This is a genomic window from Cryobacterium sp. 10I5 (genome assembly GCF_035019865.1).
GTDB lineage: Bacteria > Actinomycetota > Actinomycetes > Actinomycetales > Microbacteriaceae > Cryobacterium > Cryobacterium breve_A.
Genome location: NZ_JASJVI010000017.1, coordinates 1 through 47,721, shown reverse-complemented (window position 1 = coordinate 47,721; position 47,721 = coordinate 1). Strand labels below are relative to the sequence as shown.

Annotated in this window: 61 protein-coding genes; 56 read left to right on the top strand and 5 right to left on the bottom strand. The window is 66.3% G+C overall.

Translation table 11 applies throughout. The features are described 5' to 3' along the window. The first annotated feature begins 121 nt into the window (after positions 1-121). The 33 genes from QN350_RS07260 to QN350_RS07100 all read left to right on the top strand — a co-directional run bounded on the left by QN350_RS07260 (position 122) and on the right by QN350_RS07100 (position 22,424). On the top strand, positions 122-1,063 hold the full coding sequence (locus QN350_RS07260; protein WP_322138018.1) for a hypothetical protein: 942 nt from the start codon (positions 122-124) through the stop codon (positions 1,061-1,063). Between the two features lie 77 nt (positions 1,064-1,140). Further along, positions 1,141-1,629, top strand: a complete 489-nt coding sequence (locus QN350_RS07255) for a DUF6121 family protein (protein WP_322138017.1) — start codon at positions 1,141-1,143, stop codon at positions 1,627-1,629. 50 nt (positions 1,630-1,679) lie between these two features. After that, positions 1,680-2,336, top strand: coding sequence for a spermidine/putrescine ABC transporter substrate-binding protein (locus tag QN350_RS07250; RefSeq protein WP_322138016.1), 657 nt, complete (start codon positions 1,680-1,682; stop codon positions 2,334-2,336). A gap of 365 nt (positions 2,337-2,701) precedes the next feature. Beyond that, positions 2,702-3,076 (top strand): 30S ribosomal protein S12, encoded by a 375-nt coding sequence (rpsL, locus tag QN350_RS07245; protein ID WP_055787040.1) that lies wholly within the window; start codon positions 2,702-2,704, stop codon positions 3,074-3,076. Then, positions 3,076-3,546: a 30S ribosomal protein S7 gene (gene rpsG, locus QN350_RS07240; RefSeq protein ID WP_066597688.1), complete on the top strand. Its 471-nt coding sequence runs from the start codon at positions 3,076-3,078 to the stop codon at positions 3,544-3,546. The genes rpsL and rpsG overlap by 1 nt, the downstream gene beginning before the upstream one ends. Before the next feature lie 101 nt (positions 3,547-3,647). Next, positions 3,648-5,762 (top strand): elongation factor G, encoded by a 2,115-nt coding sequence (fusA, locus tag QN350_RS07235; RefSeq protein ID WP_134449882.1) that lies wholly within the window; start codon positions 3,648-3,650, stop codon positions 5,760-5,762. Positions 5,763-5,906: 144 nt separating this feature from the next. Then, positions 5,907-7,100, top strand: coding sequence for an elongation factor Tu (tuf, locus tag QN350_RS07230; RefSeq protein ID WP_134449883.1), 1,194 nt, complete (start codon positions 5,907-5,909; stop codon positions 7,098-7,100). Positions 7,101-7,238: 138 nt separating this feature from the next. Then, positions 7,239-7,451: an antitoxin gene (locus QN350_RS07225; RefSeq protein ID WP_322138015.1), complete on the top strand. Its 213-nt coding sequence runs from the start codon at positions 7,239-7,241 to the stop codon at positions 7,449-7,451. Positions 7,452-7,778: 327 nt separating this feature from the next. Next, positions 7,779-8,795, top strand: a complete 1,017-nt coding sequence (locus tag QN350_RS07220; RefSeq protein ID WP_322138014.1) for a hypothetical protein — start codon at positions 7,779-7,781, stop codon at positions 8,793-8,795. A 663-nt stretch (positions 8,796-9,458) separates the two neighbouring features. Next, positions 9,459-9,767, top strand: a complete 309-nt coding sequence (rpsJ, locus tag QN350_RS07215; protein WP_035834607.1) for a 30S ribosomal protein S10 — start codon at positions 9,459-9,461, stop codon at positions 9,765-9,767. An 8-nt stretch (positions 9,768-9,775) separates the two neighbouring features. Continuing rightward, positions 9,776-10,435, top strand: a complete 660-nt coding sequence (gene rplC / locus QN350_RS07210) for a 50S ribosomal protein L3 (protein ID WP_134534173.1) — start codon at positions 9,776-9,778, stop codon at positions 10,433-10,435. A 4-nt stretch (positions 10,436-10,439) separates the two neighbouring features. Further along, positions 10,440-11,090 carry a 50S ribosomal protein L4 gene (gene rplD / locus QN350_RS07205; RefSeq protein WP_134449886.1) on the top strand — a complete coding sequence of 217 codons (651 nt, stop codon included), beginning with the start codon at positions 10,440-10,442 and terminating at the stop codon, positions 11,088-11,090. After that, a complete protein-coding gene (gene rplW / locus QN350_RS07200; protein ID WP_104100968.1) occupies positions 11,090-11,392 on the top strand; it encodes a 50S ribosomal protein L23 in 303 nt (100 codons plus the stop codon). The genes rplD and rplW overlap by 1 nt, the downstream gene beginning before the upstream one ends. Before the next feature lie 25 nt (positions 11,393-11,417). After that, the gene (gene rplB / locus QN350_RS07195; RefSeq protein ID WP_134449887.1) at positions 11,418-12,257 is read left to right on the top strand and encodes a 50S ribosomal protein L2; all 840 of its coding nucleotides are present in this window, start codon (positions 11,418-11,420) and stop codon (positions 12,255-12,257) included. A 9-nt stretch (positions 12,258-12,266) separates the two neighbouring features. Next, entirely contained in the window at positions 12,267-12,548 is a 282-nt protein-coding gene (gene rpsS / locus QN350_RS07190; RefSeq protein WP_134449888.1) for a 30S ribosomal protein S19, read from the top strand. A 26-nt stretch (positions 12,549-12,574) separates the two neighbouring features. After that, on the top strand, positions 12,575-12,940 hold the full coding sequence (gene rplV / locus QN350_RS07185) for a 50S ribosomal protein L22 (protein WP_134449889.1): 366 nt from the start codon (positions 12,575-12,577) through the stop codon (positions 12,938-12,940). Further along, positions 12,940-13,701 carry a 30S ribosomal protein S3 gene (rpsC, locus tag QN350_RS07180; RefSeq protein WP_134449890.1) on the top strand — a complete coding sequence of 254 codons (762 nt, stop codon included), beginning with the start codon at positions 12,940-12,942 and terminating at the stop codon, positions 13,699-13,701. The genes rplV and rpsC overlap by 1 nt, the downstream gene beginning before the upstream one ends. 2 nt (positions 13,702-13,703) lie before the next feature. After that, positions 13,704-14,123, top strand: coding sequence for a 50S ribosomal protein L16 (rplP, locus tag QN350_RS07175; protein ID WP_134449891.1), 420 nt, complete (start codon positions 13,704-13,706; stop codon positions 14,121-14,123). Beyond that, positions 14,123-14,467 (top strand): 50S ribosomal protein L29, encoded by a 345-nt coding sequence (gene rpmC, locus QN350_RS07170; protein ID WP_134449892.1) that lies wholly within the window; start codon positions 14,123-14,125, stop codon positions 14,465-14,467. The genes rplP and rpmC overlap by 1 nt, the downstream gene beginning before the upstream one ends. A 2-nt stretch (positions 14,468-14,469) precedes the next feature. After that, positions 14,470-14,769, top strand: coding sequence for a 30S ribosomal protein S17 (rpsQ, locus tag QN350_RS07165; RefSeq protein WP_134449893.1), 300 nt, complete (start codon positions 14,470-14,472; stop codon positions 14,767-14,769). A gap of 33 nt (positions 14,770-14,802) precedes the next feature. Next, positions 14,803-15,171, top strand: coding sequence for a 50S ribosomal protein L14 (rplN, locus tag QN350_RS07160; RefSeq protein ID WP_134449894.1), 369 nt, complete (start codon positions 14,803-14,805; stop codon positions 15,169-15,171). A 3-nt stretch (positions 15,172-15,174) separates the two neighbouring features. Beyond that, the gene (rplX, locus tag QN350_RS07155) at positions 15,175-15,534 is read left to right on the top strand and encodes a 50S ribosomal protein L24 (RefSeq protein ID WP_281535902.1); all 360 of its coding nucleotides are present in this window, start codon (positions 15,175-15,177) and stop codon (positions 15,532-15,534) included. Further along, a complete protein-coding gene (rplE, locus tag QN350_RS07150) occupies positions 15,534-16,133 on the top strand; it encodes a 50S ribosomal protein L5 (protein ID WP_134449896.1) in 600 nt (199 codons plus the stop codon). Before rplX ends, rplE begins: the two co-directional genes overlap by 1 nt. Before the next feature lie 110 nt (positions 16,134-16,243). Continuing rightward, positions 16,244-16,642 (top strand): 30S ribosomal protein S8, encoded by a 399-nt coding sequence (gene rpsH, locus QN350_RS07145; RefSeq protein ID WP_066597609.1) that lies wholly within the window; start codon positions 16,244-16,246, stop codon positions 16,640-16,642. Between the two features lie 6 nt (positions 16,643-16,648). Beyond that, positions 16,649-17,185, top strand: coding sequence for a 50S ribosomal protein L6 (gene rplF, locus QN350_RS07140; protein ID WP_134449897.1), 537 nt, complete (start codon positions 16,649-16,651; stop codon positions 17,183-17,185). Between the two features lie 2 nt (positions 17,186-17,187). Next, positions 17,188-17,559 (top strand): 50S ribosomal protein L18, encoded by a 372-nt coding sequence (gene rplR / locus QN350_RS07135; RefSeq protein ID WP_134449898.1) that lies wholly within the window; start codon positions 17,188-17,190, stop codon positions 17,557-17,559. Positions 17,560-17,594: 35 nt separating this feature from the next. After that, a complete protein-coding gene (gene rpsE / locus QN350_RS07130) occupies positions 17,595-18,266 on the top strand; it encodes a 30S ribosomal protein S5 (protein WP_104101028.1) in 672 nt (223 codons plus the stop codon). Further along, positions 18,266-18,448 (top strand): 50S ribosomal protein L30, encoded by a 183-nt coding sequence (rpmD, locus tag QN350_RS07125; RefSeq protein WP_174774564.1) that lies wholly within the window; start codon positions 18,266-18,268, stop codon positions 18,446-18,448. The genes rpsE and rpmD overlap by 1 nt, the downstream gene beginning before the upstream one ends. Then, entirely contained in the window at positions 18,448-18,993 is a 546-nt protein-coding gene (gene rplO, locus QN350_RS07120; protein WP_281535901.1) for a 50S ribosomal protein L15, read from the top strand. Before rpmD ends, rplO begins: the two co-directional genes overlap by 1 nt. A gap of 94 nt (positions 18,994-19,087) precedes the next feature. Then, the gene (gene secY, locus QN350_RS07115) at positions 19,088-20,410 is read left to right on the top strand and encodes a preprotein translocase subunit SecY (RefSeq protein ID WP_322138013.1); all 1,323 of its coding nucleotides are present in this window, start codon (positions 19,088-19,090) and stop codon (positions 20,408-20,410) included. Then, positions 20,407-21,018: an adenylate kinase gene (locus QN350_RS07110; protein WP_281535900.1), complete on the top strand. Its 612-nt coding sequence runs from the start codon at positions 20,407-20,409 to the stop codon at positions 21,016-21,018. The genes secY and QN350_RS07110 overlap by 4 nt, the downstream gene beginning before the upstream one ends. A gap of 22 nt (positions 21,019-21,040) precedes the next feature. Further along, complete coding sequence (map, locus tag QN350_RS07105) at positions 21,041-21,871, top strand: type I methionyl aminopeptidase (protein ID WP_322138012.1); 831 nt, start codon at positions 21,041-21,043, stop codon at positions 21,869-21,871. Positions 21,872-22,094: 223 nt separating this feature from the next. Continuing rightward, on the top strand, positions 22,095-22,424 hold the full coding sequence (locus QN350_RS07100; RefSeq protein ID WP_322138011.1) for a PTS sugar transporter: 330 nt from the start codon (positions 22,095-22,097) through the stop codon (positions 22,422-22,424). A gap of 19 nt (positions 22,425-22,443) precedes the next feature. On the opposite strand, the gene QN350_RS07095 is transcribed toward QN350_RS07100, so the two are convergent. Then, the gene (locus QN350_RS07095) at positions 22,444-24,354 is read right to left on the bottom strand and encodes a BglG family transcription antiterminator (RefSeq protein WP_281535897.1); all 1,911 of its coding nucleotides are present in this window, start codon (positions 24,352-24,354) and stop codon (positions 22,444-22,446) included. A gap of 179 nt (positions 24,355-24,533) precedes the next feature. On the opposite strand from QN350_RS07095, the gene QN350_RS07090 reads away from it, so the two are divergent. The 12 genes from QN350_RS07090 to rplQ all read left to right on the top strand — a co-directional run bounded on the left by QN350_RS07090 (position 24,534) and on the right by rplQ (position 33,377). Continuing rightward, positions 24,534-24,836 (top strand): PTS sugar transporter subunit IIB, encoded by a 303-nt coding sequence (locus tag QN350_RS07090; protein ID WP_281535896.1) that lies wholly within the window; start codon positions 24,534-24,536, stop codon positions 24,834-24,836. 42 nt (positions 24,837-24,878) lie between these two features. After that, positions 24,879-25,187: an HPr family phosphocarrier protein gene (locus QN350_RS07085; protein ID WP_322138010.1), complete on the top strand. Its 309-nt coding sequence runs from the start codon at positions 24,879-24,881 to the stop codon at positions 25,185-25,187. After that, complete coding sequence (gene ptsP / locus QN350_RS07080) at positions 25,184-26,884, top strand: phosphoenolpyruvate--protein phosphotransferase (RefSeq protein WP_322138009.1); 1,701 nt, start codon at positions 25,184-25,186, stop codon at positions 26,882-26,884. The genes QN350_RS07085 and ptsP overlap by 4 nt, the downstream gene beginning before the upstream one ends. 80 nt (positions 26,885-26,964) lie before the next feature. Continuing rightward, the gene (locus QN350_RS07075) at positions 26,965-28,455 is read left to right on the top strand and encodes a PTS mannitol transporter subunit IICB (protein ID WP_281535893.1); all 1,491 of its coding nucleotides are present in this window, start codon (positions 26,965-26,967) and stop codon (positions 28,453-28,455) included. Further along, positions 28,452-28,892 (top strand): PTS sugar transporter subunit IIA, encoded by a 441-nt coding sequence (locus tag QN350_RS07070; protein WP_281535892.1) that lies wholly within the window; start codon positions 28,452-28,454, stop codon positions 28,890-28,892. The genes QN350_RS07075 and QN350_RS07070 overlap by 4 nt, the downstream gene beginning before the upstream one ends. Further along, entirely contained in the window at positions 28,889-30,040 is a 1,152-nt protein-coding gene (locus QN350_RS07065; protein WP_281535891.1) for a mannitol-1-phosphate 5-dehydrogenase, read from the top strand. The genes QN350_RS07070 and QN350_RS07065 overlap by 4 nt, the downstream gene beginning before the upstream one ends. Positions 30,041-30,272: 232 nt before the next feature. After that, on the top strand, positions 30,273-30,494 hold the full coding sequence (gene infA, locus QN350_RS07060) for a translation initiation factor IF-1 (protein ID WP_022883252.1): 222 nt from the start codon (positions 30,273-30,275) through the stop codon (positions 30,492-30,494). 67 nt (positions 30,495-30,561) lie between these two features. Then, a complete protein-coding gene (rpmJ, locus tag QN350_RS07055) occupies positions 30,562-30,675 on the top strand; it encodes a 50S ribosomal protein L36 (RefSeq protein ID WP_035834639.1) in 114 nt (37 codons plus the stop codon). A 160-nt stretch (positions 30,676-30,835) separates the two neighbouring features. Then, on the top strand, positions 30,836-31,210 hold the full coding sequence (gene rpsM / locus QN350_RS07050; protein WP_134534147.1) for a 30S ribosomal protein S13: 375 nt from the start codon (positions 30,836-30,838) through the stop codon (positions 31,208-31,210). Between the two features lie 44 nt (positions 31,211-31,254). Further along, positions 31,255-31,653 (top strand): 30S ribosomal protein S11, encoded by a 399-nt coding sequence (rpsK, locus tag QN350_RS07045; RefSeq protein ID WP_022883249.1) that lies wholly within the window; start codon positions 31,255-31,257, stop codon positions 31,651-31,653. A gap of 174 nt (positions 31,654-31,827) precedes the next feature. Beyond that, positions 31,828-32,817 (top strand): DNA-directed RNA polymerase subunit alpha, encoded by a 990-nt coding sequence (locus tag QN350_RS07040; protein ID WP_134449911.1) that lies wholly within the window; start codon positions 31,828-31,830, stop codon positions 32,815-32,817. Positions 32,818-32,864: 47 nt separating this feature from the next. Next, positions 32,865-33,377, top strand: coding sequence for a 50S ribosomal protein L17 (gene rplQ / locus QN350_RS07035; RefSeq protein ID WP_322138008.1), 513 nt, complete (start codon positions 32,865-32,867; stop codon positions 33,375-33,377). Positions 33,378-33,535: 158 nt separating this feature from the next. Here the strand turns inward: rplQ and QN350_RS07030 are convergent, their stop codons facing one another. Next, complete coding sequence (locus QN350_RS07030) at positions 33,536-35,515, bottom strand: acyltransferase family protein (protein ID WP_322138007.1); 1,980 nt, start codon at positions 35,513-35,515, stop codon at positions 33,536-33,538. A 61-nt stretch (positions 35,516-35,576) separates the two neighbouring features. Here QN350_RS07030 and truA point away from each other — a divergent pair, with 61 nt between their 5' ends. The 4 genes from truA to glmM all read left to right on the top strand — a co-directional run bounded on the left by truA (position 35,577) and on the right by glmM (position 39,051). After that, positions 35,577-36,488, top strand: coding sequence for a tRNA pseudouridine(38-40) synthase TruA (gene truA / locus QN350_RS07025; RefSeq protein WP_322138006.1), 912 nt, complete (start codon positions 35,577-35,579; stop codon positions 36,486-36,488). A gap of 191 nt (positions 36,489-36,679) precedes the next feature. Continuing rightward, positions 36,680-37,126, top strand: coding sequence for a 50S ribosomal protein L13 (rplM, locus tag QN350_RS07020; RefSeq protein WP_134449915.1), 447 nt, complete (start codon positions 36,680-36,682; stop codon positions 37,124-37,126). Positions 37,127-37,175: 49 nt separating this feature from the next. Beyond that, complete coding sequence (gene rpsI / locus QN350_RS07015; protein ID WP_134449916.1) at positions 37,176-37,661, top strand: 30S ribosomal protein S9; 486 nt, start codon at positions 37,176-37,178, stop codon at positions 37,659-37,661. 19 nt (positions 37,662-37,680) lie between these two features. Next, positions 37,681-39,051 (top strand): phosphoglucosamine mutase, encoded by a 1,371-nt coding sequence (gene glmM, locus QN350_RS07010; protein ID WP_322138005.1) that lies wholly within the window; start codon positions 37,681-37,683, stop codon positions 39,049-39,051. Here glmM and QN350_RS07005 read toward each other — a convergent pair. The 3 genes from QN350_RS07005 to coaA all read right to left on the bottom strand — a co-directional run bounded on the left by QN350_RS07005 (position 39,048) and on the right by coaA (position 41,313). After that, positions 39,048-39,803, bottom strand: coding sequence for a YidC/Oxa1 family membrane protein insertase (locus QN350_RS07005; protein ID WP_322138004.1), 756 nt, complete (start codon positions 39,801-39,803; stop codon positions 39,048-39,050). The two genes, glmM and QN350_RS07005, sit on opposite strands and share 4 nt — an antisense overlap. An 84-nt stretch (positions 39,804-39,887) precedes the next feature. Then, positions 39,888-40,187: a DUF6412 domain-containing protein gene (locus QN350_RS07000; RefSeq protein ID WP_281535888.1), complete on the bottom strand. Its 300-nt coding sequence runs from the start codon at positions 40,185-40,187 to the stop codon at positions 39,888-39,890. A 169-nt stretch (positions 40,188-40,356) separates the two neighbouring features. Beyond that, complete coding sequence (gene coaA / locus QN350_RS06995; protein WP_322138002.1) at positions 40,357-41,313, bottom strand: type I pantothenate kinase; 957 nt, start codon at positions 41,311-41,313, stop codon at positions 40,357-40,359. A gap of 33 nt (positions 41,314-41,346) precedes the next feature. Here coaA and glmS point away from each other — a divergent pair, with 33 nt between their 5' ends. The 7 genes from glmS to tsaD are packed head-to-tail and all read left to right on the top strand — an operon-like array spanning position 41,347 to position 47,533. After that, entirely contained in the window at positions 41,347-43,197 is a 1,851-nt protein-coding gene (glmS, locus tag QN350_RS06990) for a glutamine--fructose-6-phosphate transaminase (isomerizing) (RefSeq protein ID WP_323516033.1), read from the top strand. A gap of 37 nt (positions 43,198-43,234) precedes the next feature. Beyond that, complete coding sequence (locus QN350_RS06985; protein WP_281535887.1) at positions 43,235-43,591, top strand: holo-ACP synthase; 357 nt, start codon at positions 43,235-43,237, stop codon at positions 43,589-43,591. After that, complete coding sequence (alr, locus tag QN350_RS06980) at positions 43,588-44,748, top strand: alanine racemase (RefSeq protein ID WP_322138000.1); 1,161 nt, start codon at positions 43,588-43,590, stop codon at positions 44,746-44,748. Before QN350_RS06985 ends, alr begins: the two co-directional genes overlap by 4 nt. Further along, entirely contained in the window at positions 44,745-45,287 is a 543-nt protein-coding gene (gene tsaE, locus QN350_RS06975) for a tRNA (adenosine(37)-N6)-threonylcarbamoyltransferase complex ATPase subunit type 1 TsaE (protein ID WP_322137999.1), read from the top strand. Before alr ends, tsaE begins: the two co-directional genes overlap by 4 nt. Positions 45,288-45,296: 9 nt before the next feature. Next, entirely contained in the window at positions 45,297-45,929 is a 633-nt protein-coding gene (gene tsaB / locus QN350_RS06970) for a tRNA (adenosine(37)-N6)-threonylcarbamoyltransferase complex dimerization subunit type 1 TsaB (RefSeq protein WP_322137998.1), read from the top strand. Beyond that, complete coding sequence (rimI, locus tag QN350_RS06965) at positions 45,930-46,469, top strand: ribosomal protein S18-alanine N-acetyltransferase (protein WP_322137997.1); 540 nt, start codon at positions 45,930-45,932, stop codon at positions 46,467-46,469. Further along, positions 46,466-47,533 (top strand): tRNA (adenosine(37)-N6)-threonylcarbamoyltransferase complex transferase subunit TsaD, encoded by a 1,068-nt coding sequence (tsaD, locus tag QN350_RS06960; protein WP_322137996.1) that lies wholly within the window; start codon positions 46,466-46,468, stop codon positions 47,531-47,533. The genes rimI and tsaD overlap by 4 nt, the downstream gene beginning before the upstream one ends. Positions 47,534-47,721 lie beyond the last annotated feature (188 nt).

The window sequence follows — 47,721 nt, the reverse complement described above, 5'->3', positions numbered from 1 at the left end:
GCCTTACACAGGCCGCCCTGCCGAATCGCGAATCGCGCCGCGAGGCTCCCGATCGGGGGCCGGGCATGTTGTTATGGTTGCTGCAGAGAGCTACGGCCACCCGGCCCGCGAGGAGTGCAGCATGAGCGACCCGACATCAGACGAGCGCAACACGACCCCCGAGACGGATGCCCCGACGGCCGCGTACGCGCGGTCCGAGACGGACCCGACCGACCAGCCGGCTCCGAGCGAGTCGGCGCACGCCGCCGCAGTGCCCGCTGACGAGTCGGTACCGGCCCCGCTCGCCGAGCCCGCAGCATCCGCCCCCGTCGCCCCTGTCGTCGTCCCCGAGCCGGTCGGCGAGCCGATCTCCTACGAGACCCCCACGGCCGTCTCGGCCGAGGCCGCACATGAGGACGCCCAGGTCGCCACGCAGGACCAGACGGCAGCGGAGCATGCTCCCGTCACCGACTACACCCCCGGCTACACGCCCGCGGTTCCCGTGCAGGCGCCCGCGGGCCCCATCTACATCCAGGCCCCGGCCCCGCCGGTCGACAAGGGCAACCGGGGTGCCGGCGTGCTGCTCGTGCTTCTCGCGACAGTTGTGTACTCCATCGTCTACGCGCTCGTCGCCTTCGGCATCGCCGGGGCCGGCAGCGGCTCGGTCGCCGACGCCGCCGCGAAGTTCACCGACTTCATCGTGCTTCCGGTCTTCTACGTGCCCGCCGTGTTCTTCTTCATCGGGTTCTCCCTGTTCGTGCTGATCGTCAACCGCGGCGGCTGGTGGGCATACGTGCTCTTCGGCTTCCTCGTGGCCGTCATCGTGTACTTCTCCTACATCGGAGCGGCGCTGCTGACCGTGCAGGCCTGGAACTTCACCCCGTCCGAAGCAGTCCGCTTCATCACCGCGCAGTGGCTCAGCCCGTACGCGATCGCCGCCGCCGTCGTCGCCCGCGAGGTGCCGATCTGGTTCGGCGCCTGGATCGCCCGCCGCGGACGCACCGTCACGGCCCGCAACGCCGCCGCCCGCCAGGACTACGACCGCCGCCTCGCCGAAGGGCCGCAGCTCTCCCGTCCGCAGTAATCCCGAACAGTCCGAAGCCGGCCGGCGGAATCGCCGTAGCGGTGCAGCCCCCGCAGCGGGGGAGTGAGGCCTGAGCGATGCGCGACTATCAGCGATACGCGGCCGTCGTCGCCGTGTTCGCGGCCGTGCTCTACGCGGCGCTGCTCGTCGCGGCCTTCGGCATGATCAGCCTGCTCGCCGACATCGAGGTCATCCCGGTGACGGATGCCGGCCCGCTCGTCGGTCCCGGAATGGCGGCGGCGGCCGTGCTGCTGGTTTTCGCTCTCCTGCTGTGGCTCGGGCTGCGGGCATCGCCGCGCCGCCAACGGGTGGCGCTCGGGTACGCGGCCGGAACCGGCATCGCCGCGTTCCTCGGGTTCGTCGCCGCAGGCTCGGTGCTCTACCTGCTCGGAAACGGGCCGCTCTTCAGCGGGCTGACCTTCGCCGCGGCGGTGCTGCGCGAACCCTTCGCGGCGACAACCGGCATCCTCGCCTTCGTCGTCACCCTGCTCTACTCGCTCGTTCTCGCCTCACGCATGAACGAAAACGGCCGGCCACTCTGGCCGTGGGAACGGCCGGACGAATAGGGCGAAATCGCCCGGTCGATTCGGCCCGGCATCGAGTAACCTTAACGTCCATGGATGGTTCCATCGAAGCACGGGTCGACCATGTGGTCGACGACTGGCTGAGCTGGCTTCCCAAGTGGCGACCTGGCACCCACACCCGCCGCACGCGGCTGTGCCGCACCTGTTTCGGTTCGCCCGTCATCCGCGCCGCCGGCCTCACGACCGATGTGCCGCACGCCGTGCAGCACGCCCTGGCCATGCGCGTGAAGGCCGTGATCGACGGCGCCGTCGACGCGTACACCGAGTCCGCACTCCCTCTGCTCAGCCGGGAGATCCGCGCGAACGAGGAACGCAAAGCCGCCGCGGCAAGCTATCGCCCGGCCGACGGCCTCGACCCCGAGTACACCGGCCTCGAACTCGACCCGCCCGCTGAGCGCGAGGCGCCCTACCTGTTCACCTTCGCCGAGCTCTCCCGCCCGGCCTCCCCGGCCGCGTTTGTCGCCGAACCGGCACCACTCACGACGGAGGAGAAGGCGGCAATTCGCGCCGAACTGCGCCTCGCCGACGAGTACGCCGCCGAGGTGGGCGGCCAGGTCTGCATGGCCTTGTACCGCCATCGTGAGCGGATGCGGGCCGCGGTGAACGAATTCGTCGAGCCCTGGGTGCAGTCCCTGCTCGCCGATCTCGACAACACTCTCAACTCCCCGCTCTGGCAGCACGGTCTCTGAGGCGCGGACCAGTAGGGGCCCGTCGCGTGAGCCACGAGCGCACCCGACTCGCCGCATCCGCTCGACGGAGGCTCACCATTTGACCGGGCTACCCGAGGGGAGTTAGTATTTCGGGGTGTGCGCTTCGTCGTGCGCTTGAGTCATGCCATCGCGATCTCGTCGTGCCGCACCTTAGGCGCCCAGACACGGCACGCATGCTGGGTTTGCTCACCGAGCAGCCCCCACGGCATACCCACTGAAACGCGCGGAACTTGTTCCGTGTGCGCCGGCGGGTCCAGATGAACTCGACAAGGACCGGAAACGGAACGAATCGAATGCTAACCATCAATGAGCTGTCACCGTGCAGCAATAACAAGGAGTAATTAGTGCCAACCATTCAGCAGTTGGTCAGGAAGGGCCGCAGCCCCAAGGTCACCAAGACCAAGGCTCCCGCCCTCAAGGCCAACCCGCAGCAGCGCGGCGTGTGCACCCGCGTGTACACCACCACCCCGAAGAAGCCGAACTCGGCTCTCCGCAAGGTCGCCCGCGTCAAGCTGTCGAACGGTACCGAGGTCACCGCCTACATCCCCGGCGAGGGTCACAACCTGCAGGAGCACTCGATGGTGCTCGTGCGTGGCGGTCGCGTCAAGGACCTCCCCGGTGTTCGTTACAAGATCGTTCGCGGCGCACTGGACACCCAGGCTGTCAAGAACCGCAAGCAGGCTCGTAGCCGCTACGGCGCCAAGATGGAGAAGAAGTAATGCCTCGTAAAGGCCCAGCGCCCAAGCGTCCCGTTATCGCTGACCCGGTATACGGCGCCCCCATCGTCTCCCAGCTCGTCAACAAAATCCTCCTCGACGGCAAAAAGGGCCTCGCCGAGCGCATCGTTTACGATGCACTCGAGGGCGTCGTTGCCAAGAACGGTGCGGATGCTGTCGTCACGCTGAAGAAGGCGCTCGACAACGTGCGCCCCACCCTCGAGGTGCGTTCGCGCCGCGTCGGTGGTTCCACCTACCAGGTTCCGGTCGAAGTCAAGCCGCACCGCGCCAACACCCTGGCCCTCCGCTGGTTGACCAGCTACGCCAAGGCCCGTCGCGAGAAGACCATGACCGAGCGCCTCACCAACGAGATCCTCGACGCGTCCAACGGCCTCGGTGCCGCGGTCAAGCGTCGTGAAGACACGCACAAGATGGCCGAGGCGAACAAGGCCTTCGCACACTACCGCTGGTAGTAGCGCCCCGGTGAGCGAGCCGGGCGGACATCCGCCCGGCTCGCTTATCGGCTTGTCTTGTTTCGCCCCAAATCACCCCAAAAAACGTCCGGAGGACACCCGTGGCACTTGATGTGCTCACCGACCTGAGCAAGGTCCGCAATATTGGCATCATGGCGCACATTGACGCTGGCAAGACCACCGTCACTGAGCGCATCCTGTACTACACGGGTGTCAACCACAAGATCGGCGAGACCCACGACGGCGCCTCGACCATGGACTGGATGGCGCAGGAGCAGGAACGTGGCATCACGATCACCTCAGCTGCGACGACCTGTTTCTGGGCAGGCAACCAGATCAACATCATCGACACCCCCGGCCACGTTGACTTCACCGTCGAGGTGGAGCGTTCGCTCCGCGTCCTCGACGGCGCGGTTGCCGTGTTCGACGGCAAGGAGGGCGTTGAGCCCCAGTCCGAGACCGTCTGGCGCCAGGCCGACAAGTACGACGTCCCCCGCATTTGCTTCGTCAACAAGATGGACAAGCTCGGCGCGGACTTCTTCTACACCGTCGACACCATCGTCAAGCGCCTCGGCGCGAAGCCGCTCGTCATCCAGCTGCCGATCGGCGCCGAAAACACCTTCGAAGGTGTTGTCGACCTCGTCGAGATGCGTGCACTGACCTGGCGCGGCGACTCCAAGGGTGACGTCGAGATGGGCTCCCACTACGAGATCGAGGTCATCCCGGCCGACCTCGTCGAGCAGGCCGCGGTTTACCGCAAGCTGCTCCTCGAGACCGTCGCCGAGACCGATGACGACCTCATGGAGAAGTACTTCTCCGGCGAAGAGCTCACCGTCTCCGAGATCAAGCACGCGATCCGCAAGCTCACGGTCAACAGCGAGATCTACCCGGTCCTCTGCGGCTCCGCGTTCAAGAACCGCGGCGTCCAGCCGATGCTCGACGCAGTCATCGACTACCTCCCCACCCCGCTCGACGTGCCGGCCATCGAGGCCCACGACGCGCGCGATGAAGAGGTCGTCGTCATGCGTCACTCCGACGCATCCGAGCCGTTCACGGCTCTCGCGTTCAAGGTTGCAGTGCACCCGTTCTTCGGTCGCCTCACCTACATCCGCGTCTACTCGGGACACCTCGACTCCGGCGGCCAGGTCATCAACTCGACCAAGGGCAAGAAGGAGCGCATCGGCAAGATCTTCCAGATGCACGCCAACAAGGAGAACCCGGTGGCCTTCGTGACCGCCGGTCACATCTACGCGGTCATCGGCCTCAAGGACACCACCACCGGCGACACCCTGTGCGACCCGAACCACCAGGTCGTACTCGAGTCGATGACGTTCCCTGACCCGGTGATCGAGGTTGCGATCGAGCCGAAGACGAAGCAGGACCAGGAAAAGCTGGGTCTCGCGATCCAGAAGCTGGCCGAAGAAGACCCGACCTTCCGCACCGAGCAGAACCAGGAAACTGGCCAGACGGTCATCAAGGGAATGGGTGAACTTCACCTGGACATCCTCGTCGACCGCATGCGTCGCGAGTTCAACGTCGAGGCCAACGTCGGCAAGCCCCAGGTCGCGTACCGCGAGACGATCCGCAAGGCCGTCGAGCGTCACGACTACACCCACAAGAAGCAGACCGGTGGATCCGGCCAGTTCGCGAAGATTCAGATCGCGATCGAGCCGCTTGAAATCACTGCCGAAAAGGGCTACGAGTTCCTGAACAAGGTCACCGGTGGCCGCATCCCCAGGGAATACATCCCCTCGGTCGACGCGGGCATCCAGGACGCCATGCACGTCGGCGTTCTGGCCGGCTACCCGATGGTCGGCGTTCGCGCCAGCCTGCTCGACGGTGCCGCGCACGACGTCGACTCCTCGGAGATGGCGTTCAAGATCGCCGGTTCGATGGGCTTCAAGGAAGCCGTCCGCAAGGCGAACCCTGTTCTTCTCGAGCCGCTCATGAGCGTCGAAGTTCGTACGCCCGAGGAATACATGGGCGACGTCATCGGCGACCTCAACTCCCGCCGTGGTCAGATTCAGACCATGGAGGACGCGAGCGGCGTCAAGGTCATTCGTGCCTTCGTTCCGTTGTCGGAGATGTTCGGTTACATCGGCGACCTGAGGTCCAAGACCTCCGGGCGCGCCGTGTACTCGATGACCTTCGAGAGCTACGCCGAGGTCCCCAAGGCTGTTGCCGAAGAGATCATCCAGAAGAACAAGGGCGAATAGCCTGGGGCCCTCGGGCCTTTCCGGGCCTTCGGGCCGAAATCGCTTCGGCCTCCCGGCCCGAGTAACATAAGTACACAAATCCAGCAGTTTCTCCGGCCGCAAACCAGCGGGCGGTGAAGCCGAGAGTCCTGAGGAGGACCCACAGTGGCCAAGGCCAAGTTCGAGCGGACTAAGCCGCACGTAAACATCGGAACGATCGGTCACGTTGACCACGGAAAGACCACGCTGACTGCAGCGATCTCCAAGGTCCTTGCCGACACGTTCCCTTCCAAGACCAACGTTCAGCGCGACTTCGCGTCGATCGACTCGGCTCCGGAAGAACGCCAGCGCGGCATCACGATCAACATCTCCCATGTTGAGTACGAGACCGAAAAGCGTCACTATGCGCACGTCGACGCACCGGGCCACGCTGACTACATCAAGAACATGATCACCGGTGCCGCACAGATGGACGGCGCGATTCTCGTTGTCGCCGCAACTGACGGCCCGATGGCTCAGACCCGCGAGCACGTTCTTCTCGCCAAGCAGGTCGGCGTGCCGTCCCTGCTCGTCGCGCTGAACAAGGCCGACATGGTCGACGACGAAGAGATCCTTGAGCTCGTCGAGCTCGAGGTTCGCGAACTCCTCACCGCCCAGGGCTTCGACGGCGACAACGCTCCTGTTGTCCGCGTGTCGGCGCTCAAGGCGCTGGAAGGCGACCCGAAGTGGGTCGGCAACATCCTGGAGCTCATGCAGGCCGTTGACGACTACTTCCCGGAGCCCGTCCGCGACAAGGACAAGCCCTTCCTCATGCCGATCGAGGACGTCTTCACGATCACCGGTCGTGGAACGGTCGTCACCGGCCGCGCCGAGCGTGGAACCCTCAAGATCAACTCCGAGGTCGAGGTTGTCGGCATCCGCCCGACGATCAAGACCACGGTCACTGGTATCGAGATGTTCCACAAGCAGCTTGACGAGGCATGGGCCGGCGAGAACTGTGGTCTTCTTCTTCGTGGCACCAAGCGCGAAGACGTCGAGCGCGGCCAGGTCGTCGTCAAGCCGGGTTCGGTCACGCCGCACACCGACTTCGAGGGCACCGCGTACATCCTGTCAAAGGAAGAGGGCGGCCGTCACAACCCGTTCTACGCGAACTACCGTCCGCAGTTCTACTTCCGTACCACCGACGTCACCGGCGTCATCACGCTGCCCGAGGGCACCGAGATGGTCATGCCCGGCGACACCACCGACCTGACTGTCGCGCTGATCCAGCCGATCGCCCTGGAAGATGGACTCGGCTTCGCTATCCGTGAAGGTGGCCGCACCGTCGGCGCCGGAACCGTGACGAAGATCATCAAGTAGTTCTTCACCACCTGCACCACTGAAACGGGTCGGTCCTTCGGGGCCGGCCCGTTTTTGCGTGCCCGGCGACCCTTGTCGCGGGCGGGCCCCGGTTCTATCGTGGGTCGCGGTCGCACTGGAGCGGCCGGACTGGAGTAGATGATGGGACTGGACGACATCACCAAGAAGGCCCAGGAGTTCCTGGGCGACAGCAAGGTCACCGACGCCCTGCACAGCGAGCAGGCCGAGGACATCAGCGACAAGCTGCTCGACGGCACCGCCGATGCGGTCAACAAGGTCACCGGCAACAAGTTCGAGGACCAGATCGAGCAGGCCCGCGACGCCGCCGACACCCACCTCGGCACCGACTAGCGCTCTCCCGGCGAGTACCCGCCGAGGCTCGCCGCCGTCGCCCGGTGACGTGCGCGTTACGCCCCACTTCCGCCGCTTCGCGCCGGTTCGCCCGGTTCGCGCGCCGGTTCCGCCGCTTCGCGCCTGGTGTGCCTGGCGCGAAGCGGCGCAATTGGCGCGCGTGGTTTCTGCGGGCGGCGGGCTGCGAGCAGCGCGGCCGGGTGCACCAGGGGGATGCGTCGGGCCGCCAGACAAGGTCGGCCCCTGCACAGTCCTGCCGAACGTGACATTCTCCACTGATGCCTGGCAGTGCATGCGTCCCTGAGCCAGGCGGCGCAGAGTCAGCGCATGACCCAGCACACAGAGGGCGGAGTCCCCTCCGACGACCAGCTTGAAACCATCACCGGGGACGACAACGACGAGATCCTGTACTCGGCTCAGCTGCAGCGTGCCTTCAAAGCGGACCTTCGACTACGTCGCCGTGCGGAAGCGGGAACCCTGCACCGCATCGGCCGCGGCCAGTACATCACCGCGACTCGATGGTTCGACCTCGATGACGATCGGCGGTACTCCCTCCGGGTCAGGGGAGCGGCCACGCTGCGGCAAACCGAGCTCGTGCTCTCCCACCAGTCGGCGGCCGTCCTCTGGGGCCTGCCGAGCCGCGTCCGCTGGCCGGACGAGGTGCACTTCACCATCGAGCGCACAGGTGGCGGTCGTTCCAAGCCGGGCATCGTCAAGCACGCCCTCGGGCTCGATCCCCGCTCCATCACCAGGAAGGACGGCCTGTTGGTCACGACCGTTGCCCGCACCGTGATCGACCTCGCGGCGACCCTCGACCTGCGGGGAGCGATGGCCGCCGCCGACCGTGCACTCGCGATTGATCCCTGGAACAGGGTTCCCCCGCTCACCACCCGCGCCGAACTGCTGGAGGAATGGGAGCGGATGCTGCCGTTCCGGGGGTCCGTCAGGGCCCGGGCGGTCATTGACTTCGCAACGTCGCTCTCCGGCTCGGTCAACGAAACCGATAGCCGCGTCACCATCGCCCTGATCGGTTTCCCGGAACCGATCCTGCAGCAGCGGTTCATCGTCGACGATCGGGAGTTCTTCAGCGATTTCTTCTGGCTGGCCCAGCGCGGCGTGGGTGAGGCGGATGGCCGGAGCAAATACTTCGACGAGGTCCTGCGCGGAGGCCGCAGCCTCGAGCAGGTCGTCTACGACGAGAAGCTCCGCGAAGATGGCATCCGACGTCAGGTCAACGGGTTCACGCGCTGGGATTCCGCGACCGGCCGAAGCCAGAAGCGCTTGCGCGCCCGCCTCGTCCCCCTTGGTCTTCCGATCGGGCGCCCGCGTCTCTTCGTTCGTTGACACGAGTCCCGCATTCGCGTCCCGTATCCCCGAGTCTCCCTGCATCGTGCGCCACTTGTCGCGCGCCATTTGAGCCGCTTCGCGCCAGTTCCTCCAAGTCGCGCTCCAGTTGCGCCGCTTCGCACCAGGCATGCCGGGCGCGAAGCGGCGCAACTGGAGCGCATAGGCGAGTGGATGCCGGTGGCGGGTTGAGACCGGGGCCTCGGCAGCAGGAAACGGATGCGAAATGGGCGGGGAAGCGCCGGAAACGGGGCAAAAGGGCGCGAAAGGGGGCGACACGCCGAGCGCGACACGCCCGGGTTGCACAAAGACCTACCCCTGTGGCAGACTCTTCTAGTTCAACACTTTCGACTGCCGCGCTGCACGCGGTGTCGGGATCACTGCCAGGCAGTGCATAGCCGGTGTCCACAGGACGCACGGTTAGGCCGCGGGTAGCAGAACAGAGCTTAAACCAACAGCCGGGAAAGCATGGGAAATCCATGCCTTCCCCCATGCCCCGGTATGGAGAAGCGGTTGGCTCGGTTCAAAGTCGTGCGGCTGGAAGGCTGCGAGACGAGGAATCGAAATTGACAGATGAACAGTGGTGCGACAGCAGCAGTGCTACTACGGCGTCCAATGCAGCCTTCGGGATGTACGAAGCCTTGACAAGAAAGAGAGTTCGACATGGCGGGACAGAAAATCCGCATTCGGCTTAAGTCTTATGACCACGAGGTCATTGACATCTCGGCGCGCAAGATCGTCGACACCGTGACCCGTGCGGGCGCGACAGTCGTCGGCCCCGTGCCGCTTCCGACCGAGAAGAACGTGGTGTGTGTCATCCGTTCCCCTCACAAGTACAAGGACAGCCGGGAGCACTTTGAAATGCGCACCCATAAGCGTCTGATCGACATCATTGACCCCACCCCGAAGGCCGTCGACTCGCTCATGCGTCTCGACCTCCCGGCGGACGTCAACATCGAGATCAAGCTCTAGGGCCCGCGATGTCTTACTCCGATACCAAGACCACCAAGGGTCTCCTCGGCAAGAAGCTCGGCATGACCCAGGTCTGGGACGAGAACAACAAGCTCGTTCCCGTCACCGTCATCGAGATCTCGCCGAACGTTGTCACCCAGATCCGCAGCAAGGAAATCGACGGCTACGCCGGCGTCCAGATCGCTGCAGGCGCCATCGACCCGCGCAAGGTCAACAAGCCTTCCGCCGGACACTTCGAAAAGGCGGGCGTCACGCCTCGCCGTCACCTCACCGAGCTCCGCACCGCGGATGCCGCTGACTACACCCTGGGACAGGAACTCACCGTTGACGGTGTCTTCGTTGCCGGCTCCAAGGTCGACGTCATGGGCACGAGCAAGGGTAAGGGTTTCGCCGGTGTTATGAAGCGTCACAACTTCAAAGGTGTCTCCTCTTCTCACGGTTCGCACCGTAACCACCGCAAGCCCGGTTCTATCGGTGCTTCCTCGACCCCGAGCCGTGTCTTCAAGGGCATGCGCATGGCCGGTCGTATGGGTGGCGAGCGCGTCACCGTGCTGAACCTCAAGGTTCACGCGATCGATGCCGAGAAGGGCCTCCTGCTGGTCAAGGGTGCCGTTCCCGGCGCCAAGGGCCGCCTCGTATTCGTCCGCACTGCCGTGAAGGGAGCGTAACCGCATGGCCACCACGCTCGATCTCATCGATGCAACCGGCGCAAAGTCCGGTTCCGTTGAACTGCCCGCCGAAATCTTCGACGTCCAGACGAACATCCCCCTGATCCACCAGGTCGTTGTCGCGCAGCTCGCTGCCGCACGCCAGGGCACGCACAAGACCAAGCGCCGCGGAGAAGTTTCCGGTGCCGGTCGCAAGCCCTTCAAGCAGAAGGGAACCGGTCGCGCTCGTCAGGGCTCGATCCGCGCGCCCCAGATGACCGGCGGTGGCATCGTCCACGGACCGACGCCCCGCAACTACGAACAGCGCACCCCCAAGAAAATGATCGCGGCTGCACTGCGCGGATCGCTTTCCGACCGCGCCCGCGGCGACCGTCTTCACGTCGTTACCGCACTGTTCACCGCCGAGACGCCCAGCACCAAGGGCGCCATCACGCTGCTCACCCAGATCGCCTCCAGCAAGCACGTGCTGGTCGTCCTCGAGCGCACCGATGAGCTGACACTGCGCAGCATCCGCAACCTCCCGACGGTGCACGTGCTGTCCTGGGACCAGCTGAATGCCTACGACGTTCTCGTCAGCGACGACATCGTCTTCACCCTGGGCGCGTTCGACGCGTTCGTGGCGAGCAAGACCAAGAAGGAAGAGGTGTCCGCATAATGGCTACCCCGATCAACAAGGATCCCCGCGACGTCATCATCGCTCCGGTCGTCTCTGAGAAGAGCTACGGCCTGATCGACGAGGGCAAGTACACCTTCATCGTGGACCCGCGCTCGAACAAGACCGAAATCAAGCTCGCGATCGAAAAGATCTTCAAGGTGGAGGTCGCTTCGATCAACACCATGAACCGCATCGGCAAGACGCGTCGCACGAAGTTCGGTCAGGGCAAGCGCAAGGACACCAAGCGTGCCATCGTCACGCTCAAGTCCGGTTCCATCGACATCTTCACGGCCGTCGGCTAAGCGGCGCGGACTAGAGGAATAAGAAATGGCTATTCGTAAGTTCAAGCCCACGACTCCTGGTCGTCGCGGTTCATCTGTTGCGGACTTCGCAGAGATCACCCGTTCGACCCCGGAGAAGTCCCTGCTTCGCCCCCTGTCCAAGACCGGTGGCCGTAACAACCAGGGTCGCATCACCACCCGTCACATCGGTGGTGGACACAAGCGTCAGTACCGTCTCATCGACTTCCGTCGTAACGACAAAGATGGCGTCAACGCCAAGGTCGCTCACATCGAGTACGACCCGAACCGCACGGCGCGCATCGCGCTCCTGCACTTCGTTGACGGCACCAAGCGCTACATCATCGCCCCGAACAAGCTGAACCAGGGCGACATCATCGAGTCGGGTTCGGGTGCTGACATCAAGCCCGGCAACAACCTGCCGCTGAAGAACATCCCCACCGGTACCATCATCCACGCGGTCGAACTGCGTCCGGGCGGCGGTGCCAAGATGGCCCGCTCCGCCGGTTCGTCGGTTCGCCTCGTTGCGAAGGATGGCATCTACGCCCAGCTGCGCCTGCCGTCCGGAGAAATCCGTAACGTCGACGCCCGCTGCCGCGCCACGATCGGCGAGGTCGGCAACGCCGAGCAGTCGAACATCAACTGGGGCAAGGCCGGCCGGATGCGCTGGAAAGGCGTTCGCCCGACCGTTCGTGGTGTTGCCATGAACCCGGTCGACCACCCGCACGGTGGTGGCGAGGGAAAGACGTCCGGTGGACGTCACCCCGTCAGCCCCTGGGGCCAGAAAGAAGGCCGTACCCGGCACCCGAACAAGGAAAGCGACAAGCTCATCGTTCGTCGCCGTACTGTCGGCAAGAAGCGTAAGTAGGAGTAGACGATGCCACGCAGTCTCAAGAAAGGCCCTTTCGTTGACGACCACCTGCTTCGCAAGGTTGTCCGGGCGAATGAAGCCAGCAGCAAGAACGTAATCAAGACCTGGTCGCGCCGTTCGATGATCATCCCCGACATGCTCGGGCACACCATCGCGGTTCACGACGGACGCAAGCACATCCCGGTGTTCGTCACCGAGAGCATGGTCGGGCACAAGCTCGGCGAGTTTGCGCCCACCCGCACCTTCCGTGGTCACGTGAAGGACGACAAGAAGGGCCGTCGCCGCTAACGCGGTGACGTGAAGGAGGAGAAGAAATGGTGGAGTCGATCGCACGCGTGCGTCACATCCGCGTTACCCCCCAGAAGGCTCGTCGCGTCGTCAACTTGATCCGCGGCAAGCAGGCCCATGAGGCCCTGGGAATCCTGAAGTTCGCAGCGCAGGGCGCCAGCGACCCGGTGTACAAGCTGGTGGCCTCGGCCATCGCGAATGCACGAGTCAAGGCCGATGCAGCGAACACATACCTGGACGAGCAGGACCTCTTCGTGAGCCAGGCATTCGTTGATGAGGGTACGACCCTCAAGCGTTTCCAGGCCCGCGCACAGGGTCGCGCATTCCAGATCAAGAAGCGTACGAGCCACATCACTGTTGTGCTCGCCACTCCTGAGGAGGGTACGAAGTAATGGGTCAGAAAGTAAACCCGTATGGCTTCCGTCTGGGAATCACGACCGACCACGTGTCGCGTTGGTTCTCTGACAGCACGAAGCCGGGACAGCGTTACAGCGACTTCGTCGCTGAAGACGTCAAGATCCGCCGCCTGCTGAGCACGACCCTCGACCGCGCGGGAGTTTCGCGCATCGAGATCGAGCGCACCCGTGACCGCGTCCGCGTCGACATTCACACCGCCCGTCCGGGCATTGTGATCGGTCGTCGTGGCGCCGAGGCCGAGCGGATCCGCTCCGACCTCGAGAAGCTCACGAGCAAGCAGATCCAGCTCAACATCCTCGAGGTTAAGAACCCCGAAGTTGACGCCCAGCTCGTTGCCCAGGGCATCGCAGAGCAGCTCTCCGCTCGTGTGGCTTTCCGCCGCGCGATGCGTAAGGGCCTGCAGGGTGCCCAGCGCGCCGGCGCCAAGGGTGTTCGCATCCAGGTGTCCGGTCGTCTCGGCGGCGCTGAGATGAGCCGCTCGGAGTTCTACCGCGAGGGACGCGTGCCGCTGCACACCCTGCGTGCGAACATCGACTACGGCTTCTACGAAGCCAAGACCACCTTTGGCCGCATCGGCGTGAAGGTCTGGATCTACAAGGGCGACATCACCAACAAGGAACTCGCCCGCGAGCAGGCCAACGCTAAGTCGTCCCGCCCCGAGCGTCGTGACGACCGACCCCGCCGTGCGCCCCGCGCAGAGGCCGCGGCGCCGGTTGCAGCAGGAGTTGAGGCATAACCATGTTGATTCCACGCAGAGTCAAGCACCGTAAGCAGCACCACCCGGGCCGTACCGGCCACGCAACCGGTGGCACCGAGCTGTCGTTCGGCGAGTACGGCATCCAGGCCATCACCCCCGCGTATGTGACCAACCGTCAGATCGAGTCCGCTCGTATCGCGATCACCCGTCACATGAAGCGCGGCGGCAAGGTCTGGATCAACATCTATCCTGACCGCCCGCTCACCAAGAAGCCGGCCGAAACCCGCATGGGTTCCGGTAAGGGTTCTGTGGAGTGGTGGGTCGCCAACGTGAAGCCGGGTCGTGTGCTCTTCGAAATCGGCGGTGTCACTGACATCGTCGCCAAGGAAGCGCTCACCCGCGCCATTCACAAACTGCCTTTGAAGGCACGCATCATCAAGCGCGAGGAGGGCGACGCATAATGGCGATCGGATCCAAGGAGCTCGCCTCAGTCGAGCTCGACACTTTTGAAAACGAACGACTGTTCGACGAGCTGAAGAAGGCCAAGGAAGAGCTGTTCAACCTGCGCTTCCAGTCGGCCACCGGCCAGCTCGAAAGCCACGGCCGCCTCCGCGCGGTCAAGCGCGACATCGCTCGTATCTACACGGTTCTCCGTGAGCGCGAGTTGGGCATTCGCCCGACGCCCGCACCGGTCGAAGCGGCCGTCAAGGCCGACAAGGCAGAGAAGAAGCCCAAGAAGGCCCCTAAGGCTGCAGAATCCGAAACGGATGCTGTCGCCGAGGCCGTCGAAACGAAGGAGGCCTAGTCATGGCGAAGACTGACGAAACGGTCGTCGCAGCCGAGGCAGAAGCTCTCGTTCGCGGCTACCGGAAGACGCTGCGCGGCTACGTGACCAGCGACAAGATGGACAAGACCATCGTTGTCGAGGTCGAAGACCGCGTGAAGCACCCGTTGTACGGCAAGGTCATCCGCCGTACGTCCAAGCTGAAGGTCCACGACGAGGCGAACATCGCCGGCGTCGGCGACCTGGTCCTGATCAGTGAGACCCGTCCGCTGAGCGCCACCAAGCGCTTCCGCCTGGTCGAGATCCTCGAGAAGGCCAAGTAAGCCTCGCGCTTACTTGATAGAAGGGTATAAAAAGTGCTTCAGCAAGAATCACGACTCAAGGTTGCCGACAACACGGGTGCCAAGGAACTGTTGACCATCCGCGTCCTCGGTGGCTCCGGTCGTCGTTACGCAGGCCTCGGCGACACCATCGTCGCCACCGTCAAGGACGCGATCCCGGGCGGAAACGTCAAGAAGGGCGACGTCGTCAAGGCCGTCGTCGTTCGCGTCAAGAAGATGACCCGTCGTCCAGACGGTTCGTACATCAAGTTCGATGAGAACGCCGCAGTGATTTTGAAGAACGACGGTGACCCCCGGGGCACCCGAATCTTCGGACCGGTCGGTCGCGAGCTTCGCGACAAGAAGTTCATGAAGATCATCTCGCTGGCACCGGAGGTTATCTAAATCATGGCCAGACTCAAAAAGGGTGACCTCGTACAGGTCATCAGCGGCCGCAGCCAGGCACGCGGCGGCGACCGTGGCAAGCAGGGCAAGGTCATCGCCGTGCTCGTGGAGAAGAACCGGGTCCTCGTCGAGGGCATCAACTTCGTCACGAAGCACGTTCGCGTCGGCCAGACCCAGCGCGGCACCAAGACCGGCGGCATCGAGACCATGGAGGCGCCGATCCACGTGTCCAACGTGGCCATCGTCGACCCGGAGACCAAGAAGCCGACTCGCGTCGGCGTCCGCATCGAAGAGGTAACGAAGGACGGCGTCACCAAGACGGTCCGCATCCGTTACGCCAAGAAGTCAGGGAAGGACCTCTGATGACCGACACGATCGTTGCAGCGGGCGAAGCGCCCGTCAAGACGCTGCCGCGTCTCAAGCAGAAGTACCGCGACGAGATCTCCGCCAAGCTCTCCACCGAGCTCGGTTTCACGAACGTTCACCAGATCCCGAACCTCGTGAAGATCGTCGTCAACATGGGTGTCGGCGAGGCAGCTCGCGACGGCAAGATCATGGATGGCGCCGTTTCGGACCTCACCAAGATCACCGGCCAGAAGCCGCAGGTCACCAAGGCCCGCAAGTCGATCGCGCAGTTCAAACTGCGTGAAGGACAGCCCATTGGAACCCACGTCACCCTTCGCGGCGACCGCATGTGGGAGTTCCTGGACCGGCTCCTGAGCCTCGCCCTTCCCCGTATCCGTGACTTCCGCGGCCTCTCGGACAAGCAGTTCGACGGTGCGGGCAACTACACCTTCGGTCTCACCGAGCAGGTTATGTTCCACGAGATCGACCAGGACCGGATCGACCGTCTTCGCGGTATGGACATCACCATCGTGACGACCGCCAAGAACAACGAAGAAGGCCGTGCGCTGCTCAAGGCGCTTGGCTTCCCCTTCCAGACGGCCGAGAACACCAAGTAGTACCGGCTAGTTTTATAAACCCTGGGGCTGGACAACCGTCCAGCCCCACCACGACCAAGGTCGTCACCCGTGTAACGGATGAACGAAACCAGGCGAGAAAGGCACCACAAATGACAATGACAGATCCGGTCGCAGACATGCTGACCAGACTGCGCAACGCTAACTCGGCGTACCACGACACAGTGTCGATGCCGCACAGCAAGCTCAAAGCGCACATCGCAGACATCCTCAAGGCGCAGGGTTACATCTCCGCCTGGGATGTCAAGGATGCAGAGGTCGGAAAGACCCTCACGCTGAACCTCAAGTTCGGTCCGAACCGCGAGCGTTCCATCGTCGGCATCAAGCGGGTTTCCAAGCCCGGCCTGCGCGTGTACGCAAAGTCGACCGAAATCCCCACCGTTCTCGGTGGCCTCGGCGTTGCCATCCTGTCCACCTCCAGCGGTCTGCTCACCGACCGTCAGGCCGAGAAGAAGGGCGTAGGCGGAGAAGTTCTCGCCTACGTGTGGTAGTCGACAATGTCACGTATTGGAAGACTCCCCATCCCGATCCCCGCGGATGTCACGGTTGCCACTGAGGGCCGCCTCGTCAGCGTCAAGGGCCCGAAGGGTGAGCTTGCGCTCACCGTCGCCAACCCGATCCAGGTGTCGATTGAAGACGGCCACGTTGTCGTCACCCGTCCGGACGACGAGCGCGCATCGCGTTCGCTGCACGGCCTGACCCGCACCCTGATCGCCAACCAGATCATCGGGGTGACCGTGGGTTACACCAAGGGCCTCGAGATCGTCGGTACCGGTTACCGCGTCGCCCAGAAGGGCACCGCGGTCGAGTTCGCCCTTGGCTTCTCGCACCCGGTCCTCATCGAGCCGCCCGTCGGCATCACCCTGACCGTCGAGGGCGTCAACCGCCTCACGGTCGGTGGCATCGACAAGCAGGCCGTCGGCGAGGTCGCCGCCAACATCCGTAAGATTCGCAAGCCTGAGCCCTACAAGGGCAAGGGTGTGCGTTACGCCGGCGAGATTGTTCGCCGCAAGGCCGGAAAGAGTGGTAAGTAACCATGGGTCTCGGAACTAGAGGTAAGAGCAAGGCCGCTGCCCGCGGACGCAGGCACACACGTCTTCGCAAAAAGGTCGTTGGGACGGAGCTTCGTCCCCGTCTCGTCGTCACCCGTTCAGCTCGCCACGTCTTCGTGCAGGTCGTCGACGACAGCAAGGGTTTCACCCTTGCGTCGGCATCCACGCTCGAGACGGACATGCGCACCTTCGATGGTGACAAGACCGCCAAGGCCCGTAAGGTCGGTGAACTCGTCGCCGAGCGCGCGAAGGCCGCCGGTATCGACGCCGTCGTATTTGACCGTGGCGGCAGCAAGTACGCGGGACGCGTCGCTGCCATCGCCGAGGGAGCTCGAGAGGGTGGATTGAACCTGTGACCGCTGAAACCAGTAACACAGCAGCCAAGGAGACCGTGGTGGCCGCTGAGGCACCCGTGGAAACCGCTGCGTCAACCGCTCCGGCACAGAACGAGCCTCGTGAGGCTCGTCGTGGTGGCCGTGAGCGCAACCCGAACAAGGATCGCGGCAGCCGCGACGCCGACAAGAGCCAGTTCCTGGAGCGCGTTGTCACCATCAACCGCGTTTCCAAGGTGGTGAAGGGTGGTCGTCGCTTCAGCTTCACCGCCCTCGTCGTCGTCGGTGACGGCAACGGACTCGTCGGCGTGGGATACGGCAAGGCCCGCGAGGTCCCGACCGCTATCTCCAAGGGCGTCGAGGAAGCGAAGAAGAACTTCTTCCGCGTTCCCCGCGTCGGCCTGACGATCCCGCACCCCGTCCAGGGCGAAGCCGCAGCCGGCGTTGTCCTGCTGCGTCCCGCTGCTGCCGGTACCGGCGTTATCGCCGGTGGCCCCGTCCGCGCCGTGCTCGAATGCGCCGGCATCCACGACGTCCTGAGCAAGTCGCTCGGTTCGTCGAACACCATCAACATCGTCCACGCCACCGTCGAGGCACTGCACCAGCTCGAAGAGCCGCGTGCCGTTGCCGCCCGTCGTGGCCTCGCGTACGAAGACGTGGCCCCGGCCCGTTTCCTGCGCGCCGACGCCGCGGCTGCTGCTGCAGCAGCGGCAGCAAAGGCAGGTGCCTGATGGCTCGCCTCAAAGTGACACAGATCAAGTCCAAAATTAGTGAGAAGCAGAACCAGCGCGACACGCTTCGCAGCCTGGGTCTCAAGCGCATTGGCGCCGTCGTGATCCGCGAGGACAACTCGCAGAACCGCGGCTATGTCAACACGGTTGCTCACCTCGTGAAGGTCGAGGAGATTGACTAATGGCTGACGAGAAGGACGCTGCCGCCACGGCAGCAACCAAGCCCGCCACCGCAAAGAAGGCTGCCCCCAAGGCTGCCGCCGCGAAGACTGCACCCGCTGAGAAGCGCGAGCAGGTGCTGAAGGTCCACCACCTTCGCCCCGCTCCCGGTTCGAAGAAGGACCGTATGCGCGTCGGCCGCGGTGAAGGATCCAAGGGTAAGACCGCGGGTCGTGGCACCAAGGGCACCAAGGCACGCTACAACGTGCGCATCGGCTTCGAGGGTGGGCAGATGCCTCTGCACATGCGCACCCCGAAGCTGCGCGGGTTCAAGAACCCGTTCCGCGTCGAGTACCAGGTCGTCAACCTCGACCGTCTTGCCGAGCTCTACCCGAACGGTGGCGATGTCACCATCGCCGACCTGGTCGCCAAGGGCGCCGTTCGCGACAACGAAAAAGTCAAGGTGCTCGGTAACGGTGAAATTGCCGTTAAGCTGAACATTGCGGTCGACAAGGTCTCCAGCTCAGCTGAGCAGAAGATCGTCGCCGCGGGTGGCTCAATCAAGTAAGTCCGTAGACGCTGATCGAGCTTGTCGGGCGTCGCCATCGTTCATTCGATAGCGGCCCCGGCAGGCTCGTTTCACGTTAGTAACTGGAGGCCTTTTGTTCAGCGCCATAGCGCGGATCTTCCGCACGCCCGACCTTCGCAAGAAAATCGGATTCAGCCTCGGTATCGTGGCTCTGTTCCGACTGGGCTCGTTCATCCCCTCTCCCTTTGTGAACTTCGGAAACGTGCAAGCGTGTCTCGCGGCGAACCAGGGCACCAGCGGCCTGTACGAACTCGTCAACCTGTTCAGCGGTGGCGCGCTGCTGCAGCTGTCGGTCTTCGCGCTCGGCATCATGCCGTACATCACGGCCTCGATCATCGTGCAGCTGCTGCGCGTGGTCATCCCACACTTCGAGACCCTCTACAAAGAGGGCGCGTCCGGGCAGAGCACGCTCACCCAGTACACGCGCTATCTCACGATCGCCCTCGGCATCCTCCAGTCGACGACGCTCATCACGGTCGCCCGCAGCGGCGCACTGTTCGGCACCTCGTCCAGCTCCGAGTGCTCGCAGCTCATCACCAACGACGCCTGGTACGCCATCATGCTCATGGTCATCACCATGACCGCAGGCACCGGCGTCATCATGTGGATGGGTGAGCTCATCACCGAGCGCGGCATCGGCAACGGCATGTCACTCCTCATCTTCACGTCCATCGCGGCACGCTTCCCGAACTCCCTCGGCTCGATCCTGAACCAGAAGGGCCTCGACACCTTCCTGATCGTGATCGCGGTCGGACTGCTCGTCGTCGCGGCCGTCGTTTTCGTCGAACAGTCGCAACGCCGCATCCCGGTGCAGTACGCCAAGCGGATGGTCGGACGCCGAACCTACGGCGGCAACAACACCTACATCCCGATCAAGGTCAACATGGCCGGCGTCGTCCCCGTGATCTTCGCATCCTCGCTGCTGTACCTGCCGGCGCTCATCGCTCAGTTCAACCAGCCCGCAGCCGGGCAGGCCCCCGCCGCGTGGGTGTCCTGGGTCACGAACAACCTGACCAAGGGCGACCACCCGCTCTACATGCTGATGTACTTCCTGCTCATCGTCGGCTTCACCTACTTCTACGTCGCGATCACCTTCAACCCCGAAGAGGTCGCCGACAACATGAAGAAGTACGGCGGGTTCATCCCCGGCATCCGTGCGGGACGCCCGACGGCCGAGTACCTCGACTTCGTGCTCACCCGGGTGACGCTGCCCGGCGCGCTCTACCTCGGGTTGATCGCCCTGCTCCCGCTGATCGCATTCTCTGTGATCGGCGCCGACCAGAACTTCCCGTTCGGTGGCGCCAGCATCCTGATCATCGTCGGCGTCGGCCTTGAGACCGTCAAGCAGATCGACTCCCAGCTGCAGCAGCGTCACTACGAAGGGCTGCTCCGATGACCCGCTTGCTCGTGATCGGCCCGCCCGGCGCAGGCAAGGGCACCCAGGCCGTGCGCCTGGCCGCGGCCTTCGGAATCCCGGCCGTCTCGACCGGCGACATCTTCCGGTACAACGTGACGAACAAGACCGAACTCGGCCTGAAGGTCAAGTCCTTCATGGACAAGGGCGCCTACGTGCCCGACTCCCTCACGAACGAGATCGTCGCCGACCGTCTCGCCCAGGCGGATGCCGCAGGCGGCTTCCTTCTCGACGGGTACCCGCGCACGCTCGAGCAGGTGCACGAGCTCGACCGCATGCTCGAATCCGACGGCGCCGCACTCGACGTCGTCGTCCAGATCTCAGCGGACACCGACGAGGTCGTCGCCCGTCTGCTCAAGCGCGCGGCCGAACAGGGCCGAGCGGACGATACGGCCGACGTCATCCGTCACCGGCTCGAGGTTTACTCGGAGCAGACTGCTCCGCTTATCGACGTGTACGGGGCCCGCGGGCTCGTTGTCACCGTTGACGGCCTCGGTGCCGTCGACGCGGTGACCGAGCGCATTCTGAGCGCCCTCGCGGAGCGCGAGCTTCACGCCGTCGACAACCCGGACGCACCGAGCGCGTCCTGATCCGTTTGCGGGGAACCAGGCAATGAGCCTACGTCGATCCATCTACAAATCGCCGGCACAGATGCGGCTGATGATCGCACCGGGGCTCGCGACCGCCGCGTCCCTCGACGCGGCCCGCGCGCTGATGCGACCGGGTGCCACGACCCTCGAGCTCGACGCGGCCGCCGAGGCCGCGATCGTCGCCCGGGGCGGCCTGCCGAACTTCAAGCTCGAGCACGGCTACTTCCACACAGTCTGCGCGAGCGTGAACGACGACGTCGTGCACGGCATCCCCGGTGCCCGGGTTCTCGGCGCCGGCGACATCGTGTCCATCGACAGCGGCGCGATTATCGACGGCTGGAACGGCGACGCCGCATTCAGCTACGTGATCCCCGACCCGACGCGCCCGGAGGTCGTCGCCGAACGCCAGAAGCTCTCCGACGTCACCGAACAGTCGCTCTGGCACGGCATCGCCCGCCTCGCCGAGGCCCGCTACCTGACTGAGGTCGGCGACGCCATCGAGGACTACATCGAGTCCCAGGGCAGCTACGGAATCCTCACCGACTACGTCGGTCACGGCATCGGCCGGTCCATGCACGAGGCCCCGCCCGTTTTCAACTACCGGGTGCGCCAGAAGGGCCCGGAGGTCAAGCCCGGGCTCGTCGTCGCGATCGAGCCGATGGTCGTTCTCGGATCGATCGAGACCTTCGTGCGGGACGACGACTGGACGGTCGCCACGAGCGACGGCCTCGCTGCCGCGCATTGGGAGCACAGCGTCGCCGTGCACAAGGACGGCATCTGGGTGCTCACCGCTGAGGACGGCGGAGCCGCCCAGCTCGCCCCCCTCGGTATCACGCCCGTCCCCATCCCCTAACACCTCCCGCCCTGGCGCTCAGCAGCCCCACAACGCGCGCGTCCGTTCCGCGAGAGTACGTTTTTGGCCCTTAACCCGCGGGTTTAAGGGCCGAATTCGTACTCTCGCGGGAGGAAACGGGGGAGGGGTAGCGGCGCGCCGCGATGCGGCATCCGCTAGCCAAAGACCCCGATTAGCGGGAGGATGGAAGTGGGCAGAGCCCGTCGAAGAAATGAGCAGGTCAATGAGGATTCTCGTAGTTTGCGGTGCCGGAGCGTCCAGCGCCTTCGTCGCCCATCGAGTGCGCCGTACCGGTGAGGACAGGGGCCTCGAGTTGACGGTTCACGCCGGCAGCGAATCCGACCTCCCCGCGTCACTCGACACCATCGATGTGTTGCTCGTCGGCCCGTACCTCGCCCCGCGTTACGAGAAGATTCGCGCGCAGGCGATCAAGCGCGGCGTCGGCGTCGCCCTGCTGCCCGACACCGTGTTCGCGTCCCAGAATGGCGACGAGGCACTCGACCTCGCCGTCTACGCCTTCAAATCGCGCGGCTGGGCCGAACTGCCCGCCTGACTCCCGGTGCCGGCGAGGGCTACTGGTCCATCAGGTGCACGAGCTCGTCGATGAAGGATGCGAAGTCGACTGACCTCCGGACGAGCCGTTGCACGTCGTTGCGGTCGGAGAAGACCTCGACGAACTGGTCGAAGACGTCCTGGAAGCTCTTGCGTCCCGCGGCGCTGAACGCCACGAGCGCGACGACGTTGACCCGCGCCTCGCCCCAGTCCATCGGGGTGTCGTTGATCACGATCGCGATCGACGTCCTGTTCGCGGTCATCGACATCGAATGCGGCACGGCGAGGTTGTCGGTGAACGCCGTCGAACTCATCAGCTCGCGCTCGATCGCACCGTCGATGTACTCCGGTTCGATGATTCCCTGCGCGGCCATCCGTTCGCCGAGCGCGCGGATCATGGCGTCCTCGTCGCTCGCGTAGAAGTTGTGTGAGAACAGCGAGGCGTCGAAGAACTGGAGCAGGTCGTCCTTGAGGTGCGCCCGCCTCCGCAGCCTGCGCACCCGGCTCGCGGCCTTCCGGATCCGCTCGATGTCGGTTTCGGTCAGGAAGGGCTGGATGACGATGATCCCGTCGCCGAGGAGGCCGGGGTCGATCGTCGTGAGCACGAGGTCGGCCTCGAGGCCGCTCCAGTCCACGTCGCTGCGCGTGACGACGGAGACGACCTCGAGCTCGTCGCCGAGGACCCGTTCGATGCGCTCCCGGAGCAGGACGTGCATGTCGTAGTAGTTCGGGCAGACGATCGCACAGCTGACGAGGTCCACGCGGCGGGACTGCTGCTGCAGGTGCGCGCCGACGTGCATCGCGATGTACGCGATCTCGTCGTCGTTGATCACGATCCGCTCCTGGCGCTGCAGCTGGCTCGCGATGTACACCGCGAGCTCGTAGATCATCGGGTAGCTCGTCTTGATCGACCGGGTCAGGGGGTTGTGCGCGAACGACCGGTCCTGGGCGCGGTTGATCAGGTTCCGCACGTGCAGGGTGAGCCGCACGATGAACGTCTCCTCGGTGAGGTCGACGAGGAACTCCTCGCTCGCGCGCGTCACGATCTGACGCACCGTGTCAAGGTCCTCCGGGCGCACGAAATTCTCGATCAGCTTCTTGGCCGGCTGGTCGTGGCCCGGTGTGATCACCCGGGTCGTGAGGAGGAGACCGATGTAGTCGAGGTCCCCGATCGCGAGCTCGACGTCGAAATGCCGTTTGATCAAGACGGAGAGCGCCCGGGTCATCTCGTCCGGGGGAGTGGCCTGCGGTTCCGCGGGCAGCGGGGCCGCGCGCTTCGTGACGCGGTCGACCGCGATCGCCACGTGCAGGAGCACGTCGTTGGTGCCGTACTCGTTCACGAAGTAGCCCTGGGCGTCGAGCATGGCGATCAGGTCGGTTTTGAAGGCGCTGAGGCTCTTCGACGCGAACTCGCGCTGGATGGTCTCGAGGTTGAGCATCCCTCGATCGGTCTCCTCGCGGAACATCCGGCTGAGCAGCCGGCGCCGATCGGTCTCCGAACCGGCCAGGGTGACGACGCTTCCGCGCCGCCCGAGAGTGAGTCCGGTCTCCGGAAGCAGCGACCGCACCCGGGCCAGATCGGCTTCGATCGTGGAATCGCTCACGAACAACTCCGCCGCGAGGGTGTACACGTCGAGGCCGTTGTCGGACTCGGTGAGGCGCCTGACCAGGGCATAGAGCCGGTTCTGCCTGGTCTCCGGCTCGGCGGCCTTGTGGCTCGACCGGAACACCGCGTACGCCTCGAGGTCCAGCCGGTACCCGGCCGTCCCCGATTCGATCACGTCGAGCGGATGCGCCGCCGCCTTCACGCTCGTGACGTAACTGCGCACGGTCCGCGGCGTGACACCGAGGTGGTCGGCGAGTTCGCCGGCGGTCACCCAGACCGGCGTCTGCGACAGATACTCCAGCATCCGCGTTTGTTTGTCGCTCATCGCACAAAACTCCACATTGTCCTAGCTAGTCAATCATGCTGCACCCCTCCGGTATTCCCTCCCTCGTTTCCACGCAGTATTCCCGCGCCGCATTTCCGGGGGTGCGGAAACAGCTCTACTGGCCGGGGCCGGGCTACCGGACGAAACTGAAACAGTCGAAACACCGAAAGGCTGAGTCAATGAGGATTCTTGTGATCTGTGGTGCGGGCGCGTCCAGCACCTTCGTCGCACTGCGGATGCGCCGGACCATTTCCGAACGCGGCCTCGCCGCCACGGTCGCCGCGGCCAGCGAAACAGAACTACCCGATGCCCTCGCGGGCATCGACGCCCTGCTCGTCGGCCCGCACCTGGCCGCACGCTTCCCCGAGATCCGGGCGCTGGCGGCCGAGCACGGTGTGGGCTGCGCACTCCTGGCCGACACCATCTTCACTGCCCGAGACGGATCCGAAGCACTCGACGCGGCTCTCGCAGCCGCGGCATGACCCAGTACAGCACGTCACACTCCACCGGAAGGAACCCCACCGATGATTGAACGCATCGTTCGAATCGGCTCGGCGAACGGCCTGCACGCCCGCCCCGCGAAACTCTTCACGAAGGCAGCAGCCGACTCCGGCGTCAAGGTCACCCTCGCTAAGGCCGGCGGCAAGCCCGTCAACGCCGCCAGCATCCTCGCCGTCATCTCCCTCGGCCTCGGCAACGGCGACGAGGTCACCCTCGCAACCAGCGACGACAGCGCCGGTGCGGCCCTCGACACCCTCGTCGCCCTCCTCGCCGCAGACCACGACCTGCCGGTCGCGGACACCGCGACTTCCGCGACGCGGGTCGCGGTATGAGCATCGTGAGCGCATCCGCCGCGGCAGGCACCGACCTGACCGGCACCGGCATCGGCCAGGGCGTCGCCATCGGCCGGGTGCTGCGGATGCCCGAACCGCTCCCCGAACCCACGGACACCCCCAGCGCACTCACCCCGGAGGACGAAGGCGCCCGCGCCGCATCCGCCCAGCGTTTCGTCGCCGTCGACCTCGAGGCCCGCGCCGAACGCGCAGGCGGAGCGGCCCAGGAAGTCCTCGAAGCCCAGGCCATGATGGCGGAGGACCCCACCCTCGTCGACGACCTCACCGAACGGCTCGCGACCGGCAAGACCGCGGAGCGCGCCGTATTCGAGGCCTTCGCCACGTTCCGCGACCAGCTCACCGCACTCGGCGGGTACCTCGCCGAACGCGCAGCCGACCTCGACGACGTGTCCCAGCGGGTCATCGCCCAGCTGGGCGGCCGGGCAGCCCCCGGCGTGCCGGAGCAGGAGGAACCGTTCATCCTCGTCGCCCACGACCTCGCCCCCGCCGACACCGCGCTGCTCGATCTCACCCGCGTTCTCGGTCTCGTCACGAGTGACGGCGGCCCCACCTCCCACACCGCGATCCTCGCCCGCGACAAGGCAATTGTCGCGATCGTTGGCGCCACCGGGGCGACCGACCTCGCTGACGGCACCCTCGTGATCGTGGATGCCGCCGCAGGCATCGTGACCGTCTCCCCGACCGAGGCAGAGGTCGAATCGGCCAAAGCCCGCATCCGCGCCCGTGCCCTCCGCGCCCAGGCCCCGACCGGCCCGGGCCGGCTCCGCGACGGCACCCCGGTGCCGCTGCTCGCGAACCTCGGCTCCGCAGACGGCGCAGCTCAGGCCGTCGCCCTCGGCGCAGAAGGTGTCGGCCTGTTCCGCACCGAATTCCTTTTCCTCCATTCCCACAACGCGCCGACGATCCTCGAGCAGGCCGAACAGTACGCACGCCTGCTGCACGCGTTCCCCGGCAAGAAGGTCGTCGTGCGTGCCCTCGACGCCGGAAGCGACAAGCCGCTCGCGTTCCTCAACGACGCCGACGAGGAGAACCCCGCACTCGGCCTCCGCGGCCTCCGCGCGCTGCGCGCCTCCGAAGACATCCTTCGCGAACAGCTGACCGCGCTCGCCGAAGCGGATGCCGCGACCGACGCCGACGTCTGGGTGATGGCTCCCATGGTCGCAACAGTCGAGGAGACCACCTACTTCGTGGAGCTCGCCCACAAGCTCGGGCTCAAGACCGCCGGCGTCATGGTCGAGATCCCCTCAGCCGCACTCCTGGCCGACCGTATCCTGCAGCACGCGGACTTCGCCTCGATCGGCACCAACGACCTCACCCAGTACACCCTCGCCGCCGACCGTCTCCTCGGTTCGGTCGCGGGCTACCAGAACCCGTGGCACCCCGCGGTCCTGCGACTGATTGCTGAGGTCGGCGCAGCAGGCCGTAACCTCGGCAAACCGGTCGGGGTGTGCGGAGAGGCGGCTGCGGATCCCCTGCTCGCCGTCGTGCTCGTCGGACTGGGGGCCACCAGCCTGTCCATGTCCTCTGCGGCACTCTCAGACGTCCGGGCGGAACTCGCCCGGTTCAGCGCGGAGGAGGCCCGGCAGCTCGCCGAGGTCGCCCTCGCGGCAGACGGCGCGGCATCCGCTCGCGCCGCGGCGACGAACCTGGCCGCCACCTTCTCTCCCACGGACTAGTCCGTGCGAGTCGTTTCACAGCTCACCCGCAATCACAACACCCGCAATCACAACCCGAACACACAACGAAAGGCAGAGAAATGACGACGACGTCAACTGACACGAAGAGCGGAGGCGGAGCGCGCGTCCACGTGCAGCGCTTCGGCACCTTCCTCAGCGGCATGATCATGCCCAACATCGCGGCGTTTATCGCATGGGGCCTCATCACCGCGTTCTTCATCCCGACCGGCTGGACCCCGAACGAGACCGTCGCCAAGATGGTCGACCCGATGATCTTGTACCTGCTCCCGCTCCTGATCGCCAACACCGGTGGCCGCATGGTCTACGGCGTCCGCGGCGGCGTCATCGCGTCGATCGCCACCATGGGTGTCATCGTCGGAAGCGCGATCCCGATGTTCATCGGTGCGATGATCGTCGGCCCGCTCTCCGCATGGCTGCTCAAGAAGCTCGACAGCCTGTGGGCGGGCAAGATCCGCCCCGGCTTCGAGATGCTCGTGGACAACTTCTCCTCGGGTATCCTCGGCGCCATCCTCGCCCTGGGCGCGTTCTTCGGAATCGCCCCGGTCGTGACCGGCTTCAGCACCATGCTGGAAGGCGGCGTCAACTGGCTCGTCGCCAACAACCTGCTGCCGCTCGCGAGCATCCTCGTCGAGCCCGGCAAGGTGCTGTTCCTGAACAACGCCATCAACCACGGCGTGTTCACCCCGATCGGCGTGCAGCAGGTTGCTGAATCCGGCAAGTCGCTGCTCTTCCTGATCGAGGCGAACCCCGGCCCCGGCCTCGGCCTGCTCCTCGCGTTCTCGTTCTTCGGAGTCGGACTGGCCAGGGCCAGTGCACCCGGCGCGATCATCATCCAGTTCCTCGGTGGTATCCACGAGATCTACTTCCCCTACGTCCTGATGAAGCCGATCCTCATCCTCGCCACCATCGGCGGCGGCATGACCGGTGTTGCGATCAACGTCGCGTTCCACACCGGACTCCGCGCCCCCGCCTCGCCCGGCAGCATCTTCGCCGTGCTCCTCCAGACCGCACCGGACAGCTACGTCGGCGTCGTCCTCTCGGTCATCGGCTCTGCAGCCGTGTCGTTCCTGATCGCCTCCGTGATCCTCCGTGCCAGCCGCAAGCGCGACATCGCCGCCGGCCTCGACAACGACCTCACCGAGGCCGTCGCCAAGACCGAGGCCCTGAAGGGCAAGTCCTCCAGCGTCCTGGGCAACCTCGCCGCCGCGGGCACCACGGATGCCGCCACCGCGGCCGCCGCAGGCCACCAGCTGAAGAACATCGTCTTCGCCTGCGACGCCGGCATGGGATCGAGCGCCATGGGCGCCTCCGTCCTGCGCAACAAGATCAAGAAGGCAGGCATCGACGGCATCACGGTGACCAACCAGGCCATCGCGAACCTCGACGGCACCGCCGACCTGGTCATCACCCACCAGGACCTCACCGCGAGGGCCCAGCAGAAGTCGCCGGCATCCGTGCACGTTTCGGTGTCGAACTTCATGAACAGCCCGAAGTACGACGAGGTCGTCGAATTGCTCCAGAGCAAGGCGGACTCAGAGGCCACACTGTGACCGATCAGATCCTCGAGCCCGGCAACGTGGTGTCTGCGGGAACGGCCACCACGAAGAACGACGCCATCAAGGAGGCCGGCGCCCTGCTGGTCGCCGCGGGTGCAGTGACCCAGGCGTACGTCGATTCGATGTTCGACAGGGAGGCGAGCGTGTCGACCTATATGGGCAACTTCCTCGCCATCCCGCACGGCACGAACGAGGCGAAGGAGTCGATCCTTCATTCGGCGCTCTCCCTCGTTCGCTATGACACGCCCATCGACTGGGACGGCAACCCGGTCCGGTTCGCGGTCGGGATCGCGGGGCTCAACAACGAGCACCTCGCGATCCTTTCGAAGATCGCCATCGTCTTCTCGGACGAGGACGAAGTACAGAAACTGATCGATGCAGGAAATGCAGGAGAGATTTACGCTCTCCTCGAGGAGGTCAACGCAGAATGAAAGCAATTCACTTCGGTGCAGGCAATATCGGTCGCGGTTTCGTCGGCCTCCTGCTTCACGACGCCGGATACGAGGTGGTCTTCGCCGATGTGAATGCTTCCCTGATCGACGCCCTCAAGGCCGCGACGAGCTACTCGGTGCACGAGGCGGGGGAGGAGTCGACCACTCGCGTGGTCGACAACTTCCGCGCCATCAACAGCGCGACCGACGAGGCCGCACTGATCCAGGAGATCGCGACCGCCGACATCGTCACGACCGCCGTCGGCCCGACCGTGCTGCGCTTCGTGGCCCCGGTCATCGCCGCCGGACTCGCGGCCCGCGACGCATCGCTGCCCCCGCTCGCCGTGATGGCGTGCGAGAACGCGATCAACGCGACGGACGTGCTCGCGGAACAGGTCTGGCTCCACGTGGCTGAGGGGGATCGTGCGGCCATCGCTGCGCGCGTCGCCTTCGCCAATACAGCCGTCGACCGGATCGTTCCCGGGCAGGCGGAGGGCAGCGGCATCGACGTCACCGTCGAGGCCTTCTACGAGTGGGTCATCGAGCGCGGCGCCTTCAACGGCGCCGTGCCCGTGATCCCCGGCGCGACCTTCGTCGACAACCTCGCGCCCTACATCGAGCGCAAGCTGTTCACGGTCAACACGGGCCATGCCACGGTCGCCTACCTCGGCTCCGTTGCCGGCGTCACAAAGATCTCGGATGCCCTCCTGGTGCCCGAGGTGCTTGACGGCGCCCGGCGCGTCCTGGAGGAGACCAGTGCCCTCCTGGTGGCCAAGCACGGCCTCGATGTGGATGCCCAGCGCGCCTACCGCGAGAAGATCCTGGTTCGGTTCAAGAACCCGGCCCTTCCCGACACCGTGCAGCGCGTCGGACGCCAGCCGCTCCGCAAGCTCAGCAGGCACGAGCGGTTCATCGGCCCCGCCGCGGAGATCGCCGAACGCGGCACCCGCCCGACGGCACTGCTCGAGGCGGTCGGCGCAGCCCTCCGCTTCGACGTGGCCGATGACGAGCAAAGCGTCGAACTGCAGTCGAAGCTCCGCGGCCTCGACGCGGAGGCCTTCGTGACGGAGGTCTGCGGGCTGGATGCGACGCATCCGCTGTTCTCGGACGTGGTCACCGTCGTCGCGGGCGTGCAGCGCACGCTCTAGGTCGACCGCGGCCGAAAAAAAGCACAATCGGCTCCACAAGCACAAAACAGGACAATTCCGCACTGAAACGGGCGGCGGCAGCAGCAATTGCCAAGGGATTATAGGGAAGAATTGCCAAGAGGCAACTTCATACCATAGAGTAAATCCTTGGTGTCTGATGCCGTCGCCTGCGGCGTGTCTAGAGCACCACATCCCCGCACGACCAGCAATCAATACCTAGTGATAGTGAGTTATGGCCAAAAAAGACGGTGTCATCGAAATCGAGGGCGCAGTAGTCGAAGCTCTTCCCAATGCGATGTTTCGCGTTGAGTTGACGAACGGCCACAAAGTTCTTGCCCACATTTCGGGCAAGATGCGTCAGCACTACATCCGCATCCTTCCTGAGGACCGCGTGATCGTGGAGCTGAGCCCTTACGATCTGACTCGCGGCCGGATCGTCTACCGCTACAAGTAAAAAGTTGCTGTAAGTAACGGCCCGCGGCATTCCGCGGGTACGAAGACAGCGAATACAAGGACACACCATGAAGGTCAAGCCCAGCGTCAAAAAGATCTGTGACAAGTGCAAGGTCATCCGCCGTAACGGCAACGTGATGGTCATCTGCGAGAACCCGCGTCACAAGCAGCGTCAGGGTTAGCCGGTGTGAGTTTGTCATCCGACAGGCTCACCCTGGTGAACGATTCAACTGAATACAGAAAATAGCAGTGCCAGGAACCCCGCGAGGGGGGACACCATCGGTTGGAGGCCGATGAACGGGCACTGCTACAGACCTCCACTCATATACAGGAGAAGCCATAATGGCACGTCTAGCCGGCGTTGATATTCCCCGCGATAAGCGCGTGGAAGTTGCACTGACTTACATCTTTGGTGTTGGCCGCACGAGGGCACTCAAGACCCTCGCCGACACTGAAATCGATGGAAACATCCGAGTCAAGGACCTGACCGACGACCAGCTCGTCGCCCTCCGGGACTACATCGAAGGAACCTTCAAGGTTGAGGGTGACCTCCGCCGTGAGGTTGCCGCCGACATCCGCCGCAAGGTCGAGATCGGCAGCTACGAGGGAATCCGCCACCGCAAGGGCCTGCCCGTCCGCGGCCAGCGCACCAAGACCAACGCTCGCACCCGCAAGGGCCCGAAGCGCACCGTAGCCGGCAAGAAGAAGGCGCGCTAGGCCTCGGCCTGGCCCGTCTCGCCTTTAGGATTCAGGAGAAATTCATGGCAGCACCCAAGTCGGCCGTACGGAAGCCGCGCAAGAAAGAAAAGAAGAACGTCGCCGTGGGCCAGGCCCACATCAAGAGCACGTTCAACAACACCATCGTCTCGATCACCGACACCACCGGTGCGGTCATCAGCTGGGCGTCCTCAGGTGGAGTTGGCTTCAAGGGTTCACGCAAGTCGACCCCGTTCGCCGCACAGCTGGCAGCCGAATCGGCCGCCCGCCAGGCGCAGGAGCACGGTATGAAGAAGGTTGACGTGTTCGTCAAGGGACCCGGCTCAGGCCGCGAAACCGCGATCCGCTCCCTTCAGGCCGCCGGCCTCGAGGTTGGCTCGATCAACGACGTCACGCCCCAGGCCCACAACGGTTGCCGTCCGCCGAAGCGTCGCCGCGTCTAAAGCACCCGCACTGGCCGGGTCCGTCCTCGTGACGGCACCGGCCGCCGCGGATCGCCGGGCCTGGACTGCTCCTCACGGAGGGGTCCAGGCCCCGCGCGATTCTTTTTTCTTTCACACTCAACACCTCGCCTCGCAAGTGTCATATAGCGGACACTTTGCCGAAAGGAATCAATAGTGCTTATCGCACAGCGCCCCACGCTCACCGAGGAGAACATCTCGGAGTTCCGGTCCCGGTTCATCATTGAGCCGCTCGAGCCTGGCTTCGGTTACACCCTCGGCAACTCCATGCGTCGCACCCTGCTCTCCTCGATCCCCGGAGCCGCTGTCACCAGCATCCGCATCGACGGCGTGCTCCACGAATTCAGCACGGTTCCCGGTGTCAAGGAAGACGTCACCGAGATCATCCTGAACATCAAGGGACTCGTCATCTCGAGCGAGCACGACGAGCCGATCACGGCGTACCTGCGCAAGCAGGGTGCCGGCCAGGTCACCGCCGCCGACATCTCGGCTCCGGCCGGCGTCGAGGTGCACAACCCCGAACTGGTCATCGCCACCCTGAACGACAAGGCCAAGTTCGAACTCGAACTGACCATCGAGCGTGGCCGCGGCTACGTGTCGGCCACCCAGAACCGCAACGAGTACTCCGAGGCCGGCCAGATTCCGGTTGACTCGATCTACTCGCCCGTGCTCAAGGTGACCTACCGTGTCGAGGCAACCCGTGCCGGTGAACGTACCGACTTCGACCGCCTCGTCGTCGACGTGGAGACCAAGTCGGCGATTTCGCCTCGCGACGCCATCGCATCCGCCGGTCGCACCCTGACCGAGCTGTTCGGTCTGGCCCGCGAGCTGAACACCGCCGCAGAGGGCATCGAAATCGGCCCCGCGCCGGTCGACGCCGTGCTGTCGACCGAACTGTCGATCCCGATCGAAGACCTCGATCTGTCGGTTCGTTCGTACAACTGCCTCAAGCGTGAAGGCATCAACAACGTCAGCGAACTGGTCGCCCTCTCGGAGACCCAGCTGATGAACATCCGCAACTTCGGACAGAAGTCGGTGGATGAGGTCAAGGACAAGCTCGTCGAGCTTGGCCTGTCACTGAAGGACTCGGTGCCCGGATTCGACGGCGCCCACTTCTACAGCGGCTACGACGAAGAAACCATCTAAAAGCAGTCTCCCGACTGACTTTTGACTTTTGATACTGGAGATTACTAATGCCCACGCCCACTAAGGGAGCACGCCTCGGTGGCGGCCCGGCACACGAGCGCCTCATGCTCGCCAACCTTGCCGCCTCGCTGTTCACCCACAAGTCGATCAAGACGACCGAAACGCGGGCCAAGCGCCTTCGTCCGGTCGCCGAGCGACTGATCACGTTCGCGAAGAAGGGCGACCTGCACGCCCGTCGTCGCGTTCTGGCCACCATCGGCGACAAGACCGTCGTGCACGAGCTCTTCACCGAGATCGCACCCCAGGTCGCCTTGCGCGAGGGCGGCTACACCCGCATCACGAAGCTCGGCTTCCGTAAGGGTGACAACGCCTCGATGGTCCAGATGGAACTCGTTCTCGAGCCCGTCACGCCGAAGGTCAAGTCCGCGAAGACGTCCGCCGCTGCAGCTGCTGCAGTCGCACCCGTCGTCGTCGAGGCCCCCGCCGAGACCGAGGCCGTCGTCGACGCCCCGGCCGAGGACGAGGCCGTTGCCGAAGCTCCCGTCGAGGAAGCCAAGTAACCCTCGCTTCACCTGCTCCACCCGGAAGGGCCCGACTTCGGTCGGGCCCTTCCTTTGTGTCTCCCCCTCGTGAGGCATAACTCCGGCACATTCTGCTGCGGGGCCGGATCGGCCGCGTGATTCCAGGGGTCCCGGCAGCCGGCCGGAATTTGCAGGAGTTATGCCCAGGGACGGAGGACGACGGGGTCCGGGCCGAGCCGGTAGGGGTCGCGGCCGTGCAGCGCATGCTGCGGGGCGAGCCAGTCCAGCGCCGATGCGACGCAGTCGGCGTAGATGCGCCCTCCGGTGGGGCCGGGGTGGATATTGTCCCCGGCCAGGACGTCGGTGTGCGGCGCGATCGCGTCGTGCCAGCCGGCGATGCCGACGAGGCGGTGCCGGGCCGCGAAACCGGCCAGGGCCTCATTCACGCCCGCCGTCCAGTCCCGGTCGGCGAAAGCCGTCACGAGCACGAGCTTCCGGTCGGGGCCGATCACGGACTCGATCGCGAGCAGCTCGTCCGCGGTGATCGGCCCATTGGTGCCGAGCCCCACGACGACAACCGGGCGGAGCGTACCCGCGCTCGCCTGGGCGGCGAGGATGTCGGGAGCGGCCCGCATCCCCCGGGACACCGCGGCGTCGATCAGGATCCCCGGGAACCGGTCCTCGAGCTCGGGGGCCGAGGCGAGCATCACGGAGTCGCCGACGGCCGAGATCAGGTCGCCCTCGGCGACCGGCGCCGGCGCCGCGGTCGGGTCGCTCTTCCGTTCCGCGTCCTCGCGCTTCCGGTCGGCCTGGGTGGCGTCGAGCAGCTGGCGGCCCCGGGTGATCTGCGCCTGCGTACTCGTCTCGGCGGGGGCTACGACGACGGCGGCCGTCGTGCCGCCGACGAGGATGAGGCCGAGCATCGCGGCGACGCCGACGACCCCGAGCCGGGACCACGACTCGGTCGCGAAAGCCGAGAGGGCACGGATGCTGCCGCGCACGCCCCTGCGCCGCACCGGTTGCTCGAGCCACCGGTAGGAAGCCGCGGCCACGAGGACGGCGACGGCGACGGCGAGCAGCTCCACCCCGATGCCCGCGGCGGGCCAGGCGACACCGGCGAGCACGAAGACCGGCCAGTGCCAGAGATAGATGCCGTACGACCGCTCGCCGAGCCAGCGGAGCACGGGGGTGTCGAGCCAACGGCCGAACCGGTCGCCGCGCACGGCCGCCCAGATCACGGCGCAGGACAGCAGGCTGATGGCGGCGAGGCCACCCCGGTAGGCGAGGGGACCGGCAGCGGGCAGCCAGGCCGCCGCGGCGCCGATGCCGACGAGCGCCGCGAGGCCGAGCCAGGGCCGCAGCCGGGCGGGGGAGACGAGCCGGTCGGCGAAGCGGGTGAAGCCCGCCGGGCCGGTGCGGGCGACGGCGGCGCTCGCGGTTCCGGTCGAGGTGCCGGTCGGCGCGCCCAGGCCGTTCGGGCGCCGCAGCAGGAGCGCGAGGGCCGCACCGGCGAAGAGTCCGAAGCTGTGCGTGTCCGAGCCGTAGTAGACCCGGGTCGGGTCCGCGCCCGGCTGGAACAGGAACCCCATCCATACCAGCGAGCCGAGGCCGAGGGCGCACACGAGCACGAGCCGGAAGCGGGAGGACCGCACGAGCATCAGGGCGAGCAGCGCAAACGGCCAGACCAGGTAGAACTGCTCCTCGACGGCGAGGGACCAGAGGTTCCGGAACAGCTCCGGGCTCGTCGCGGAGAAGTAGCTCGCCGAGCCCGCGATCGACACCCAGTTGTAGCCGAACGTCGCCGCGCCGAGCACCTGCCAGCCGAGGCCGACGAGCACGTCGCCGCCGAGCATCCACGCGACAGTGCAGCAGATCAACACGAGGGGAACGAGGGGCGGAACGAGCCTGCGTACCCGGCGCCCCCAGAAACGGCGCAACGAGATCCGGCGGGACCGGGCGTATTCGTCCACGAGGAGACCGGTGATCAGGAACCCGCTGATCACGAAGAACACGTCGACGCCGACAAAGCCGCCGGGCAGCGCCTGTGGGAAGAAATGGAAGACAAGCACGACGCTCACGGCGATGCCGCGCAGGCCGTCGAGGCCGGAAAGCCGCTGCGCGGCCCGGGGTTCAGAGTCCGGGCGCAGAGATACGGGGGTGCGGTAACTGGGTTTCATAATGGTGAGCGGAGCCGGTCCGGGTTCAACGATACCCGGCCCGGCACTTACACTTACGTCCGTGAATCTTCCTGCCGCCCCCGTTGTCTCCCCGCTCCCGGAGAACACCCGGATCAGGCTGGACATCGCCTACGACGGCACCGATTTTTCGGGTTGGGCGATTCAACCGGAGCTCCGAACCGTGCAGGGCCAGATCGAGGCAGGGCTCGCCGCGATCCTGCAGAGCTACCCCCCATACCCGTCCCTCATCGTCGCCGGGCGAACGGATGCGGGGGTGCACGCCCTCGGCCAGGTCGCGCACTTCGACCTCACCCCCGACCAGGTCGCGAGCCTGCTCCGACGGGGAAGGGGACGGACCCCCGCGACCCTCGCGGTGATGGTGCAGCGGAGGCTCGGCGGGATCCTGGTGACCCAGCCGGAGATCGTGATCAAGGCATCCGCCGTCGCACCCCCCGGATTCGACGCGCGATTCTCGGCGAACTGGCGACGCTACGAGTACCGGATCGCCGACTCCGTACTCGGGCACAACCCGCAGGACCGGCTGCGCACGACCTGGCACGGCTTCGCGCTCGACCTCGAGCCGATGCAGGTGGCCGCGGCGTCCCTGCTCGGGTTGCACGACTTCGCGACGTATTGCAAACCCCGCCCGGGTGCCACGACGATCCGCACCCTGCAGGAGTTCAGCTGGCGGCGGGACCCGGACGGTGTGCTCGTCGCCACGGTGCAGGCGGACGCCTTCTGCCACAGCATGGTGCGTGCACTCGTCGGGGCGTGTGTCGCGGTCGGGGAGGGACGGCTCGCGGGGGAACGGCTTGCGACGCTGCGGATCAACCGGGCCCGCACGAGCGAGTTCAAGGTCATGCCGCCGCAGGGTCTCACCCTGCTCAAGGTCGACTATCCCGCCGACGACCAGCTCGCGGCCCGCGCCCTCGAGACCCGCGCCCGGCGCGCCCTCGACGAGGACGAAGAGTAGCGCAACGCGAAGCCGAATCGCGCCGCCGAATTGCGCCGGGGCTCCCGGCGGACTAGCATTGACCTCTGGTGTCTGTGCGTTGCAGCCAGGCACGCGAACGTGAGCCCTCCATCGATCGTGTTCCCCGTCGGGGAACACACCCGGAGCGGGATTCACGAACACCTCCGTTCGAACAAGAAAGCAGCACAACAGTGACGCGCACTTATACTCCCAAAGCAAGCGAAGTCCAGCACGACTGGGTCGTCATCGACGCCACAGACATCGTGCTCGGTCGTCTTGCCAGCCACGCCGCCGTTCTCCTCCGGGGGAAGCACAAGGCAACGTTCTCTCCCCACATGGACATGGGAGACTTCGTCATCATCGTCAACGCCGAGAAGATTGCTCTCACCGGCAAGAAGCTCGAACTGAAGATCGCATACCGCCACTCCGGTTACCCGGGCGGCATTTCCGCCCAGAACTACTCGGAGATGCTCGAGAAGCACCCGACGCGTGCGGTTGAGAAAGCGATTCGCGGCATGCTGCCGAAGAACTCGCTCGGTCGCGCCCAGCTCGCGAAGCTCAAGGTCTACGCCGGCCCGGAGCACCCGCACGCTGCGCAGCAGCCCAAGCCGTACACCCTCTCCCAGGTCGCTCAGTAGCGCCGGCCACCAGACTTCTCGACTCTAAGAAAAAAGGATTCACACCATCGTGGCGAAGATCGCAGATCAGATTGACCAGGCTCCGGAGAGCTACTCCACCGAGACCCCGGCCGAAATCGTAACCAAGGCGCCCCGCGCCGTCCTCAACGTTCCCGGCGCAGCCGTGGGTCGTCGCAAGCAGGCCATCGCCCGCGTGCGCATCGTTCCCGGCTCCGGCACCATCACGGTGAACGGTCGCGAGTTCGGGGACTACTTCCCGAACAAGCTTCACCAGCAGCTCATCAACGACCCGTTCAAGGTCCTCGACCTGATCGGCAGCTACGACGTCATCGCACGCATCACCGGCGGTGGCCCCTCCGGCCAGGCCGGCGCCCTGCGTCTCGGCATCGCGCGTTCGCTCAACCAGATCGACGAAGAGAACAACCGCGCCATCCTCAAGAAGGCCGGCTTCCTCAACCGTGACGCTCGCGTCAAGGAGCGCAAGAAGGCCGGACTCAAGAAGGCCCGTAAGGCGCCTCAGTTCTCGAAGCGCTAGTCAGATAGTCGGCGCCGACATGCCTCGACTTTTCGGCACCGACGGTGTTCGGGGCCTGGCCAACCGTGATCTCACGGCTGGCCTGGCCCTGGGCCTCGCCCAGGCGAGTGCCGCCGTGCTGACCCAGGGACGCCGCGCTGAATCGCGACGCGCCGAGGGCCGCCGTCCGGTCGCCGTCCTCGCGCGTGATCCGCGCATTTCCGGCGAATTCCTCGCCTCGGCAGTGGCCGCAGGCCTCGCCAGTTCCGGCGTCGACGTCCTTGACGCCGGCGTCATCCCCACGCCGGCCGCGGCATTCCTGATCGCGGATATCGGCGCGGACTTCGGCGTGATGATCTCCGCCTCGCACAACCCCGCCCCCGACAACGGCATCAAGATCTTTGCCTTCGGTGGCACCAAACTTCCCGACGACGTCGAGGATCGCATCGAGGCCCACCTCGACCACGACAAGCTCACGCCGATCGCCGGCGACGTCGGCCGGATCTCCCGCTTCGCGGACGCAGAAGACCGTTACGTCGTGCACCTTCTCGGCACTCTCCCGCACCGCCTCGACGGTATCCACGTCGTCCTCGACTGCGCCAACGGCGCAGCCGCCGGCGTGTCCCCTCAGGTCTTCACGGATGCCGGCGCGCGCCTGACCGTCATCGGCGCCAACCCCAACGGACTCAACATCAACGACGGGGTCGGCTCGACCCACCTCGACAACCTCGCGAAGGCCGTCCTCGAGCACGGTGCCGACGTCGGTATCGCGCACGACGGAGACGCCGACCGCTGCCTCGCCGTGGACCGGAACGGCAATGTCGTCGACGGCGACCAGATCATGGCGATCCTCGCCGTCTCGATGGCCGAGCGGGGCGTGCTCAAGGACCGCACGCTCGTGGCCACCGTGATGAGCAACCTCGGCCTCCGCCGCGCCATGGCGGCCAATGACATCCGCATGATCGAGACCAAGGTCGGCGACCGCTACGTGCTCGAAGAGCTCAACGCGCACGGCCTGTCCCTCGGCGGGGAACAGTCCGGACACGTCATCATGACCGACTTCGCGACCACCGGTGACGGAATCCTCACCGGACTCCACCTCGTGGCCGAGATGGCCCGCACCGGCAAGCCGCTCCACGAACTCGCCGCCGTGATGACGGTGTTCCCGCAGATCCTCGTGAACGTTCGCGGCGTCGATCACCACGCGCTGAAGTCCGACGAGGTCATCGCCGCCGCCGTCCGCGCGGCCGAAGCCGAACTCGGCGACACCGGCCGGGTGCTGCTGCGTCCGTCTGGCACGGAGCCCATGGTGCGCGTCATGGTCGAGGCGGCCGATCAGGCCACTGCCGACCGGCTCGCGCACTCGCTCGCGGACGTCGTGCGCGAGCGCCTCGCCCTCGACTCCCTCTAGGATCCGGGCCCGCTCGCAGCGAACGAGCGGTAGAGGATGCCGCGTTCGACGAGCGTCCAGGTCGTGGAGACCGTGAGGTAAAGCGTCGCGGCCAGCGGAACAATGCTCGCGAAGGCGACCGTCAGGAACGGGAGCCAGCTGAGGACAGCGGCGAGCCGTGACTCCGTCGGCCGGGCTGTCGGCACGACCGGCGGCGCGGATGTCCTGGCCAGGCGCCGCGAGAATCCAGCGGCCAGGGCGATGACGGCCAGGAGCGCTGCGAACAGCAGAAGGCCCGGCCACACCGGCGCGGCACCCAGGAACGTGAGGAACGACGTGCCAAGCGGCACGCCGCCCAGTTCCTGCGCGAGCAGCGGGTTCGGCTGCCCGTTGATGCTGGCGAGGACGAAGAGCGCGTACACGGTCGACACGACCGGCGCCTGCAGGAGCGTCGGCAGGCATCCGGCCAGGGGTGACGCCTTCTCGGCCGCGTAGAGTTCTGCGGTCTTGCGGGTGAGGAGTTCGGGGTTGGCCCGGTACCGGTGTTGCAGCTCCCGGAGTTTCGGCGCGAGGCGCCGGCGGACGAACTCGGCGCGCACCTGCGCGCGGCCGACCGGTACGAGAACCGCCCGCAACAGGAGCGTGACGAGGACGATCACGAGGGCGGTGCTGCTCGCGCCGGTAACGGGTGCGAGCGCGGAGGACAAGGCGGTGAGCGCCGCAGAGGCGGCTTGGAGCAGGGCTGCGACGGGCGCAACGGAATAGAAGTCCACGGAGGATATCCCAACGGTCGGAGGAAGAATGGTCGCGTCTGCGGTCGCGCGACCTTGCCCTGCGTTGGAGCTGCCGGCTGGGGACTAGGCGACCGCGGGCGGCCGACCCGGTGCGCGCGGGCGTGGACGCCCGGCGGTGTTGGGATGACTCGGTGCGGCGCGTTCGCTGAGCACCTCGCGGTGTCGGTGCGAGCGACGGCCGACCGTGATCTCAAGGGCGTCTGCGGCCGTGAGCCGGCACTGGACCCCGATCGCGAGCGCGACGCCGAGTACCGCGACTCCGGCGAGGAACATGATCCCCGGTTCGGTCGGCACGAGGATGAGCGTGAGCAGCGGGCCGGCCAGGTACAGCACCAGCGCGGTGTACACGGCTCTCACGATCACGCCTCCAGTCGGGTCGGCCAGAACGATTGGTGAGTCGACTCTACGCCGCGAGGTGAACCAATTCGACGGAGATTTTCGGTTCTGAACCGGTTTACCCGGTCTCCCACGTATCGAAAACCCAAAAACTCCGTCGAATCGGTCAGGGCAGCGGGCGGATGCCGCGCGGGGCTCAGAGCTTCCGGAGCAGCACCTTCGACACAGTGTGGTTCTCGTCCTTGCGGAGCACCAGGGTGGCCCGGGAGCGCGTCGGCAGGATGTTCTGCACGAGGTTGGGCTCGTTGATCTCGTCCCAGATCCGGCGGGCCTCACGGCGGGCCTCGTCCTCGGTCATCGTCGCGTAGCGGTGGAAGTAGGACTTCGGGTTGCTGAACGCGCCGCGTTGCAGGCGCAGGAACCGGTCGACGTACCAGCGGGCGATGTCCTGGGTGCGCGCATCCACGTACACGGTGAAGTCGAACAGGTCGCTGACCGTGAGCCCGTGCCCCGTGGTCGGCGGTGCGAGCACGTTGAGGCCTTCGACGATGAGGACGTCCGGCTGGCGCACCACGATCTGCGCGTCGGGCACGATGTCGTAGTTCAGGTGCGAATAGAACGGTGCCCGCACCTCGGCGGCGCCGCCCTTGACGGCGGACACGAAGCGGAGCAGGGACCGCCGGTCGTACGACTCTGGAAATCCCTTGCGGGCCATCAGTCCGCGCCGGGCCAGTTCGGCGTTCGGGAACAGGAACCCGTCTGTCGTCACGAGTTCGACCCGGGGGGTGTCCTCCCAGCGGGCGAGCAGTTCCCGGAGCAGCCGGGCGATGGTCGACTTGCCGACGGCGACGGACCCGGCGACGCCGATCACGAACGGGGTACGGCGGGCGCGTTCGCCGAGGAAGTCGCTCGTCGCCCGGTGCAGCTGGCTCGCTCCGGCGGCATAGAGATTGAGCAGGCGGCTGACGGGCAGGTAGACATCGGTCACCTCACCGAGGTCGAGCGGCTCGCCGAGGCCGCGCAGCTGCACGATCTCGGTCTCACGGAGGGGGAGCTGGGTGGTGGGTGCAAGGGCCGCCCAGTCCGCTCGATCCAGCTCGACGAACGGTGTGGTGTGGCCGTTGTTCCAGAGGCTCGCGGCTGGATCGGACATTCCACACAGCTTAGTCGGACTAAAATCGGGGCTATGTGCGGAATCGTGGGTTATGTCGGGGAAGATAAAAGCGTCGAGGTCCTGATGAGGGGGTTGCGGAGACTGGAATACCGCGGTTACGACTCAGCGGGGATCGCCGTCATCGACGATGGCGGCGTGTTGAACACCAGGAAACGGGCCGGAAAGCTCGCCGTCCTGGCCGGCGACCTCGAGGCCAATCCGATCAACAATGGGCGTACCGGCATCGGCCACACCCGCTGGGCTACCCACGGCGGACCGACCGACGCGAATGCGCACCCGCATCTCGGCGACAACGGCAAGCTCGCCCTTATCCACAACGGAATTATCGAAAACTTCTCGGTCCTCAAGGAGGAGCTCCTCTCCGAGGGCTTCACCTTCGAGAGCGAGACCGACACCGAGGTCGCCGCTGTGCTCCTCGGCCGCGAATACCAGCGCCTCGGCGACCTGAGCGCCGCGTTCCTGAGCGTCGTCGGCCGCCTGGACGGCGCATTCACCCTCCTCGCGGTACACCAGGACCAGCCCGGCGTCGTCGTCGGCGCCCGTCGCAACTCCCCTCTCGTGATCGGCCTCGGCGACGGCGAGAACTTCCTCGGCTCCGACGTCGCCGCGTTCGTCGAGTTCACCCGCCGTGCCGTCGCCGTCGGCCAGGACCAGATCGTCACGATCACCCCGGAGGTCGTCACCATCACCGACTTCGAGGGCAACCCCGTCGAGTTCGAGGAATTCGACATCGCCTGGGACGCCTCCGCCGCTGAAAAGGGCGGTTGGTCGAGCTTCATGGCCAAGGAAGTCTCCGAGCAGCCCGACGCCGTCGCCAACACCCTGCTCGGCCGCATCCACGAGGGCCAGGCCGTCGTGCCCGAGCTCGAGGCCTTCGGAGACGACGTGCTCGCGAGCATCCGCCGGATCGTCATCGTCGCCTGCGGCACCGCCGCGAACGCCGGCTACGTCGCCAAGTACGCGATCGAGAAGTGGACCAGGGTCCCCGTCGACGTCGAGCTCAGCCACGAGTTCCGCTACCGCGACCCGGTGCTCAACCCGGAGACCCTGATCATCTCGATCAGCCAGTCCGGCGAGACCATGGACACCCTGATGGCGGTCAAGTTCGCCAGGGAGTCCGGCGCCAAGGCCATCTCGATCTGCAACACCCAGGGTGCGACCATTCCCCGCGAGTCGGACGCCGTGATCTACACGCACGCCGGCCCCGAGGTCGCCGTGGCCTCGACGAAGGGCTTCACCGCCCAGATCGCCGCCCTCTACCTCTTCGCCCTGCACCTCGCCCGGGTACGCGGCAGCATCACCGAAGCGGATGCCGCGGCCGAGGTCGTCGAGCTCCAGGCCATTCCCGCGAAGATCGCGACCACCCTGCTCCAGGAGAGCGCCGTGCACGAGCTCGCCGCCTGGATGTCGGACACCCGTGCCGTGCTCTTCCTCGGTCGCCACGTCGGTTTCCCGATCGCACTCGAGGGCGCGCTCAAGCTCAAGGAACTCGCGTACATCCACGCAGAAGGCTTCGCGGCCGGCGAACTCAAGCACGGCCCGATCGCGCTGATCGAGCCGGGCCAGCCCGTCTTCGTCGTCGTGCCGAGCCCCCGCGGTTCCGCTCACCTGCACCCCAAGGTGGTCTCGAACATCCAGGAGATCCGCGCCCGCGGCGCCCGCATCATCGCGATCGCCGAAGAGGGTGACGTGGCCGTGCTGCCGTTCGCGGACACCGTCCTGCGGATCCCGCTCGCCTCGCCGCTCTTCGAGCCGTTCCTCGCGGTCGTCCCGATGCAGATCTTCGCGATGGAGCTCGCAACGGTCAAGGGCCTCGACGTCGACCAGCCCCGCAACCTCGCGAAGTCGGTCACGGTCGAATAGACACGGGCGAAACGGGAACGGGCAGGCGGGCACGGGAGTGATTCGCGGCATCGGCGTCGACATCGTCGACCTCGACCGGTTCGACCGGCAGGTGCTGCGCACCCCGGGTCTCGTTCCCCGGCTCTTCGCGGCCGGGGAACGTGGCCTGCCCACCCACTCCCTTGCAGCGCGATTCGCGGCCAAGGAAGCACTGATCAAGGCGCTCGGCGACAGTGCGGGCACGAGCTGGCAGGAGATGGAAGTCGTGAACGACGAGCACGGCAACCCCGGATTCCGGCTCAGCGGGGTCATGGCCGAGGTGCTGCGCGTGCGCGGAGTCGACTCCGTGCACCTCACCATGACCCACGATGCGGGCGTCGCCTGCGCCTTCGTGGTGCTCGAGGGTGCGTCGTGAGCGAGTTCCGCGAGGCCGTCATCGACCTCGGTGCGGTGGCCGCGAACGTCGTCCACCTGCGCGCGGCGATCGGTACCCCGCACTTCATGGCCGTCGTCAAGGCCAACGCCTACGGCCACGGAGCGGTTCCCATCGCCCGCACGGCCCTCGCCGCCGGGGCAGACTGGCTCGGCGTCGCCGACCTCACCGAAGCGCACGCGCTCCGCGACGCCGGCATCGAGGCCCCGCTCCTGGCCTGGCTGCACGGGCCAGACACCGATTTCGCCCCCGCCATCGCAGCGGACATCGACCTGGGCATCTCGTCCGCCCGCCAGCTGAGCACCGTTGCGGATGCCGCCGGCCGGCTCGGCCGCGTCGCGAACGTCCACCTGAAACTCGACACCGGCCTCAGCCGCAACGGTCTGAACGGGCCGGACTGGGCCGAGGTTTTCGCGCTCGCCGCCGGCTTCGAACGAGACGGTCTCGTGCACGTCCGCGGCATCTTCAGCCACCTCTCCAACGCCTCCCCGGTGGCGGACGACGAGGCCGTCGCCCGCTTCACAATCGGCCTCAACCTGGCCGCAGCGGCAGGGCTGACCCCGGAGCTCGCCCACCTCGCGTCGACCGCGGCCGCGCTGCGCCTGCCCGCCGCCCGGTTCTCGATGGTGCGGATCGGCATCGGGCTCTACGGACTGTCCCCCTTCGACGACGCGAGCCCGCGGGAGCTCGGCCTCGCACCGGCGATGACCCTCCGCGCGAGCGTCGCCGCCGTGCGCCGGGTGCCCGCGGGAGCCGGCGTGTCCTACGACTACCTGTGGCGTGCCCCTGAGGACGGCAACCTCGCCCTCGTGCCCCTCGGCTACGCGGACGGCGTGCCCCGCTCCGCCTCCGGCTCCGCCCGGGTGAACATCAACGGCCGCGGCTACCCGATCGTCGGCCGCATCGCGATGGACCAGTTCGTCGTGAGCGTCGGCCAGGACCGTGTCGACGTCGGGGACGAGGTCGTGCTCTTCGGCGACCCCGACGTGCGTGGGGGAGGGCCGGAGCCGGTGCCGAGCGCGGCCGACTGGGCGGATGCCGCCGGCACGATCAACTACGAGATCGTCACCCGGATCGGGCACCGCGTTCCGCGCAGCTACCGGGCTGTCCTCAGCGAGAGCGGGGAGCCCGCGCGATGAACCGCCGGGTGATCCCCGACGCCGCCGCGATGCACTCTTGGGGCGTCCGCGTCGCCGCTGGGCTGCGCTCGGGCGACCTGCTCGTTCTGACCGGTCCGCTCGGCGCGGGCAAGACCACCTTCACCCGCGGCCTCGGCGTCGGACTCGGGGTACGCGGCGCGGTGACCAGCCCGACCTTCGTGCTCGCCCGCACACACCCGAGTCTCGTCGGCGGCCCGCCGCTCGTGCACGTCGACGCCTACCGGCTGCACGGCGCGATGGAACTCGACGACCTCGACATCGACTTCGAACACTCGGTCGTCGTGGTCGAATGGGGTCGCGGCCTGCTCGACGGCGTCGCCGAATCCTGGCTCGACATCGAGATCGAGCGGCCGACGGGCGCACTGCAGACCGGGCCGGCGGGCGCAGCCGGCTCCGCCCGGGCATCCGCCGCCCCCGGCCTGGACCTCGACGTCGACCTCGACGAACCGCGCACCGTCACCATCACCGGATTCGGCCCCCGCTGGGCCGGGTTCGAGAGCGCGTGGCTCGGGGAATAGGCTGAACGGGTGCTTCTCGCCATCGATACCTCCGCCGGAACCAGCGTCGCGGTCGTCGACGGGGACCGCGGCGTGCTCGCGGACATCGACACCGCAGACACGATGCGCCACGCCGAGGTGATCGGCACCCTCATCGCCGAGTGTCTCGACCGGGCGAACGTCCGGGTCACCGACCTCACCGGCGTCGTCGGCGGCATGGGCCCCGGCCCCTTCACCGGCCTCCGCGTCGGCATCGCCGCCGCCCGCGTCTTCGCGCTCGGCGCCGGCCTGCCCTTCCACCCGGTGATCAGCCACGACGCCATCGCCCTGGGCCGCTACCGGGCCGGCCACACCGGCGGCCTCGTCGTCGTGACCGACGCCCGCCGGCGCGAAGTCAACTGGTCCGCATACAGCGGGGCGGATGCCGCGGGCCTGCCCGTGCGCCTCGCCGCGCCCGGGGTCGCGAAGCCGGCCGTGCTGCTCGAGCCCGACTGGGCCTACGCCGACCTCGCCCGTGCGGACGCCGTGACCGTGCCCGCCGCCGACCTCGGCCGGGTCGCCGAACTGCTGCTCAAAAACGACCGGGCCTTCGCGACAGACGCCGCCTTCTACCTGCGCTCGCCCGACGTCACCCTGCCCAACGGCCCGAAACGGGTGAGCTGAGTGACCTGGCAGCTCCGCCGCGCCCACGCCGGCGACCTCGACGGCATCATGGCCCTCGAGACCCGCCTCTTCGAGAACGACGCCTGGTCCGCCGAGGGCATGCTCCGCGACGTGACCGACCCGGACTGCTACTACCTCGTCGCGGTCCCGCCTGACCAGCCCGACCGCATCGAGGCCTACGCCGGGCTGCTCGCCCCGCGCGGCGCCCTCGAGGGCGACATTCAGACCATCGCCGTCACCGAGACGGCCCGCCGCAAGGGGCTCGGCGGCACCCTCGTGCAGAGCCTCATCACCGAGGCCCGCAAACGCGGCATCCGCGAGGTGTTCCTCGAGGTCCGCGCCGACAACCCCGGCGCCCAGCGGGTCTACCTCCGGCTCGGCTTCGAGGAGATCGGCGTGCGCCGCGGCTACTACCAGCCCGACAACGTCGATGCGCTCGTGATGCGCCTAGCGGTCCCGCCCGCGGAGGCGGCGCTCGCCGCGCCCGACCCGGTGCTGTCCCAGACCGACCCGACGGATGCCGCGGAGGCGACCGAATGAACCGCGACAACCCCCTGGTGCTCGGCATCGAAACCTCGTGCGACGAAACCGGCATCGGGATCGTGCGCGGAAGCCGGCTGCTCTCCAACACGATCGCCTCATCGATGGACGAGCACGCCCGCTACGGCGGCGTCGTACCCGAGGTCGCGGCCCGCGCCCATCTCGAGGAGCTCGTCCCGATGATCCGCGCAGCGACCGAGGACGCGGGCATCCGCCTCGAGGACGTCGACGCGATCGCCGTCACCTACGGCCCCGGCCTGTCCGGAGCACTCATGGTCGGCGTCGGCGCCGCGAAGGCCCTCGCGATCGCCCTCGGAAAGCCGATCTACGCGGTCAACCACCTCGTCGGCCATGTCGGCGCCGACGTTCTCCAGACCGGCACCGAACCGGGAACGGAGCCCCTCGAATACCCGACGATCGCCCTCCTCGTCTCCGGGGGGCACACTTCGCTCCTCCTCGTGCGCGACCTCGTCTCCGACGTGGAACTGCTCGGCGAGACCATCGACGACGCGGCGGGGGAGGCCTTCGACAAGGTCGCCCGCATCCTCGGCCTGCCCTACCCCGGCGGCCCGCAGATCGACAGGGTGGCGCTCGGCGGCGACCCGGGATACATCCGCTTCCCGCGCGGCCTCAGTCACCACAAGGACATGGAGCACCACCGCTACGACTTCTCCTTCTCCGGACTGAAGACCTCGGTCGCCCGCTGGGTCGAACAGACCCGCGACGCGGGGGAGATCGTGCCGCTCGCGGACGTCGCGGCGAGCTTCCGGGAGGCCGTCATCGACATCCTGCTCACCAAAGCCGTCGCCGCATGCACCGACCTCGGCGTGCCGCGCCTGCTCCTCGGCGGCGGGGTGATCGCGAACGCGCGGCTCCGTGAACTCGCCGTCCAACGAACGGATGCCGCCGGCATCGCGCTGCGCATCCCGCCGCTCGACCTGTGCACCGACAACGGCGCCATGATCGCCGCACTCGGCGCCCAGCTGATCATGGCGGGACACGAGCCGTCGACCCTCGACTTCGGCGCGGATTCGACACTTCCCGCCTCGGTCATCCAGGGCTGAAACTTCCGTCCCACCTCGCCTTCCTGTGCATCCGCGATACGCTGGCGGGAACAGACATGGCGCGTCATGCACGTTGACACCCGTTCGATCGGGGTGCCACTATGGCACCGCCAGCTGATCGAAGCCCAAAGGAGCCGTAAGTCATGACCGACCCGAACCAGCCCCCGGTAACCCCGCCCCCGGTGAAC

Excerpts from the sequence above, each read along its gene's own strand:
- tsaE (WP_322137999.1), top strand. The coding sequence starts at position 44,745 with ATGAACCGCCGGGTGATCCCCGACGCCGCCGCGATGCACTCTTGGGGC.
- rpsJ (WP_035834607.1), top strand. The coding sequence starts at position 9,459 with ATGGCGGGACAGAAAATCCGCATTCGGCTTAAGTCTTATGACCACGAG.
- tsaD (WP_322137996.1), top strand. The coding sequence starts at position 46,466 with ATGAACCGCGACAACCCCCTGGTGCTCGGCATCGAAACCTCGTGCGAC.
- rplQ (WP_322138008.1), top strand. The coding sequence starts at position 32,865 with ATGCCCACGCCCACTAAGGGAGCACGCCTCGGTGGCGGCCCGGCACAC.
- rplW (WP_104100968.1), top strand. The coding sequence starts at position 11,090 with ATGGCTACCCCGATCAACAAGGATCCCCGCGACGTCATCATCGCTCCG.
- QN350_RS07250 (WP_322138016.1), top strand. The coding sequence starts at position 1,680 with ATGGATGGTTCCATCGAAGCACGGGTCGACCATGTGGTCGACGACTGG.
- QN350_RS07075 (WP_281535893.1), top strand. The coding sequence starts at position 26,965 with ATGACGACGACGTCAACTGACACGAAGAGCGGAGGCGGAGCGCGCGTC.
- QN350_RS07100 (WP_322138011.1), top strand. The coding sequence starts at position 22,095 with ATGAGGATTCTCGTAGTTTGCGGTGCCGGAGCGTCCAGCGCCTTCGTC.
- rpmC (WP_134449892.1), top strand. The coding sequence starts at position 14,123 with ATGGCGATCGGATCCAAGGAGCTCGCCTCAGTCGAGCTCGACACTTTT.
- ptsP (WP_322138009.1), top strand. The coding sequence starts at position 25,184 with ATGAGCATCGTGAGCGCATCCGCCGCGGCAGGCACCGACCTGACCGGC.
- QN350_RS07225 (WP_322138015.1), top strand. The coding sequence starts at position 7,239 with ATGATGGGACTGGACGACATCACCAAGAAGGCCCAGGAGTTCCTGGGC.
- rpmD (WP_174774564.1), top strand. The coding sequence starts at position 18,266 with ATGGCTCGCCTCAAAGTGACACAGATCAAGTCCAAAATTAGTGAGAAG.
- QN350_RS07255 (WP_322138017.1), top strand. The coding sequence starts at position 1,141 with ATGCGCGACTATCAGCGATACGCGGCCGTCGTCGCCGTGTTCGCGGCC.
- glmM (WP_322138005.1), top strand. The coding sequence starts at position 37,681 with ATGCCTCGACTTTTCGGCACCGACGGTGTTCGGGGCCTGGCCAACCGT.
- rplB (WP_134449887.1), top strand. The coding sequence starts at position 11,418 with ATGGCTATTCGTAAGTTCAAGCCCACGACTCCTGGTCGTCGCGGTTCA.
- QN350_RS07095 (WP_281535897.1), bottom strand. The coding sequence starts at position 24,354 with ATGAGCGACAAACAAACGCGGATGCTGGAGTATCTGTCGCAGACGCCG.
- rplE (WP_134449896.1), top strand. The coding sequence starts at position 15,534 with ATGACCGACACGATCGTTGCAGCGGGCGAAGCGCCCGTCAAGACGCTG.
- rplO (WP_281535901.1), top strand. The coding sequence starts at position 18,448 with ATGGCTGACGAGAAGGACGCTGCCGCCACGGCAGCAACCAAGCCCGCC.
- rpsM (WP_134534147.1), top strand. The coding sequence starts at position 30,836 with ATGGCACGTCTAGCCGGCGTTGATATTCCCCGCGATAAGCGCGTGGAA.
- rplP (WP_134449891.1), top strand. The coding sequence starts at position 13,704 with ATGTTGATTCCACGCAGAGTCAAGCACCGTAAGCAGCACCACCCGGGC.
- rpsK (WP_022883249.1), top strand. The coding sequence starts at position 31,255 with ATGGCAGCACCCAAGTCGGCCGTACGGAAGCCGCGCAAGAAAGAAAAG.
- rplD (WP_134449886.1), top strand. The coding sequence starts at position 10,440 with ATGGCCACCACGCTCGATCTCATCGATGCAACCGGCGCAAAGTCCGGT.
- infA (WP_022883252.1), top strand. The coding sequence starts at position 30,273 with ATGGCCAAAAAAGACGGTGTCATCGAAATCGAGGGCGCAGTAGTCGAA.
- glmS (WP_323516033.1), top strand. The coding sequence starts at position 41,347 with ATGTGCGGAATCGTGGGTTATGTCGGGGAAGATAAAAGCGTCGAGGTC.
- rpsQ (WP_134449893.1), top strand. The coding sequence starts at position 14,470 with ATGGCGAAGACTGACGAAACGGTCGTCGCAGCCGAGGCAGAAGCTCTC.
- QN350_RS07260 (WP_322138018.1), top strand. The coding sequence starts at position 122 with ATGAGCGACCCGACATCAGACGAGCGCAACACGACCCCCGAGACGGAT.
- rplX (WP_281535902.1), top strand. The coding sequence starts at position 15,175 with ATGGCCAGACTCAAAAAGGGTGACCTCGTACAGGTCATCAGCGGCCGC.
- QN350_RS07090 (WP_281535896.1), top strand. The coding sequence starts at position 24,534 with ATGAGGATTCTTGTGATCTGTGGTGCGGGCGCGTCCAGCACCTTCGTC.
- rplV (WP_134449889.1), top strand. The coding sequence starts at position 12,575 with ATGGTGGAGTCGATCGCACGCGTGCGTCACATCCGCGTTACCCCCCAG.
- QN350_RS07110 (WP_281535900.1), top strand. The coding sequence starts at position 20,407 with ATGACCCGCTTGCTCGTGATCGGCCCGCCCGGCGCAGGCAAGGGCACC.
- rplC (WP_134534173.1), top strand. The coding sequence starts at position 9,776 with ATGTCTTACTCCGATACCAAGACCACCAAGGGTCTCCTCGGCAAGAAG.
- rpsC (WP_134449890.1), top strand. The coding sequence starts at position 12,940 with ATGGGTCAGAAAGTAAACCCGTATGGCTTCCGTCTGGGAATCACGACC.
- rpsG (WP_066597688.1), top strand. The coding sequence starts at position 3,076 with ATGCCTCGTAAAGGCCCAGCGCCCAAGCGTCCCGTTATCGCTGACCCG.
- rplF (WP_134449897.1), top strand. The coding sequence starts at position 16,649 with ATGTCACGTATTGGAAGACTCCCCATCCCGATCCCCGCGGATGTCACG.
- rplR (WP_134449898.1), top strand. The coding sequence starts at position 17,188 with ATGGGTCTCGGAACTAGAGGTAAGAGCAAGGCCGCTGCCCGCGGACGC.
- rpsS (WP_134449888.1), top strand. The coding sequence starts at position 12,267 with ATGCCACGCAGTCTCAAGAAAGGCCCTTTCGTTGACGACCACCTGCTT.
- map (WP_322138012.1), top strand. The coding sequence starts at position 21,041 with ATGAGCCTACGTCGATCCATCTACAAATCGCCGGCACAGATGCGGCTG.
- coaA (WP_322138002.1), bottom strand. The coding sequence starts at position 41,313 with ATGTCCGATCCAGCCGCGAGCCTCTGGAACAACGGCCACACCACACCG.
- rpsH (WP_066597609.1), top strand. The coding sequence starts at position 16,244 with ATGACAATGACAGATCCGGTCGCAGACATGCTGACCAGACTGCGCAAC.
- QN350_RS07065 (WP_281535891.1), top strand. The coding sequence starts at position 28,889 with ATGAAAGCAATTCACTTCGGTGCAGGCAATATCGGTCGCGGTTTCGTC.
- rpmJ (WP_035834639.1), top strand. The coding sequence starts at position 30,562 with ATGAAGGTCAAGCCCAGCGTCAAAAAGATCTGTGACAAGTGCAAGGTC.
- QN350_RS07220 (WP_322138014.1), top strand. The coding sequence starts at position 7,779 with ATGACCCAGCACACAGAGGGCGGAGTCCCCTCCGACGACCAGCTTGAA.
- QN350_RS07085 (WP_322138010.1), top strand. The coding sequence starts at position 24,879 with ATGATTGAACGCATCGTTCGAATCGGCTCGGCGAACGGCCTGCACGCC.
- QN350_RS07030 (WP_322138007.1), bottom strand. The coding sequence starts at position 35,515 with ATGAAACCCAGTTACCGCACCCCCGTATCTCTGCGCCCGGACTCTGAA.